Origin of the sequence: Lacrimispora sp. 38-1, from assembly GCF_049890855.1 — a bacterium.
Taxonomy (GTDB): Bacteria; Bacillota; Clostridia; order Lachnospirales; family Lachnospiraceae; genus Lacrimispora.
The window spans coordinates 230,687-286,155 of record NZ_JBANEW010000099.1 but is presented as its reverse complement, the minus strand read 5'-3'; the positions used below and the strand labels follow the sequence as shown (position 1 = coordinate 286,155).

Below are 55,469 nucleotides of genomic sequence, written 5' to 3'. Positions count from 1 at the left end.
GCCAGTATTACCAAGACTATGACTGCGCTTTTGGCAGTTAAGTACGGGAATCTCTCGGATGAGGTGACAGTAACGAAGGATGCTGTGATTAAGGAATCAGGTGCCAGTTTATGCGGAATAAAACCAGGAGATAAGCTGACCATGGAACAGCTTTTATATGGTCTTATGATTCCGTCCGGGAATGACGCAGGTGCTGCTATCGCTGTGAATATGGCGGGAAGTGTTGATCAGTTTGCCCAGATGATGAATGACGAGGCGAAGAAGCTTGGAGCGACTGGGACACATTTTGTAAATCCCCATGGACTCAGTGATGAAGATCACTATACAACAGCTTACGACCTGTATTTAATATTCAATGAAGCTTTAAAATACCCGGAATTCCGCAAGATAATCGGTACGGTCCAGTATAAGACATCTTATCAGGGAAGTGACGGCAAGACGGTAAACGCCACCTGGAAGGGTACCAACTGGTATATGACAGGGGAGCGCAAGACTCCGGAGGGACTTACAGTCCTGGGAGGCAAAACCGGAACCACACTTTCAGCTGGAAGCTGTCTTATTATGGGGAGTTCAGATACTTCGAAAAAAGAGTATATTTCAGTCGTTTTAAAGGCCCCGGATCATGCCGGACTTTATGATAACATGTCAAATATCCTGAATAAAATTGTAGAATAGTGATTGCCTTTCTTATGAATTTGTACTATAATTATATTAATCCGAATAGACTTTTTATACAAATCATATAACGCAAGGAGGAGAGTGCTATGGTGCAGATAATAGCAGGAAAAAAGGGTAAGGGGAAAACAAAGCATCTGTTAGACAGAGCTAATTCCGCAGTAAAAGACTCAAAGGGCTCTATTGTATATTTGGACAAAAGTTCGAAGCATATGTACGAGTTAAGTAACAAGATCCGTCTCATTAATGTCAATGAGTATCCGATTACTTCAAGCGAAGGATTTATTGGTTTTATCTGTGGTATCATATCTCAGGATCATGATTTGGAGATGATGTTCTTTGACAGCTTTTTAAAGCTGGCCTGCCTGGAGGGAGAAGACATATCAGAAACCATAGCGACTTTGGAAAAGATTGGTGAAAAGTATCATATTACCTTCGTTCTCAGCGTTTCTGTTGATGCGGAGAATATACCGGGGAACACCAGGGCTAATGTGGTTGTTTCATTATAATCATAGATAGGAATCGGGGACTGCGTGCCAGTCCCCTTTATTATTTTGTGAATAAGAAATGGAAGGCATTTACACGGCTTCCATGTTTTGCTTGAATTTTTTAAATTTTCCTTTTATAATAGCTAAAAGGGAAAGGAGGCGTCAGGTTGGCTAAACAAAAGGCAACACAGCCATCAAAGAAGGCTGTACATCCTAAAAAAAACAAAAAGATCATCCGCTATCGGCGGCCTCTGAACATCAATGTTGGTATGATTATTTTTGCTCTGATTTTCGTATATATGGTCTTTAGTGTAATTACCTATGCACGCAGAGACAAGGTGCAGTTTTATGAAGTGCAGGAAGGCAGTATTGTTAACAGTAAAGATTATACGGGAATTATACTTAGACAGGAAGAAGTGAAAAACGCAGACCGTTCCGGCTATGTGAATTATTATGTGCGGGAAGGGAAACGGGCAGCTGCCGGGACAAGAGTTTATTCCATTGACGAGACCGGAAGCATTACTACGTTTCTTGCAGAGCATTCACAGGACAATGTAACATTGACTTCGGAGAATCTTGCAGAATTAAAAAAACAGCTGACCGCATTCAGCCTTACTTATGACAATAACCAGTTTCGTTCTGTATATGATACAAAATATACACTGGAAGCTGAAGTAATGGAATATATGAATCTTAATGCCCTGGATAATCTGGGAAGTATGATGGATGAGGCAGGGATCAGTTTTGAACAGGTGAAAGCCGATCAGGCAGGGATCGTGTCCTATGGTGTGGATTCTTATGAAGGATTGCAGCCTTCGGCAATTTCTGAAGCCGTTTTTGACCGCAGCAGCTATACAAAAAGCAAGACACAATCAGGAAAGCTGATTGAAAAAGGAGCGCCAGTCTATAAAACTATTACCTCCGATCAGTGGTCGGTGGTATTTCCCATGTCAGAGGATGATATAAAAGCTTATGGAGATAAAAAGAATCTGACTGTGGGATTTTCCGGCCGTGATTTAAAAGCTACAGGAAGCTTTTCCGTAATGACTGGAACAGATGGGAAAAGCTTTGGCAAGCTTGACTTAGACAAATATATGGTGCAGTTTGTTTCAGATCGTTACGTAAATTTTGAAATTGTTTCAGACCGGGTTGACGGACTTAAAATCCCTGTGACAGCTGTGACAAAGAAGGACTTTTATCTGGTTCCCATGGACTATATGACTCAGGGCGGTGACAGCTCTGATACCGGTTTTAATAAAGAGGTCTATTCGGAATCGGGAACTTCCGTGGTATTTGTTCCCACAGAAATCTATTATTCTGAGGGGAATAATTATTACATAGAGATGGATCAGGCTGACGGCTTTAAGGCTGGGGATTATATAGTAAAACCCAATTCTACAGAACGCTATCAGATCGGGGCCAGCAATTCCCTTCAGGGAGTTTATAACATAAATAAGGGATATGCTGTTTTTAAGCAGATTGATGTCCTGGTTTCCAATGATGAATATTATACGGTTAAGAAGAATATGACATATGGACTTGCTGTATATGACCATATTGTTCTCAATGCAGAATCTGTCAATGAGGGAGAATTGATTTATAAATAAGAGGTGATAAACTTGGTAAAAGAAAATCTTTTAATAGTACAAAACCGAATAGAAGAGGCATGCAAAAGATGCGGACGGGACCCGAAAGAGGTTACTTTAATAGCTGTCAGCAAAACAAAGCCTGCTGAGATGATTACTGACGCCTATGAGGCAGGAGTCCGTGATTTTGGAGAAAATAAAGTCCAGGAGCTTTGTGATAAATATGAGCTGCTTCCTGACGATATTCGCTGGCACATGATTGGTCATTTACAGCGCAATAAGGTAAAACAAGTGATTGACAAAGCTGTGCTGATACACAGTGTTGACTCTGTCAGGCTGGCAGAGCAGATCGAGGAAGAAGCAGCAAAGAAACAGATCTGTGTGGATATACTCCTGGAAGTGAACGCTGCTAAAGAGGAATCCAAGTTTGGTTTTCATTTGGAGGAGACAGAACAGGCGATTCGCCATATTTCTCTTTTTCCCCATATAAGTATAAAAGGACTCATGACTATTGCACCTTTTGTAGAAAATTCTGAGCAAAATCGTCCTGTTTTTAAAAAATTAAATAAATTTTATGTTGACATGCAAAGGAAAAACATTGATAATGTTAATATGAATATGCTCTCAATGGGTATGACTGGAGACTATGAAATTGCCATAGAGGAAGGAGCTACTCTGGTAAGAGTCGGTACCGGAATTTTTGGTACAAGATATAAGATTGGAGAGAATGAAGTATGAGCATTTTAGGCAAATTGATGGATAGCATGCGCTTGAATGATACAGATGATGAAGACGATTACTATTTAGATGACGACTATGAAGATGATAGCGATAAACATGCGAAGAAACCCCTCTTTTCCAAAAAGACAGAAGATGATTACTACGATGAAGAGGAGTATGAACAAAAGCCCCGTTTCTTATCACGCTCTCCCAAGGTAGTTCCCATGAAGCAGTCTCGTACAATGGAGGTTTCCATGGTTAAGCCTACCTCTATTGAAGATGCGAAGGAAATTTGCGATCATATGCTTGCCGGTAAGGCAGTTGTACTTAATATGGAAGGAATTCATACTGAGGTAGCTCAGAGAATCATAGATTTTACATCCGGTGCTACTTATTCCATGAATGGTAATTTGCAGAAAATATCAAATTATATATTTATAGCAACGCCGGAGTCCGTTGAGCTTTCCGGTGATTTTCAGGATTTATTAAACAGCGGAAGTCTGGATATGGGCGGAATGAATTTACGCCTTTAACAGATTTTTTTCAAAAAAATAATGGTTTCTCTTAATGGGACAAGCAGGCATTTTTCCATATCAGCAGCTTCTTTTTTGTAAAATCTAATGAAAAAAAGAAGTTCAGGGAAAATTGTTTGCTTTCTTCCATATTATTGTCCACGTTTTCTGGACATAAAGGGGTGCCCGAAGGGTGTTCCATATTATTGTCCATGCTTTTTGGACATAGAGGGGTACCCGAAGGGTATTTCATAATAGAGGATAATGATAAGACGAAGTGGAGGAAAAGCAGCATGGGTAGCAGAATGCCGGTACATTTGGACGGTACCTTTATTTACGACATAGTGATGGAGGCTTCGTTTGATGGTTTAAAGGAAGAACTGACTAAAATGAACTTAGGAGAGCGTAAAGTCTGTATCGTCACAGATACTAACGTAGCTCCTCTTTATCTGAATGAGGTTGAACAGATTATTTCCGGCTGCTTTCATAAAACAGAATACTTTATTTTCCCTGCAGGAGAAGAGCATAAGAATCTGGATACAGTGCGGAAGTTATATGAGACTCTCATTGTTAAACAGTTTGACAGACACGATTATCTGCTGGCATTAGGCGGCGGGGTTGTTGGTGATCTTTGCGGATACGCAGCGGCCACTTATCTGAGGGGAATTTCCTTTATTCAGGTGCCGACCACACTCCTTTCACAGGTGGATTCAAGTATCGGGGGAAAGACAGGTGTTGATTTTGACGCCTATAAAAATATGGTCGGTGCGTTTCACATGCCAAAGCTGGTATATACCAACATCGCTTCATTAAAAACATTATCGGAGGAGCAGTTTTCTTCCGGCATGGGTGAGGTTATTAAGCACGGTCTGATTCGGGATGCTTCCTACTATCAGTGGCTGTCTGATCATGGCAGTGAAATACAAAACCGTAATCTGGATATTTTAAGTGAGATGGTTACAGTCAGCAACCGGATTAAGCGTGATGTGGTGGAAAAGGATCCCACTGAGCAGGGAGAACGTGCGCTTTTAAATCTGGGACATACATTGGGGCATGCCATTGAAAAACTGTCTGATTTCAGCCTCCTGCATGGACATTGCGTCGGCCTTGGGTGCATTGCCGCTATGGCAATCTCTGTAAAAAGAGGACTCATCCACGAAGATCAGATTCCTGTACTTTCAGAATTGATGAAACGTTACCGTATGCCGGTTACAGTAACTGGATTATCTCCGGTTGAAATAGTAAAAACTACGAAGAGTGATAAAAAAATGGATTCGGGAGCTATCCGCTTTGTCTTATTGGAGCAGATTGGCAAAGCCTTTGTTGATAAAACAGTTACCGAAGAGGAAATGACAGAAGGGCTTGCCCGGATTTTAGCTTAAGGAGAACTCATGAAACAAAAATCATATTTAATCATTGGAATGTTTATTGGCTTTTTTTGTGCCATAGGATTGGATCAATGGACGAAATTACTTGCAGTCAGACATTTAATGGGCCAGAAGCCCTATTCCGTATGGAGCGGAGTATTTGAATTATATTATTCGGAAAACCGTGGGGCAGCTTTCGGCATGCTGCAGGGAAAACAGTACTTTTTTCTTCTGATTGCTGTATTGGTATTAGTCTGTGCCGTTTATTGCGTCAGCCGGATGCCGGCGGCCAAAAAATATCTGCCGTTACATTTAATTGCCATGTTTTTATCAGCAGGTGCAGTTGGTAATATGATAGACCGGTTCACAAGAGGCTACGTGGTGGACTTTTTATATTTTAAATTAATAGACTTTCCTATATTTAATGTAGCTGACTGTTATGTTACTGTTTCCATGTTCTTTTTTCTGCTCTTATTTTTATTTTACTATAAGGAAGAAGACTTACAATGCCTGTCTTTAAAAAAGAAGGAGGAACAGGCTTGAATCAGGAATATTTTGTGGAAACAGGCGAAGCAGGAATCCGCATAGACAAGTATTTAAGTGACCGTAACCAGGAGATATCCAGATCTTATTTACAAAAGCTTCTAAGGGATGAGAAGGTTCTGGTAGGTGAAAAAACGGTAAAGAGTAATTATAAAGTCTGCGCTGGCGACAGAATACAGTTAACGGTTCCTGATGCAGTTGAGCCTGAGATTGAACCGGAAGAGATGGATCTGGATATTCTTTATGAGGATAAGGATATTATTCTTATTAATAAGCCAAAAGGCATGGTGGTTCACCCGGCCGCAGGCCATTACAGCGGCACACTGGTGAATGCTTTGATGGCCCATTGCCGTGATGATTTATCAGGAATAAACGGGGTTATGCGTCCAGGCATTGTTCACCGCATCGATATGGATACCACAGGTGTATTAATTGTCTGTAAAAATGACAGCTCCCACAATTTAATAGCCAAACAGCTGAAAGATCATACAATTACGAGAAAATATTATGCAATTGTACATGGGGTGCTGAAAGAAGAGGAAGGCACGGTCAATGCGCCCATCGGCCGCCATCCAATAGACCGGAAGAAGATGAGTGTGAATGAAAAGAATGGAAGAGAAGCAATTACTCATTTTCGTGTTTTAGAGCGTTTTAAGCAGTTTACCTATGTGGAATGCCAGCTGGAGACTGGACGGACACACCAGATCCGCGTTCATATGGCCAGCATTGGTCATCCGCTTTTAGGAGATTTCGTTTATGGCCCTCAAAAGAGTCCTTACAAGCTTACTGGGCAGACTCTGCATGCAGGAGTATTAGGTATTATTCACCCTGCAACAGGAGAATATATGGAATTTCATGCACCTTTACCCGATTATTTTGAAGAATTACTAAGAAAGTTGCGCGCCACCTAGATCAATTCCAGGTGGCTTTTTGTTTTCAGAATAGAATTGATAAAAAAACCAGGACATAAATAACTGTTAAATATAGAATAAAATATGGATTTTTCAGAAATTTAGTTGTATAATAGTAATATAAGAGAACTGGAAGGAGTGATCGATATGAGTGAAAACTTAGTGATTGCAATTGGAAGACAATGCGGAAGTTCTGGTAAGATCATTGGTGAGAAGCTGGCAAAAGCGCTTGGTATCAAGTGCTATGATAAAGAATTACTGGCTCTGGCTGCGAAAAATAGTGGTTTATGTGAGGAGTTATTTCAAAGTCATGATGAAAAGCCAACCAACAGCTTTTTATATTCTCTTGTTATGGATACATATAATGTTGGACTATCAAGTTCCGGTTATATGGATATGCCCATTAATCACAAGATTTTCCTGGCACAGTTTGATACAATTAAGAAACTGGCAGAGGAAGAGTCCTGTGTCATTGTAGGAAGATGTGCGGACTACGCCCTGGCAGATAATCCCAATCTTGTTTCGGTATTTATTACTGCGGATGATAAGGATAAGATCCAGTCTTTAAAGGAACTGTATCAGATTGATGATGCAAAAGCGAAGGAAGTCATGGTGAAAACAGATAAAAAGCGTTCCAGCTATTATAACTACTATTCCAACAAAAAGTGGGGAGATGTAAGAAGCTATGATTTATGCATCAACCGAAGCCGGATTGGAGCAGATGGAGCAGTCGATATTATACTTAAGTACATTGATGTGAAAATGCAGGGGAAAAAATAATAATTGGTTGAGTCAACGGACATTTCTTTGAAAAGAGGGAATGTCCGTTGACATTATATGCTAATTGTGGTATTGTTTGAATATACAAAATAATGTAAATTGATGAGAGCGTGATGAAATGACAGTAAAGAACCTGGTGTATGGAAATTTATATCAGAAAACTGGAGTAGCTAAGAGCATGCTGGCTCTTGACTTAATGTCAAGGAATGCAGGAGACAGGCTTCTTCCTATATCAGAGTATCAGGAAAGATTTGGAGTTTCCCGGGGAACTATACAGAATGCTTTTGCCTGTTTAAAGGAGAGCAATGCGGTGGTCTTGGAAAACCATGGACACCAGGGGACTTATATCATGTCCCTGAATAATAAGAAATTACAGGAGCATTGTATGCCAAGGGGAATTCTTGGCATTATGCCGCTGCCGTATTCATTGACGTATGAAGGATTGGCTACTGCCATGTATGAACAGTTTTATTCTTTGAACTTTAACATGGCTTATGCAAGAGGCGCAGTAGGACGTATAGAACTGGTAGAATCCGGAACTTATCATTTTGCAATATGCTCCCAGTTTGCTGCAGAGCAATCCGTAAAAGAAGGAAAGCAGATTGAAATAGCAATGAATTTTGGTCCTGGAAGCTTTCTTTCCAGACATGTGCTGCTATTGGCTGATTCCAGATTTGACAGCATTCAGGATGGGATGAGGGTGGCTTATGACAGCAATTCCCTAGACCAGAGCTGCATCACAAGAAATATCATTCATGGCAGGGACGTAGTCCTGGTTCCGATCAGAACACAACAGACTGTAACTGCTTTAAAAGAAGGAATCATTGATGCCGGAGTCTGGAATTATGATGATATACTGGAAAATAAGCATGACTCTTTCAAAGTGGCATTTTTAGATGATTCCGATTATAATAACCTGTTTTCGACGGCTGTTCTGGTAACTGGAAAAGAAGAAAAGTGTTTAAAAGCAATGCTGATGAAATATATAAATTCAGCACAGGTAATGACTATTATACGTGATGTAAGAGAAAAGAAAAGAGAACCCTATTTTTAATTGGGTTTTTCATTCATCAATGTACAAAATATTGTATATTAGAATTTTTTGGGGAGAAAATTATGAATTTAAATGAACTTTTGATGGAGCGTATAAACATTCTGGAAGAAAATCATGTAATTTGTAATGAAGCTGGCAATTTATCAAAAAAAGCTGTCATGCTTATACTGTCGGAAGTACCTGATTTAGAAGAAACGAAAGCGGTAATGTTCATTACACATCTGGCTATGGCAGGACAGAGAATTTTGGGCGGTGAAAATGAAATTCCTCTGGACCCACTGGTTTTTAAAAGTGTTATGGGTGAACCTGTTTATAAACAGGCACAGGCACTTAGAGATGAACTCTTACAGGAAACAGATATTCCGTTTCCGCAATCAGAAAAGGATTTTCTGACCGTTCATTTGTGTAATTTACTTACATATTAGAGGGTATTAATGCAAAAGTGCATTTATATATAAAGGAGAAAAAAGGAGGCAGCAAAATGAAAATTGTGGTTGGGGGCCAGATTGACAAGGAAGAAATCGCCAGCCTTGTGAGTCAGCTGATGAACGGAAAGGCTGAAATTGAGATCAGGGGGGATCTTGATGGGGCGATGGGAATTAAGGAAGGGAAATACGATTATTATGTGGGGGCTTGTAATACAGGGGGTGGCGGAGCACTTGCAATGGCTCTGGCACTGCTGGGTTCTAAATCCTGCTCTACTATTTCCATGCCGGGTCAGATTAAAAGCGGGGAGTTTATAAGAGAAGAGGTTAATAAAGGAAAAAAGGCTTTTGGTTTTACAGCGCAGCATAAAGAAGACGTTCTTCCTGTCCTGTTAAAGGCGATTTGTGAGAAAGAGGGGGTATAAAAATATGAAATATATTGTCATTACATTAATAGGAGCGTTGGCTTCCGTTCTTTCCAACCAGGGAATTGCAGTATTTAATGATGGCTTTCGTCCAATTGCAGGCCAGTATTTTAACGGGGAGATCAGCCGGAAGGAATTAGCTGCCATGAGCTTTGCCATCAGCTTTGGATTGGTGATCGGCTTTGGCATTCCCACTTCCATAGCGGCAAGTATTATACTAATTCACTGTTTATTGCTGACAACTGATATGATCGGTTCCTTTTGCAGTAACAGCAGAAACGGAATGATATTGTCGGCTGCAATCGGAGCCGTATATGGTGCTGCGATTCTGGCAGGACTTGAATTTATAGTAAAACTGTTTGGCTATCTGCCGTATAACTTTACAAGTGATTTAGGAAGTGTGTCTGGTTACATAACAGTATCATTTGCTATTTTTCCAGCGGTTGGTATTGCTTATCAGCATGGTTTTAAGAAAGGAATGGCGGCTGGTGGTGTCACGATCCTGGTTTATTATCTGATTAAGAAATTTGGAGTTTTCGCTCTTGGAGCAGGTAAGGTAACTTTAAACGCGGAAGGCATGGCGATGCTGGCAGGAATGATACTAATGATTGTTTATGCAGCACAACGCAAAGGAACAGAGAATACCAATGAGGTCCTTACTCAGGGGTTTGAAGGCAATATTCTCCGGATTCGCAAGAAATGGCTGCTGCTGGCAATTATGGGCGGACTTCTTGCGGCAGGCACCAGTCTTTCCATTGTAGCAGGTGATCCGGCTTCATTAGCACTGTTGGCAAAGCAAGAGTATAGTAACGCCGGTTTAACTGCACTTGCAAGAGCAATTGGCTTTATTCCTCTTGTATTTACTACTGCCATTGTCACCGGAGTATATGGCGCGGCAGGATGTACGTTTGTTTTTGTGGTTGGATTATTTTTCCATGGGAATACCATTGTTGCCTTTATACTTGGTTTTGCAGTTATGGTTGCTGAAATTTATCTGATCAATATATTTGCAAAAGGCATGGATCGTTTCCCAGGTGTGAAAGACATGGGTGAATATGTAAGAACCTCCATGAATAAGGTTCTCGAGGTTTCGCTGCTGGCAGGAGGAATTGTGGCAGCGGAAAAGATGTCTGTTTCTGCCTCTGGATACACCGGAATTGGAGCTCTGTTTGTAATTGGAGCATTTCTGTTAAATAAAAAATCCAGGAAGCCGATCGTAGATCTTGCAGTGGGTCCGGTAGCATGTATTGTATTTGGTGTACTGATGAATCTGCTTCTCCTGATCGGACTCATCGCAGTTCCTGTTGCGAAATAGAGAGGGGATACCAGATGGAAACGATTGAGCGTTATGCAAAAAAGACATTTCTTGCACTGAAAGATCCCTATCATACCGTTGTTTCTGTGAAGCCAGGCATTATTGACAGGGTATCTTCTTTTTTGGAAAAACAGGGTACCGTCTGGTACACAGGAATTAAGAATACAGATTCCATACCAGCAGAACTAAAAGAACGGCTGGAGAAGAAAGGCTTTCTTATTCACACAACGGATAAAATGGCTTTAGGAGGAAGAGCAGTTGACTTACAGCTTGTTAATCCCATCACTGGCAACTGGATGACCGGTTCCAGCAGCGGTACGGCCTTAAATGTATTCTATGGAATAAATGATGCAGGTATCGGAACGGATGGCGGGGGCAGTGTGCTGGCCCCAGCCGCCGCTCTCAATCTTTATGGGTTTATTTCCCCTATGATAGAACAGGAGAAAATGATTCAGTATCATAGGATTTCAACAGATGGGATTGGTTTTCGACCTGCCATCGGAGCAATTACCAGGGACCTTGAAACTATGGAAAAGTTAGTAAGTCCCATGTTTGGATATGACTTATCAGAGTTTATGCCCCAGGAAAACAATTATAGAATCATTGAGATGCAGCAATTTGATGACCAGCCGGACATTTATGGAAGCCGGGAACCCTTGATAAAATACTTGAAAAATACAGTGAAATCCGGTACTGTCGTTATTTCCGCGGAAGGACCGGTGGACGTAAATGCACCTGGTGACAGCATATATGGTCATTTTGATGAAGTTACTGCCAAATGCCAGGCCCGATCGGGAAAAGGACTGATGCGTGTTGTTAATATGAGCGGGAAATCAGCACTGACTGTTCCGGCTAAAGGTCTTGGCCGCTGTACAGTTCTTATCTGTGAGAGCAGACAGGAGGACATTGCTTATATGTTCAGGAAAGCAAGATTATTTCAGACTGAACCTTCCGCTTTAATTCAACGGTATTTCTTGAATTTTGATATGTATTTTCAGTCGTAAAATCAGGAGGAGAAAATGAAAAAAGGATATACCCTGATGCATGAACACATCACCATAGATTTATCCGGGATCAAGAACGATGAAGACTGCCGTCTGGACTGCTTTGAAGAGACAGAAAAAGAGCTCAGCCGCCTGCATGAGCTTGGGGTAAGACGAATTCTGGATGTGACAAATATAGGCATGGGACGGGATCCCCAGTACTGTTTTCGCATGGAAAAGAAGACCGGAATTGAGATTCTTAGAGCAACAGGATTTTATAAGGAACCATTTCTTCCGGAGTTTGTATATAACATGTCTGTAAGAAATCTGGCGGAACTTGCTATAAAAGAAATCTTAGAAGGGATTGAAAATACAGGAATAAAAGCAAGAATTATTGGGGAATTCGGCACCAGTAAGGATACCTTTACAGAAATGGAAAGAAAGGTTTTCGATTCCATGGCTCTTGCAGCCGTGCAAACCGGTGCGGTTGTTACTACCCATACTACCCTTGGAACCATGGCTTTGGAGCAGGCAAAATATTTAAAATCTGAAGGAGTAAAGCCGGAGAAAATCATTATCGGGCATTTAGATCTTTCTCAAAATCCGGATTATATTCTTTCGGTATTGAAAGAAGGAGTAAATATCGGGTTTGATACGGTAGGAAAAAATAATTACTGTCCGGATTCGTTTCGTGCCAGGACTCTGAAACGAATTGCTGAAGAAGGATATCTTGAACAGGTAGTGTTATCCATGGACATTACCAGAAAGTCACATCTAAGGAAGTGGGGAGGACCCGGCTATGCTTATCTGTTTGAAACATTTCTTCCCATGCTTCTGGAATACGGGTTATCTGAAGAGCAGATTGAGCTGTTAATGATAGATAATCCAGACAGGATACTTGAATAGGAGGCAAAAATGAATACCAGTCCACTTAGCAGCTTATCAGTGCAGGAAGCAGCCAGCCTGCAATTTAAAATCATAGACTGCATTACGAAGAGATTTGAAGGTCATGAGATATTGACCAGGGGAGATTTAGGAGTAATTCCGGGTTTCAATAAACCTGTCATAACACAGAAAGCAGAACAGGTAATTGCAGATATTTTTGATGCAGAAGCCTGCATTCTGGTGAGAGGGGCGGGAACCGGCGCCATACGTCTTGGACTTCACAGTATACTAAAACCAGGTGAAAAAATTCTGGTCCATAAAGCGCCTGTCTACAATACTACCGCTGTTTCCATGGAAATGATGAACATTTCCCCGGCAGTGGCAGATTATAATGACTTAAGCGATGTTAAACGGGTGATGATTAACAACACGGACATAAAAGGTGCACTCATCCAGTATACCAGGCAGAAACCAGAGGATGCCTATGATATGGCACAGGTAGTGAAAACAATTAAGGAAACCAGCAGTCTGCCTGTGCTCACTGATGATAATTATGCCGTAATGAAAGTCAGCCGTATAGGAATCCAATGCGGAGCTGATCTTTCCTGTTTTTCGGCTTTTAAACTTCTGGGGCCGGAAGGTGTGGGCGTAATTGTCGGAAAGGCAGTTTATATTCAAAAGCTGGTGAGAGAAAATTATTCCGGAGGTATGCAGGTGCAGGGGCATGAGGCACTTGATGTACTCCGAGGCTTTGCATATGCGCCGGTGGCTCTTGCCGTACAGGCAGAGGTTAACGATGAATGCGTAAAACGGCTGAATTCAGGTGAGATCCCCTGTGTAAAACAGGCATTTCTTGCAAATGCACAGTCAAAGGTTCTTCTGGTGGAATTTAAAGAAGACATCGCCGGGAAAGTTCTTAAGGAAGCAGAAAAATTAGGAGCAGCGCCTAATCCAGTGGGAGCTGAATCAAAATATGAGATCGTGCCGATGTTTTACCGGATATCAGGAACGTTCCAAAGTGCAGATCCGGCACTTAAGAACCGCATGATTCGCATCAATCCCATGCGTTCAGGGGCTGATACCATTTTACGTATATTAAAAGAAGCTGTAGAAAGAGTGATATAGATGTTTTTAACGCAGACAGTAAAACGGAACAGGGAATTAGTCGAAACTTCATTTCAATTACATCAAAGCGGACTCATAGAGCCGGATTCCTATGTGATAGACGTGGATACATTTATGGAGAATGCATCTCTGATGCTTAAGGAAGCCAAAAGAATGGGGATCCGGTTGTTTTTTATGCTTAAGCAGATCGGCAGGAATCCATATCTTGCAGGGAAATTGATGGAACTGGGATTTGAAGGAGCAGTAGTAGTTGATTATAGGGAAGCCAGAATCATGATGAATCATCGGATCCCCATAGCCAATATTGGTCACCTGGTACAAATACCCGACTCCCGGATTGAAGAGTTTGTGGCTTACCGCCCTAAGATGATTACTGTATATTCGGAAGAAAAAATCAGCCGGATACATCAGGCAGCTAAGAAAATGGGAGTGATTCAGGATGTGATTTTACGCGTTTATAATGATTCGGATATGATATACTCCGGTCAGACGGGGGGATTTCATCTGGGAATATTAGAAGCGCTGACAGCACGGATAAAATTTATGTATCCCTGTGTTAATATTGCAGGTGTAACTTCTTTTCCCTGTTTTCTATATGATGGTGCTGCCGGTGATCTGATAGCCACTGAGAACATGAACACAGTAAAACAAGCTGTGAAAATTCTTGAAAGAAACGGAATTAACTGCAGTATTATAGATACTCCGTCTGGGACCTGTATCCATGCTTTAAAAAAAATAAAAGAGCAGGGTGGAAACTGCGGAGAACCGGGTCATGGGCTTTCAGGAACAACGCCAATGCATGCAGTAAAGAAGATGCCGGAGATTCCGTGTGTAACTTACGTAAGTGAAGTATCCCATAATTTCATGGGACAGGCTTATTGTTATGGAGGAGGTTATTACAGGCGCTCTCATCTCATGAAAGCACTGGTTGGAAAATCCTTTGAAAAATCGGATGAATTAGGAGTAATCCCTCCATCTGATGAAAGTATTGACTATTATATTGGCTTGGAAAAAGAGTGTGCAGTAGGCGATACTGTTGTGATGGCTTTCCGTTTTCAAATATTTGTAACCAGGTCTGATGTTGTGCTGATAGAAGGATTAAAAGAGAGAAAACCGTATATTTCCGGGATTTATAACAGCATGGGGATGAAAAAATGAAAAAAAGGTTTATTATCATCGTATTAGATGGATTCGGCATCGGAGCTATGGAGGATGCAGGCACGGTCCGGCCGGGAGATGAGAGGGCCAATACGTTAAAAAGCATTTTAAAGGATTATCCGGATTTAAAGCTCCCTGCTCTTGAACGGTTAGGTCTGATGAATGCTTATGGGGAGGAATGTGTTTCCATGAAATTCTCCCCGGAAGCTAATTTCGGAAGCTGCCAGCTTATGCATTTTGGAGCGGATACATTTATGGGACATCAGGAAATAATGGGGACACTTCCGAAAAAACCCAAGATTCATCCGTTCCAGGAGAAAGTTGATGAAATAAAGTATCATCTGGAGGCCGGCGGCCACGATGTTCGGACCATTGATAAACAGGGGCTGCGTTACCTTCTCGTTGATCATTATGTAACGGTAGCAGACAATCTGGAAGCGGATCCTGGCATGTGCTATAATGTAACGGCTCCTTTGGATTTTGTATCTTTTGAGAGAGAGTACGCGATTGCCCGGAAGGTGAGGGAGATTGCCTTAGTCGGCCGTGTCATTGTATTTGGCGGGAGAGGAAACACAATGGAGGATCTATGGAATGCAGAAGAAGTGAAGCAGAACCGCTTTATCGGTATCTCCTCTGTTAAATCAAAATCCTACGAACATGGATATCAATGCAGGCATTTGGGATACGGAGTGGACCAGAACGTACAGGTTCCTACGATACTGACAAAAGCGGGATATTCCTGCACACTGATCGGTAAGGTGGCAGACATTGTTGCAAATGATAAGGGATTAAGTATTTCATGCGTACCCACAAAAGAGGTTATGGATTTAACAATTCGTGAGACGAAATCAATGAATCAGGGATTTATCTGTACCAATGTACAGGAAACAGATCTGGCCGGGCATTCTCAGTCTTCCAGAATTTATAAAGAGATTTTGGAGACCGCTGACAGGGGAATTGCTGAATTGCTTCCGGAGCTGACTTCCATGGATATTCTGGCAGTAATGGCTGACCACGGAAATGACCCTGATATTGGTCACAGCAGGCATACAAGAGAATGTGTCCCTCTTTTGATTTATAAAAAGGGCATAACAGGCAGAAATATCGGACGAAGAAAAAGTCTTTCTGACGCAGGCGCCTCTGTCTGTGACTATTTTAATACATTGAAACCACAGAATGGAGAATCATTTCTTACATATTTAAATAATTAAGCATAAAAAAGGCAGAATGCTCTGCCTTTTTTATGATGGTTCCTCATTATTCTACAGTTACTGATTTGGCCAGATTCCTCGGCTGATCCACATCTAAATTCTTTCCCACTGATGCATAATAAGCGATGAGCTGTAAAACCACTGCAATCGGATATACTGTGAAACGGTCCCCGATATCAGGAATATTAATCTGGATATCAGCAATGCCGGGCTCTACATTTAAACTTTCCTTTGTAAGAAGAATTACAAAGGCACCTCTTGCCTTTACTTCCCTGATATTGGAAATAGTCTTTGAAAAAACATTTTCCTGAGTGGCTATGGCAATCACCGGTACATCCTGTGTAATAAGGGCGATGGTTCCATGCTTTAATTCTCCGGCTGCGTAGGCTTCCGCATGAATATAAGAAATTTCCTTCAGCTTTAATGCACCCTCAAGAGAAAAGGCGTAATCAAGTCCCCGTCCAATGAAAAATGCATCCGGTTTATTAATTAAATGTGTTACCAGTGCTTTCACCGCATCTTTCTTTTCTATCATGGCTTCCATGGCGGGAATGGAATCAAGTAGTTTCTTCATAAAATCTTCCGCTTCCTCTACGCTGTATTTCCCTCTTACAAGGGCCATACGACAGCACACCATATAAAGGGCAGCCAGCTGAACGGAATAAGCTTTTGTGCTGGCTACTGCGATTTCAGGACCTGCATGGGTATAAAGTACATAATCGCTTTCTCTGGCTATGGTAGAACCCTTAACATTAACAACCGAAAGTGTCTTAGAACCATAACTTTTTGCCAGACGAAGTGCAGCCAGGGTATCGATTGTCTCGCCGGACTGGGAGATTATAATAACCAGGGTCCTGTCATTCACCAGGGGATCTTCATACCGGAATTCCGATGCGATGGAAACAGTGACCGGAATTCGAAGGAGAGGTTCCATTAAGGCTCTTGCAGCCATTCCAGCATGCATGGCAGTGCCGCAGGCAACAATATGAACCTGGTCACAGTCCTCAAATACGAAGTCAGGTATCTGATCATCTGTAAAATCAGGCAGGCCTTTTGCAAGGCGTGGTAAAATCGTGTTTTTTAAAGCGTCCGGCTGTTCATGAATCTCTTTTAGCATAAAATGAGGAAATCCGTTCTTCATGGCAGCATCCATATTCCAGTTCACTTCCAGGATTTCCGGTTCCAGCTCCTTTAAATCCAGGTCATATAAACGGACTTTGTAGGAGGTGAGCCTTAAGATGTGGTCTTCCGGAACTACAAAATATTGTCTGGTATAAGGAATCAATGCTGTTAAATCCGATGCCACAAACGAACCTGAGTGGGTATATGCAGCCACAAGAGGACTTACATTCCGGATCGCATAGATTTCACCTGGGTGATCTTCAAACATCATACAGAAGCTGTAAGACCCCTTTAAATGTGTTACCAGCTCTGCAATGGCTTTTGCAGGGTCCCCGTCATAAAGACTTTCAAGAACCCAGGCAGCCACTTCACTGTCTGTTTCAGAAAGCAGCTTTCCTTCCAGGTGAAAATCAGTGGTAAGCTGGTGGTAGTTTTCAATAATGCCATTGTGAACCAGAATGACACGTCCTGCTCTGTGGGGGTGGGTATTTTCCGTAGTGACACCGCCGTGAGTAGCCCATCTGGTGTGTCCCAGTCCGCAGTGGGATACCTGGTTAATTTCCTCGCATCCCTTTTTTAAATTAGAGACTTTTCCCGTATGACGGACTAAATGGATTCTGGAATTTTCCATGCACAGTGCAATTCCTGCACTGTCGTATCCGCGGTATTCCAGCTGGGAGAGTCCTTCCAGCAGTATTTTTTTTGAGTCTAAAGGTCCGGTATATCCAATGATTCCACACATAATAAAATCTCCTTAATTTTTGTTTTATGGTTTTCTGTTCTTATTTTGTTAAATACGCACACAAAAACAGGCTGTCTTCTATCGTTTGTAAAACGGACAGCATTTTTGTCTACCCAATTTTTCCTGCATATACCGGTTCCAGAGTGTTTGTTTTGCAGTTACCTGCATATTTCACACTGGATACACGCCCGGCTGGCATGGAAGGGCATCCGCCGAATATTCGATCACCCTTCACCTCGTTAACCCTGGATACCGTTTTCTTAAGAAAACGTTCACGATCGTATCCTCAGGTGCATGGCGCTTAGCTTTGCTATTTGTATTTATGCCTCCTTCATAAATTTAGTTTATTATAACTTTTCTTTCTTTGTGCGTCAATACCATGATTTACATCCATTTTACTAAAAGATTCTTTTTCATTTTACATCCGTTCTCTAAAATATAGTCAGGATATAAGAAAGGAAGCAGTTTTATATGGCAAGTCTATCTTTGGTAAATGTATGCAAAACATTTAAAAATGGCCAGGTTGCGGTGAAAGATTTTAATCTGGATATAAAAGATCAGGAGTTTTTGATCCTGGTGGGTCCCTCAGGCTGCGGAAAATCCACCACTCTGCGGATGATTGCAGGTCTTGAAGAGATATCTTCCGGGGAGTTATGGATAGACGGAACACTGATGAATCTGACTGCTCCCCAGAAAAGGGATTTATCCATGGTATTTCAGTCCTATGCTCTTTATCCCCACCTGACTGTTTATGAGAATATGGCATTCAGCTTAAGAGTACGAAATGTTATGAAAACGGAAATTGATAAACGAGTGAGAAAAGCGGCAGATGTTTTATGCATCAGCCACTTACTGGACCGGAAACCCCACGCTTTATCCGGCGGACAGAAGCAGAGAGTCGCAATCGGAAGCGCTATAGTCCGTGAGCCAAAAGCTTATTTAATGGATGAGCCTCTGTCCAATCTGGATGCAAAGCTGAGGACACAGATGCGGGTAGAATTATCCAAGATACACAAAGAGCTGGGAGCAACCATTATTTACGTAACTCATGACCAGGTGGAGGCCATGACACTGGGAACCAGAATTGTGGTCATGAATTCCGGAGTGATTTTACAGGCGGCAGAGCCGAAAGTTCTCTATCAAAATCCGGTAAATAAGTTTGTAGCCGGCTTTATCGGCTCCCCTTCCATGAATTTTATTCCCGTCTGGGTGGAGAGGAGAGAAGACCGGATCTGTGTGGAATTTTCCAAAAACAGACTGTTTGTAAATGAAGAATGTGCGAAGCGGCTCATTGATGGTGATTACCTGGGCAGAAGAGTATATCTTGGAATTCGCCCGGAAGATTTGCACGAAACCGGATCCAGGGAACAGGAACTTAAACTGAACGTTGAGATAAAGGAAGTTCTGGGATCAGAAATCCTTCTTCATGGGAAAATAGGCAGGAATCCGGTCTGCGCAAGACTGAAACCGGATTTTCCGTCAGAAGCCGGAAAAGAAGCTTCCATCTTTGCAGATATGAGCCGGATTCTGCTGTTTGATATGGATACAGAAGAAAACATATTATACCGTTAAGGAGCAGTCTTATGAAGTTTAAAATAGTTACAAGAAATTTAAGTCCCTATGCATATATCGCTCCAGCCATGGCAGTTTTTGCAGTTTTTCTATTTTTCCCATTTTTCAAAACAATTTATTTAAGTCTTTTTAAAACCAATAAAATGGGCCAGGCAAAGCTGTTTGTAGGAGCAGGAAATTATACCGAGCTTTTAAGCTCTCCATCATTTTTTAACAGTCTTTTTGTAACAGCGGTATTTGTACTGATTGTAGTGAGTGTCAGCATGCTTCTTGGTCTGATCACGGCTGTACTGTGCAATCAGTCATTTCCGGGTATCCGGATATTCAGTACTGCCTATGCACTTCCAATGGCAATAGCTTCAAGCTCCGCTGCCATGATATTTAAAATCATGCTTCATCCGTCTATCGGAATTGTTAATAAGATCCTGGGATTACATATTAACTGGATCAGTGACCCAAGGTATGCGCTGGTATGCGTGGCACTTTTAACTGCATGGCTGAACAGCGGCATTAATTTCCTGTATTTCAGCGCCGGTTTAAGTAATATTGACGAAACCATTTATGAACGGGCATCGGTGGACGGTGCGAATTCCTTCCAGAAGTTCTTCCGGCTGACTCTGCCCGGGTTGAGCCCCATTCTGTTTTATACTCTGGTAGTTAATATTATTCAGGCGTTTCAGTCCTTTGGCCAGGTTAAGGTATTAACCATGGGAGGCCCGGGGGAATCTACAAATTTAATTGTTTACTCCATTTACCGGGATGCATTTTTCAATTACCGTTTCGGCAGTGCGGCAGCCCAGTCTGTAATCCTGTTTATCATTATTATGGTGCTGACTTTATGCATGTTTCGTTTGGAAAAGAAAGGAGTACACTATTGATGGAATCTGTTATTTCCAGGGCTATGAAAGATACAGGCAGAGAAGAACTTGAGAATCTTAAGAGAGAAGCGTTAAAGAAAGCTTTGTTTCGCCGCAGAGCCGCTAAGCTGGCCCTTACCGGACTGAATCTGCTTATGGCACTGTTTCTTCTGCTTCCGCTTTTATACGCAGTCAGTATTGCGTTAATGCCTTCCAGTGAGCTGTTCACAACGAGTATGAACTTAATACCGGCAACGCCCACACTTGATAATTTTCGTCAGGCAACGGTTAAGATACCTTTAACCCGTTTTATTATTAATTCATTTATAGTAGCAGGCTGTATCACTGCAGGACAGATCATATCCTGTTCCCTGGCGGCATTTTCCTTTTCCTTTCTGGATTTTAAAGGTAAAAATCTGCTTTTTATGCTTGTAATGGCAACCATGATGATACCGGGAGAAGCAACGATTATATCTAATTACTTAACGGTAAGCGGGTTTCAATGGCTTAACAGCTATAAGGTTTTAATTGTTCCTTATCTGACTTCGGCTATGGGAATCTTTTTATTCCGGCAGTTTTATAAATCCTTTCCCATTTCATTATATGAGTCGGCCCGGATTGATGGCTGCTCTAACTTAAGATTTATTTACAGCATCCTGATACCCCTTACCAAATCAGCGATAGGTGCCATGGCAGTATATACATTTATAAATGCCTGGAATATGTATTTGTGGCCGCTTCTTGTTACAGGTTCCGATAAAATGAGAACGGTTCAGATAGGGATCGGCATGCTGGACAGCGTGGACTCCCAGTCAATTTCCATGATGATTGCGGGAGTAGTCATGATTATCGTTCCATCGATTTCTGTCTTTATCTTAGGACAGAAACAGCTGATCAGAGGAATGTTCTCAGGCGCCGTAAAAGGCTGACCTGGTTCAGAATAAATATTACATAAAATTTGGAGGACAAACATGAAAAAGAGAGCAGTTTCCTTTTGTATGGCAGCTTTTATGGCTGCAGGAATGCTGTCCGGCTGTGCAAGTCAGACCGGATCCGGAAATACCGCTGCATCTGAAACAAAGGAAGAGGTTACAACCACCGCAGCTCCTGTTGCCGCAGATACGAAGGCAGATACACAAAAGACGTCCATTACGTTCTGGCACTCCATGGGAGGTGTCAATGGAGAAGCCATTGATGCACTTGTAGAAAAGTTTAACAAGGAAAATACTTCAGGAATCACCGTTGAGGCCCAGTATCAGGGCAGCTATGACGATGCCATTAACAAGTTAAAGAGCGCTCAGATCGGTAACATGGGAGCAGATCTCGTTCAGATTTATGACATCGGAACCAGGTTTATGATAGATTCCGGCTGGGTAGTCCCGATGCAGCAGCTGATCGATGGGGATAAATGGGACATTTCCCAGGTAGAACCCAATATTGCAGCATATTATACGGTAAACGGCACTCTGTATTCCATGCCATTTAATTCCTCTACGCCCATTCTCTACTACAACAAAGACATGTTTAATAAAGCAGGTATTACAGAAGTCCCTGACAGCCTGCCGGGGATTGAACGGGTTTCAGATGATCTGCTTAAAAAAGGCGGAGCCGGAGAGGTAATTTCTCTGGGTATCTACGGCTGGTTTTTCGAGCAGTTTACCTGCAAACAGCAGGCCCATTATGCAGATAACGGAAATGGAAGAGAAGCAGCGGCTACTGCGGTTGATTTTGATAAAAATGGAGCCGGTGTTAAAACACTGACTGCATGGAAAGAATTATCAGTCAAAGGATATGCTCCCAACGTCGGCAGAGGAGGAGATGCAGGACTTGCAGATTTCAGCTCCGGAAAATCTGCCATGACACTGGGTTCAACCGCATCCTTAAAACAGATCTTAAATGATGTGAATGGAAAATTTGAAGTAGGAACCGCTTATTTCCCGAAGGTCAGTGATGATGATAAGGGAGGCGTTTCTATCGGAGGAGGCTCTTTGTGGGCATTAAATAATAATGACGCCGGTAAACAGAAAGCAGTATGGGAATTCGTTAAATTCCTTGTTTCACCGGAAAGCCAGGCATTCTGGAATTCCCAGACAGGATATTTCCCGATCACCACCGCAGCTCATGAAGAACCTGTCTTTAAGGATAACATTGCAAAGTATCCTCAATTTCAGACTGCCATTGATCAGCTTCATGATTCCACACCTCAGTCTGCAGGCGCTCTGTTGAGTGTATTTCCGGAAGCAAGGCAGACGGTGGAAACAGAAATCGAAAATATGATTAACAACAATGGCACACCAGAGGATGCAGTTAAGAAGATGGCAGAAAGCATAAATAAATCCATTGCCGATTATAATCTCTTAAATAAATAAATGGCACCAGAAAGGATATTAGCAGATGAAGACAAAGGTTTGGGCTCACAGGGGGGCTTGTGCATATGCGCCGGAAAACACACTGGAAGCATTTGAACTGGCAGTCAGGCAGCATGCAGACGGAGTGGAATTAGATGTGCAGGTGACGAAAGACGGAAAACTGGCAGTGATCCATGATGAAACTATTGACCGTACCTGCAATGGTACCGGCAATGTAAAGGATTTCACCATGGCTGAATTAAAACATTTTTCGTGCAATAAAACACACCCGGAATATACTGCAGCTGTTATACCAGAGCTAAAAGAAGTTCTTAAGCTGTTAAAACCTACTGACTTAACTGTTAATATCGAACTTAAAACCGGTATATACCGTTATAAGGGGATAGAAGAAAAAGTATTAAAGCTGGTTAAGAAAATGGAGATGGAGGAGAGAGTGATCTATTCCTCTTTCCATCATCCCAGCATAATAAAAATCAAAAAGCTGGATCCAGAAGCAAAAATCGGAATTTTATACTCTGATGGCTGGATTCATGTAGTCACTTACGCAAGGCTGATCGGGGCAGATGCCCTTCATCCGTCTGTCAACAACTTACGGTCCGAAAAACTGATCAGGGAATCCAAAAAGAAGAAGATTCCTCTGCATGTGTGGACTGTAAACGATGAAACTTTTATGGAATACTTGGCAGGGAAGGGGATTGGAGCCATAATTACCAATTATCCTGACGTTGCAAGAAGAATAGTAGATGAGAAAGGATAAAAATTTATGATTCGATTAGTAGCCTCCGATATGGATGGAACACTTTTAAACCGTTATGGAAAAATATCTTTAAAAAACCAGGCTGCTGTTCATGCTCTGAACAGAAGAAATATTGATTTTGTTGTATGTACAGGACGCAATTATGCTGATGCTTATGCTCCTTTAAAAGAGGCGGGCATATCCTGTGATATCATCTGTATGAATGGCGCAGCTGTATTTAACAGCAAGGGGGAGCAAATCCGCAAGCAGACTCTGTTAAAAAGTCAGGTTAGCCGTATTCTGACCATCTGCCGGCCGTACTCCGTGCTTTACGATTTTATGACTGATGATGGAAGCTATACGACATCAAGTCTTGAAGAATTCAAGGAAAGTTTTGAAAATAAAATCTTCCTTTCCATGGTTTCCGAAGAACATACCTTTGAAACCATTGTGAAACGCTTTCAGTTTATATCTGAAGAGCATCTGCTTCATTCTGAAACCGATATATACAAAATGTCAGTTGTACATGAAGATCCTCAGGTTCTGGCATATATTCGTTCCTGTCTGGAAAAAGAAGAAGGAATCTCCATTGCTTCCTCTGCTTCTACCAATCTTGAATTGACACATTTTAATGCTCAAAAAGGAAATGCACTGCTTGAATATGCCATAAATACTAAAATTCATCCCAGAGAGATTCTCGCGATGGGAGACAGTGAGAATGATTTATCCATGCTTATTCTGCCGTTAGGCTATACGGTTGCTATGGATAACGGATCAGAGAAAATAAAGAAAAGTGCCCGGCTGGTCACCAGATCCAATGAAGAGGATGGGGTAGCGGCAGCCATTGAAACCCTGGTCTTATCAGATGCAGCCTTAGCAACCGGTTAAAAATCTGAGCCTGATAATATATCTTATGAAATTATGAAAGCATGTAAATGTATAACCGTCTGAATTCATATCTGAGTTCATATCTGATATCATACCTGAATCCTCATTCCATTCATCGTTCATCTGTTTCCTTTTTTCTGAACAATTGGATCCTTTCCCTATTTCATTTTTTGATTGACTGAGAAAATTAAGAGAAAAGCAAGAAACAGGAGTTGCTTTTCTGATAAAATATGTGGGGTTGTCTAAGACGACATGGGAAAGGATTGAGGATAGAGTCATGGATAATGAGGATGAATTGGACCGTATGCGGGCTCGAAAAAAAAGAAGCGATAACAGCAGAATGAGGGAGAAACCCAAACAACATTCAACTGAAAGAAGTAGTCAGGCCCAGGATCATATACAAGCTTCACATGGTGACAGAACGTATTACAGTACGGGTGACGGAAGAAATCCCCGCGTCAGATACAGCGGTCAGCAGACCGGTACGAACCATAAGAAGAAAAAGAGACATCATAAGAAACATAAAATCATTGCGAAACTGGTTATCATTGCTGCGTTGCTGATTGCAGGGCTGCTTCTTTTTAATCAGCGGACCCATCAGAAAGGCTATTGGACCATTGCTGTCTTCGGTGTGGATTCCAGAGATGGTAACTTAGAAAAGGGTGCGCTATCAGATGTGGTTATGCTATGCAATATTAACAAGGAGACTGGTGAGATTAAGCTGGCATCCGTATTCCGTGATACATACTTAAAAATTAACAGCAAGGGAACCTATCATAAAATAAATGAAGCTTACTTTAAGGGCGGGCACAAGCAGGCGTTAGAAGCTCTGAACGAAAATCTTGATTTGAATATCGATGATTACGCAACCTTTAACTGGAAGTCTGTTGCAGATGCCATTAATATACTGGGTGGAATCGATCTGGAAATCACAGAACCGGAATTTGCTTACATAAATGGTTTTATCACAGAAACAGTGAATTCCACAGGAGTTGGTTCTCATCAGCTGAAGCATGCGGGAATGAATCACTTAGATGGTGTACAGGCAGTTGCTTATGCAAGACTCCGTCTGATGGATACCGATTTTAACCGTACCGAGCGACAGAGAAAAGTTGTAAATCTTGCGATGGAAAAAGCTAAGAATGCAGATTTTGCCACAAGAAAAAACCTGATAACAGCTATTTTCCCGCAGATTTCCACCAGTGTCGGCATGAATGATGTTCTGGCTGTTGGAAAAGGCATCAGTAAATATCACATCGGTGAAACCGTCGGTTTCCCATTTTCACGTACTACTATGAAGATTGGGAAAATGGACTGTGTGATACCAACCACACTGGAGAGCAATGTAGTGCAGCTGCACCAGTTTCTATACGGCCAGGAGAATTATGCTCCGTCTTCTGCAGTAAAGAAGATCAGTGCATCAATTTCAGAAGAAAGCGGTATTACAGAACCAGGTAAGAACGCTCCTTCCGGAGGCGGCTCCAGCAGTAAAAAGAAGAAGAAACAATCTTCAGATGCACCTGCAGAGACAAGCCAGGCACCGACAGAGACTGTTGTTGAAACATCAGAAGAAACGAAAGAGACCAAAGAGACAGCTAAGGAAACAACAGTACCTGAAACCAAAGAGCACGAGAGCGGTAAAGTCCCCACTAATGAAGACGGAAGTCTGATTGGACCTGGAGCAAAAGTTCCGAATACAAAGGAAGAAACAACGAACGAAACGAAAAAGCCAGTCAGCTCAGAAAAAACTTCAGACGAAGAAATAACCACCGAAGCAGAAGCGAATGCAGGTCCAGGTGTATAAATATAATTGATATCATAGATTATATTATTTAAAATGACAAAACATTAAAATGCCAACATAAATTGGTATGGTTTTGTCATTTTTTATTTATATAAATAACTTAAGGCTTAATGTTACTTTGTCGCAAACTCTTGAAGAAGAACAAAGCGAAGAAAAAGTAAAAATTATAAGTTCTTTTTTAGAGATAAATGGAACGTTTCAATATATTTTGAGTAATATATATTAATATCCAGTTTGTAGATAGCTATTAGTAATTTTATATATACAGAGAAAGCTAACTATTGAAAGGAGTTTATTTGTATGAGTTTATTATCTCCAAATCATTTTCATAATGATAATGAACTTTGTAAGCAAAGCTCAGTTACTTTAAAATGTGTATCAACTGGAACAGTGACAATACCAGTAGGTGCCCCAAATACACAAATTTCTATTATAAGCCTGCCATTAAATATATCTGCATTATGCAATCAAATAATAAAAATTGAATTTGTATGTAATATAACTTTGATACAACCACAGACTGATTCAATACTTTTAATGTTTCAGATTAATAGGCATTGTAACAAGATGATTCAAAATATCCCTATTGGACAAAGATGGATATTTTCAGATATTTCAAATTTTGTGAGTGCCGGAACATTTTCATTCTTTGTATGTGATAGTGATTTTAATACAGAAGAGTGTTGCACATATACAGTAGATGTAACTCCTTTAGTTACCACTTCAGGAGCTATTATAACAAACTCAATTATTTCTGCAACAGCGGTTAGCAATGTACAATGTAGTTAAAAATGCCAGGGAGGATATCCAGAGCAGCAGTTACAATAATTTAATAAGAAGCAATATAGAACTGCATATATCTTCCTCCCGGATTTAAAAAATCCATTATAAATCTTTCATTTTAATACCAATAGTTTCTTGATATCATCAAGATGCTCTTTGGTTGTTACTCGATAATGTATCCAGCCTCCGTTACCGCAGGGATATCTCGCGTCTATTTGTTCCTGCGTATATTCTAAAAGGAAAGGATACGCTTTTTGAAATGAATCATCGGATAATCTGAGCATAATATTAAGAGCACCACGTTCAGCGAATATATCACAAAGAAGCTTTTTCTTTCTGCGGTAAGTAACGCACCATCCGTAGCTATTTCCGTAAGGAAAGCGTATCTCGCTTTGCGCACATATTTCCTCCGCCATAAATCGATCCAGATCAGAAAATAGCATTCCACTCGTGCCACACCATTCGACCAATTGAGAGATATCGGGGCGAATTGATTTGTCAAGCATTCTTTCATACATAGTCTTACCTCCATTCAATCATATATTTACCGGATTTTTAATTTTCTAATTCAAAGCTCATCAAAAACGACTTTACATCATCGCATGTCATAAACCCACTCATGATACAGGCTCCTTTGGCTCCTGCTTTACAGACAGAACGGGCATTATTACATTCAATCCCTCCGATCGCATAAACTGGTATAGATACACTTTTGCAAATACATTCCAGGAAGCGGACACCCCGCCCGGGTAATCCCTTCTTGCAGTCGGTTGCAAAAATATGCCCGGCGATAATATAAGTACAGCCAAGTCTCTCAGCTTCCTTGGCCTCCTCTGCCGAATGACAGGATACACCAATTATTTTAAAGTGCCTCTTCTGTACATCGGTCATTTCCCGCATTTTCGGAAGCGGAAGGTGTATCGCCTCCGCATTCAGCTCTATGGCAGTATCAACAAAACTATGAAGTACACATGGAATCTGGTGCTTTGTACAAATTTGAATGACCTGTTTTGCAAGCTGCCTGTATTGTACCTCTGATAAGTCCTTTTCCCGGAGGATGATACCTGCAGGATGGCTGAGAGCAATTTTTTCTATTCGATGCAGAAAATCTTCCTTACACAAAATCCGGCTGGTAATACAATAAATATTAAACATAGAGATAATCATTCAAAACGGGCTGCAAGCCTTCCTTAGAAATGTGCTCATACATTTTTTTGAAGCTGCGACTGTCATTAATTTCAAACTGTTCATCGCCTTGTGTTCCGTCTGACTCCTTTCCCCTGTATTTGCTTTCATGATCGCCAATTCCTGTTGAAACTCCTGCAGAAACTTTCGTGGCTGCAATTTTTACAATACCATTGCGGAAAGCCTCACTCTCACGGGAAGAAACAGTAATTCCCACAAACGGCAGAAAAATGCGGTAAGCACAGATGACCTGACAAAGCTGCTTTTCACCCACATCAATAGGATTTATTTTCTCATTATTAATGATGGGGCGAAGTCTGGGACAGGAAAGGGACATTTCTGCATGCGGGTATTTTCTTTGTAAATAATACACGTGAAGTGCACTGGCAAGTGCATCCGTACGAAAATCGGAAAGGCCCAGCAATGCAGAAAATCCTACGCCCCGCATACCGCCTCTGAGAGCTCGTTCCTGCGCATCAAAACGATAGGGCCACACCCGCTTGTGCCCATATAAATGTATGGTTTCGTATTTATCTGCATGATAGGTTTCCTGAAACACCGTTACATAGTCTGCTCCACATTGGTGGAGATACCGATACTCGTCTGTATTTACCGGATATATTTCCAATCCAACCATGCGGAAAAATCTCCGGGCCAGCTTACAGGCTTCACCAATGTAGGCCACATCACTCTGAGTACGGCTTTCTCCTGTAAGTATCAGGATTTCCTCCATACCGCTGTCTGCAATAATCTTCATTTCATGCTCAATCTGCTCCATGCTCAGCTTCATACGTCTGATATGGTTATAACAGTTAAATCCGCAATACACACAGTAGTTTTCACAATAGTTTGCAATATACAGCGGAGTAAAAAGATATACTGTATTGCCAAAGTGCCTGCTGGTTTCCAGTCTCGCTTTGCGGGCCAGCTGCTCAAGAAAGGATTCTGCCGCAGGTGATAACAGCGCTTTGAAATCTTCCAGCGAACAAATCTCATGATCCAATGCTGACATAACATCTTTTGCAGTATATTGGGAGTAGTCATAGGACTTCATCTGAGATATAACCTTTTCGCAGATACCGGATTGAATTTGTTCCATTCCAGGCAGATACTCCATGTGATTTTTGCGGCATGACGGATCCGTTTCCAGTAGATGTTTCTTCTCAAGAACGGCTTCTGACAAATACTCAGAATCAACCAAAAATTTATTTTCCATATAATGCCCCCCTAGTTATGCAGAAAACCGGTCAGAGGGTCGGAGGCAGCTGCTCCGCGTACAAGAACTCTTCCAAGACCAGAAAGATATGCCTTTCTTCCCGCATCGATTGCCTGACGAAATGCAGATGCCATCAGAGGGAGGTTCCCGGCTGTAGCAAGAGCAGTATTTGCCATAATTGCCGCGGCGCCCATTTCCATTGCCTCACAAGCCTGGGAAGGCCGGCCAATGCCGGCATCAACTATGACTGGAAGATCGATCTCATCTATTAAGATCTGAATAAACTCCCGTGTAGCGAGTCCCTTGTTGGAGCCGATGGGAGAAGCAAGCGGCATAATAGCAGCAGCACCAGCACTCACCAGATCACGAGCTGTATTCAAATCGGGATACATATAAGGCAAAACCACAAATCCTTCGTTTGCAAGAATTTCTGCGGCCTTGATGGTTTCCTGATTATCGGGCAGCAGATATTTGGAGTCCCGCATAATTTCAATCTTCACAAAGTTACCGCACCCTAATTCTCTTGCAAGCCTGGCGATTCGCACTGCTTCCCCGGCATCTCTTGCGCCGGAAGTATTGGGAAGCAGTGTGACCCCTTTCGGAATGTAATCCAGAATGTTTTCCTGTTCTTTCGTATTGGCTCGGCGAACGGCAAGGGTAATGATTTCTGCACCGGCATCCTTTACCGCTGCTTCAATCAGGCTCAGGGAATATTTTCCGGAACCCAGAATGAACCGGGAACTAAATTCCTGATCGCCAATAATCAGTTTGTCGTTTGATTGCATAATGTCTACCTTCTTTCTGTAATTCAAGCTTCATATTTTTCTGCAAGAATGCGGAGCACCATATGTGCCTGATGTGCGGCGCACAACATGACTCGTGAGGACATAAGTCCAATATTATCCTCTACATCACTAACTTCATCTCCACAGAGGTAGAAATGATCTGTAATTCTTCTGGTTCTTACAACGTTAGCGGAATCAATTCCTGCCATTCCGGAAGCGGCGATCAGATACCTTTCAGACATCTTTTCCAGCACACTGTTTACCAGCATAGCTTTAGCCTCAGCCCCATCGAAGGCCTCACAAATGATATCCGCATTACAAAGCATTTCATTAAAGTTATTCTCATCGATTTTCCTGGTATGTGTGATGACTCTTATATATGGTGCGATTTCCTTTAAGTTTGCAGCAAGAGCCTCTGTTTTGAAACAACCGGTTTGGGAAGCCTTATACTGCTGGCGGTGGAGATTAGAAACATCCACTTTATCAAAATCAATCAGAATCAGCCTGCCCACGCCTGCACGGGCAAGGGAAACAGCAATATTTGATCCAAGACCTCCAAGCCCGCAGATAGCGACAGTGGAGCTTGCGAACTTATCCTGCAAAGACTTTCCGTTCCGATTGTCAAGAGCTCTCCTCATTTCATCCATTGTAGGAATGTTGTTCATATCAACCTCCTCCTACAAAACTGACTACCTCAACAACATCACCATTTTGAAGTACTGTTTTCTCATAATGCTCTTTTGTAACGATTACTCCGTTCCATTCAACAGCAATCCGCTTGGGATTGTATCTGGTACCTGCCAGATATTCTGCCAGAGTTTTTCCTGCTGCTTCATGAAAAATGCCATTGATTTTTATCATGATTTTAATCCTCCTTAAAAAAATAGGAAGCTGCCTGATTGGCAACTTCCCATATTACTTATAAATTCAGTCGTCCCTACGTTGGCATTATCCAAATCAGGTTAATGGGTCGAAAGTCACACCTTCCTCTCAGCCTGTTTGGGTAAAAACACCCGCAAGCTCCCCGGTATTAAATTGTTATGAATAATAATACTACTATACGTGTGATTATGCAAGACAAATAAAAGGAAAAAGAGATTTATTTTGAATGCTGCATTTCCGTTCAGGTGCATCAGAGGAAGAAGCCGGGAGAGATGCAACAAGGGTAAACACCTGTGAAGATGATAAAATGGTTATTTTCTGCTTACGTTGCATTGAAATTTCACTTAACAAAGTTTCCGGGAAATCCTTTGTAACAGCAGAAGAGAATTCGTTCTGTATTTCATCAATTGCAAATTTCATACCATCATCACAATTGTGGTATTTTAACAGATCACTTAAGCTCTCCAAAGGTGCATTCTGGTACTAAATACCACACCATAGTCATGGTTTTCCCGGCTCCCTGCCTGCCGCAAAACATTTTAAGCCCAAAGGGGCGAAAAGACAACGATTCCTTGCTTTTCCAACTTTAATTTCTTACGCAGATCAATCAATTTCCACCTAAGGAATACCATAAAATGACCAAACTAAATGGCAGGAAGTTTCAGGCAGAGAAACGCAAAACAGATAAATCCTATAAACATTTTAAAAATTATCATAATACCTCCTTTAAATTTCAGTTTTCTGGATTAACTACAATAAAAAACTACCAGTTTATACTGATAGTTAGGAATTCTCTTTACATATTCAATTTTATTGGCCTTACATTATGCTCATAATATTTACTATAAATTATAACTGTTTCTTTAATGTATATAGTCTGATATCATCTGGAAAACCGTTGACTTCCCCACAAATAACATATCCTTGCTTTTGATAAAAAAGTGGAGCTTGAAAAGAATATGTCGTCAGGTGAGCAATCTGGCATCCGGAGGCTTTTGCTTGATGTTCAATTACTTCCAATAAACGTGATGCTATTTTTTGTCCTCTATAAGCTTCCTGCACCCAAAGAACCTCTATTTCTAAGGATGAGAGATAAGTAGATCCCGATACACCTCCCACAATAACTTCCTTTTCATTTCGTGCTATATTTGTAAACTCTATATTTGGTACTTTTAATTTACCGTTTGTTTTTTTCATATTGTGCTCAAGCATTCCATTTATACGAACTGAATTAAAAAACTCTTGTTCATCACAATCATTATAAATAGTTATAGACATTTTTGTCACCTCCATAAAACCAGTGTAATAATCTTTTTATAAGTAGAATATCATCAAACCTGCTAACTATCAATATTAAGTTTTCAATGTACACTAATACGTTAAATTCTAATTTAACTAATACCAAAAACCTGAAAACAAAATAGTTTATTTTCTCTTCCAGATAGCCATAAGCCGGGATAAAGAGAAACATCAAAATATGTTGGATGGTATAAGTATGCCACGGTCTTTCGAAATCATCAGGCAGTAAAGCTACAGCATGAAGATGGTAAAGTGTTTACTAATTTATACAATATTTTAGCAAAAAAAGAGAATGTTGTCTTACTCTCCAGAAGTGTTAGATTTAAAAAGACCGAATGGTGGGCACCAAGGACAAAAGAAAATAAATTTGGATTTGGCCAAGTCAATTTATGGTATCCGGCAAATAATGAAACGGATTCATCTAAAAGATATATTAGTAGAGTTGTTAAACTTATAGAAGAATATTGCGGTGAGAATTGGATTGACTGGTATGAATAAGTTGTTTTTATTTGAAAAATCAAGGAGACCATTTTTTCTATTTATAAAACGTAAGGATATTGTTTGCGTAAATTCAACAGCGTTTCATGTGGAATTTTATAAAAAGGTGCTGTATAATATACTTAATATAAATCCCCATTATCTGGACTTTCTATTATGTTGGTGCAGATAGAAAGCAGCCTGCTGGGTGGTTACGTACTGAATAAGAATTTTGTGTTATCTGGGAAATATACAGAAAAACGACAAAATAGTAGTAAATATAACCGAAAAATTACCGACAAAACTCCGGAAGTCCGGGAACCCTTATAAAGACTGGGTAGGAATGGTTTTATCGCAGATAATTTAAAAACGACAAAACCCTATAAACGACAAATCGAATAGGCATGGTTTTGTCGTTTTTGCATTAAAATATCTAGTAATGAGGCAAGCAGGAGATTAGAAAAGCGACAAAACGTAGTTTGCTAAAAGGATAAGTGGCATAAGGAATTGCCCGACTGGATATTTGAATATTTTATTTGTGAAGTTATTTTCTCTAACAAAAAATCAGATAAGGAAGTGGCAGTATGGTAGACGGTCATATTCATATTGAACGAGGAGAATATACGTATGAATGGGTAAATCAATTTGTTAACAAAGCAGTTGAAAAGCAATTAGATGAGATTTGGCTACTTGAGCATTGTTATCGGTTTGAAGAATTTGTTCCTATGTACGATTCTGTTTGTGCTTATAGCAATTATGTAGATACATGGTTTCACAGAAAAGCAGGAGTTCTGAAACTGGAAAAATATTTGTCACTAATCAAGCAAATTAGAAACAATCAATTCCCTGTTAAGATTAAGTTTGGTCTTGAGATATGCTATTTCAAAGAGTTTGAAGATTTAGTTGTAGAATTAACTAAAGATAAAGATTTTGATTTTTTGCTAGGTAGCGTTCATTTTGTTGATGATTTTGCCTTTGACCATAAGGAGGAGCATTGGAATGGAATTAATGTCGATGAAATATACCATAGATATTTTGAAACATCTGTTTCACTTGCTAAAAGTGGCATATATGACGGTATAGCTCATCCCGATGCGATTAAACTTTTTGGACATAAACCATCATATTCTCTAACAGAATACTACGCTAGTTTAGCAATGGAGCTTTCTAAAAATGATATGTACGCAGAACAAAATAGTGGAGTATTTCGACGTTGTCCTAATACAGCCACACTAGGTATGGATGAAGAAATGCTAAAAATAATGAGTAATAATAATGTCAAAATCATTACAGCATCGGATGCTCATTGCCCTGAAGATGTTGGTGATAGAATACTAGAACTTAACAATTGTTTAAGAAATAATTAGGTGCAAACTAGGTGCAACGGTGTAACCAGTATCAGAGATTGAAAACCATCCTTTCTATGTGTCTGCCAATTACATGGAACAGACTTTGACTATATCAATAAACAAAAAAACAAACTTGTAAAAGGTGTGAAAAATTTCCGACAAAACTACGGAAGTCTGGGAAGTATTGAAAACAAAGGGTTGAGAGGGTTTTGTCGCAATTATGTAAAAACGACAAAACTCCAAAAAGCGACAAAACAATTCAGTATAGTTTTGTCGCTTTTTTATTAACAATATGTAGTAATGGTGGAAAGAAAAAATTAGAAAAACTGTCTCCAATGGAATTTCAGACGCATTAGGAAGGCTTAAGAAAAGTGGACTTCTTTTTAATAATTATTTTTATATAAACGAATAATAAAAATTAATGATGGAAATAATTATGTTGTATCAAATTAATAAAAGTATAAAGGAGAAAAAACTATCCAATGTCGAATATCCATAATTTTGAAGTTAATAAAACGATTAAACTTGATAGCAGTATAGAAGAGCAATTAGCATTAAAACGATATGTTAGCAGAATGATACCGAGAGAAAATACACTTTTTAAACTACGAACTCATAATCCACTGGAAATTGATTCACCAAATCGTGTTGCAGCCAGAAAGGCAATGATCAACCCTAAAGATTTATATTCATTAGAGGCTATAGTTGGAAATAATGATATGTTTCCAATTCATTATCTGGAGAAAGGTCTTATAGCTGCTAAATCCGTATGCAGGATTATAATTAATGATCATAACGGTAGATTATTGGGGTTTGGAACTGGCTTTATGGTTTCACCCACTTTACTAATTACAAATAATCATGTCCTGCCTAATTTAGAAATTTCAGTAAATAGTATTGCTCAATTTAATTATGAACAAGATTTAAATTTTATAGAACGTAAAACTGAAAAGTTCAAATTGAGACCAGATACTTTTTTTATGACTGATGTAGAACTGGATTTTACATTAATTGCAATTGAAGAAATATCATTATCCAGTGTTAACATCAATGATTTCGGATATTTACCATTAATTAAACAAACAGGAAAAGCATTATTAGGGGAATATGTATCTATCATTCAGCATCCCAATGGTTGGTATAAATCCATTGTATTACGAGAAAATGAAATTATTGATATGTTTGATCATTTTATACATTACACAGCGGATACAAATGAGGGGTCCTCAGGTTCGGTTGTTTGTAATGATTCCTGGGAAGTGGTAGCGCTTCACCATGCGGGGATAAAAGATCCCCAAAATCCAGGAAATTATATTGCAAATGAAGGGATCCGTATTAGCAGTATTTTACAATATATAGAGCAAAATAAATATTTACTGAATGATAAACAACAAAAACTGATTGAAAATTTAGGAAAAGATATTGATGTTCAGTTAAATCAAACGACAGACGGCATTACAAATACTAATAATGAGGAAGATATTGTAGCTGAAGACTTTAGTTTAGATAGATATATTGATTTAAATGGGCATGATATAAACTTTCTTGGGGAAAATCATAAGATTCCATTGCCTAAGATACGGGCTGATTTAGAAAAGGATATCGCAGAAACCGTGAGTGGTGAGAAAATTTTAAATTACACACATTTTTCAATCATGATTAGCAAATCAAGACGCTTAGCGTTCTATACAGTTGTTGATATTGATGGAAAACAATTAAAAGAAGAAAAAAGATCCAAGTGGCGTTATGACCCAAGAATAGACCGTAAATATCAATGCGGAAATGAACTTTATAAAAACAATAAAGTGGATAGAGGCCATTTAGTCAGAAGAAGAGATCCTGTTTGGGGAGAAGATTCTTTCAATGCAAATGAAGATACATTTCATTATACGAACTGTGCTCCACAGCACGAAAAATTTAATCAAAGTACAAATTTATGGCTCGGTTTAGAAGATTATTTATTAAATATCTTTGAAGGAACCCACAAGGCCGTTGTTTTTACAGGACCAGTATTCAGAGAAAATGATATAAAATTTCGTGATGTAAAGATACCGGAAGAATATTGGAAAGTTGCTGTTGTAATGAAAAGCGATACCGAACTGTCTGCCACTGCATATATTGTGTCACAGAAGGAATATCTTAACGATTTAGAAATTGCAATTCCCGGCGAATTTAAAACATTTCAAATAAAAATTTCAATTATAGAAGCATTAACCGGTTTGGATTTTAATAATCTTCGTAATTATGATCCATTAGAACGCTTCGAATCCACCACGTATGGTACTCTTATTAAAAATTTTAATGATATCATTTTTTAGATGCTATTGAAGAGTGCTTTTTATCGCAACTATATTTATCCATGTAAAGCTGTTATATGGGATTCAGTTGGATTTCCTTTTATATACGAATGATTTTTCTCCAATAATAGTATGCATGAGGGGGAGAATCCAAAAGTTTGTGTAAATCTTCAAACTGATGTAAAATAAAATTACTCAGTTTGGAGGTTTATTTTATGGAGAAAAGAAAAAGGGACGAGTCTCCCGAAAGGCAGGCTCTGCGTGAAATGGTATACGGATACTTGAAAGAAAACCTGGTTACGCCTGGTTAAGAACGGAGTGGATATCAATACTCTCATGAGAGAAAGGCTATATTTGTAACGATTTTACTTACTGGTATGATGATTATACCTGCAAGTGCTGCTGAGGATCAGGCTATTAACTTGGGAGATGAAAGATATCAGATTATGGTACCAGGTTTTATTGAGACAAGAGACATGACAATTAACGGTCAGAACACAACGGTAATTGTTGTTCAGAAACCAGAAGAAATTAGTAAGTATCGGTATCAATTTTTTGATGTAGTAACAACTGATGCAAATGCAACTTACATTATTTCATTTGTCTATAATATGAAACAAGAAGTTGTAGGAGATTATGTGACTGATCTTGAAAATGGTCGTACCAGCTACGTTCCATATTTATATGATGATTTTGATGATTTATCCAAAGAACCTATTTATTGTAAGATTTCATTTACCGGAATTGGTGATAAAACAATTTATGATTTTCCAATTTGGGTCTTGTTTGAAGATAAGAAATAAATTTTTATAAATATAGTTATTTTGGGCGGGACTATTGGTAAAGTAGAGAAATCTATGGTAACGAATAGTCCCATTTTTATATTCTAAAGTAGCGGGACACATCAGTTGGTATTAAGTTTCGTATTGATGCAGTTCTTGACTATACTGCATAGTAGGAGAGACCAATTACATCTATTTCGTAATTGAACCTGAGATGAAAATACAGGGCATTGTTACGTTGCAATTGGATTATGTTTGGCGAACAGGAGGTAAGGATGAATGATCTATCCGATGAAGAGGAAGTGGAACTTACCAAGAAAGTGATTCATATTATCGGGTTTGATACAGTAGAAGAAGTTGAAAAGGCCTTTTCAGTACTTAGTGATGGCGGAGAGGTAATTAGGCCAATTGAAAGACCACCGTACATGTTAATAATTGGTACTGTAAAGGATCGTTTTGGAGTTAAATGGGAGCTGATGTGTGACTTTTAATGGCAAAGGGTGGAATTGAGAAAACGCTCATCATAACTTAAAACGGGATCATTTTTCATTTTAACTTGACAAAAAAATATATTATAATATAATAATTATAAACTTATAGTTAAGAGGTATGTTAATGAAAGACCATTTAAAAAACACGGCCGAAGTCTTTAAATCCCTTGGTGAGGAGAAAAGAATAAAAATAATAAAAATGCTTGCTTCCAATGTTAATGAAGTCTTTTGTGTTTCTGATGTGGCCCAACAACTTGGCATCTCCCAGCCTGCTGCGTCTCAACATATAAAAATTTTAAAGAATATAGGGATACTGGAGGAGAATCGCAGGGGTTTTAAAGTATTCTATACACTTAATTTGGAGGTGTTGACTGAATACAAAAAGAATATAGATGACCTGTTTAAAAAAGCCTTTGAGAAATGCCAATATGATTTTTCTTGTGACAAATGTCCCTATAATAACAAATGCCAATAAGAAGAATTTATTGTGCCGAAACTATAAGTATATGCTTATAATCTTATTTATAAATGAAGAGAGGTGAAGATACTTATGAAAAAAGGAAATTCATTATTAGAGGTTGATGAAGTAAAAATAACAATAATCATGGATAATACTATCGATGCATTTTTGACAGGCAGTGAAATTGTACATAGATTTAATATGTCTAAAGGTCCTCTTATTGCAGATGATGGTTTTTCAACACTTCTAGGTGAGCATGGATTTTCGGCGATGATCCAGGTTAAATGTGGGAAAAAACAAGCAACTGTATTATTGGATACAGGTATGAGTCCCAATGGTATCTTACATAACGCAGCTACAATGGAAATTAATTTAAATGTTATACAAGCAATTATACTCAGTCATGGTCACGTTGACCATACTATGGGGTTACCTAACTTGCTTGATAAATTAGACTCACCTCAAATACCTCTTATATGTCATCCTGACGCTTTACTAGATAGAAAATTGATAATGCCAAGTGGATATGAAGTAAATGTTTCCGCCCCTAAATTAACTACTTCACAACAGATGAAAATTGCTATGGTTAACAAAACCGCCCCAACTCTATTAGTTGATAACATGGTCCTCGTTTCCGGCGAAATTACTCGGACTACGGATTTTGAAACCGGATTTCCTATCCACTATACAAAACGCGGAGAACGATGGGAAAACGATCCGTTAGTAAGGGATGATCAATGCGTCATTGTAAATGTACGAGGAAAGGGGCTCGTTATAATTACAGGGTGTTGTCATGCCGGACTAATTAATACTATTAACTATGCGCAAGCATTGACTAATTGTCAACAAATTTATGCTGTATTAGGAGGTTTTCACTTAACAGGTGGAATTTTTGAAAAAATTATTCCTAAAACAATCGATGAATTACAAAAAATCCTTCCAACCTATTTGATGCCTGGTCACTGCACAGGGGCATCTGCTATTAATCAGATTGCTCATGCAATGCCTAAAGCATTTATACCGAATAATGTTGGTACTACATTAGTATTTCAAGCTGAAAATTAATTTGAAAAAGTCAGTAAAAAAATATAAAAATCGAGGAAAAATATATGGCTAAAATAGCAATCATAAGCTGCAACAATATAAAGAATGAACTTAGCTGTCCAGCGGTAGGCTGTTTCAAATCATTCAATAATCACAAAGGCATGTTTGAACGATATAAGGAAAATGAAGAAGTGCAAATGGTAGGTTTCAGCACTTGCGATGGTTGCCCAACACTCTATGGTTTCGAAAAGATATTAATTAAAGTAAAGCCCCTGGTCGAAATAAGTAAGGCGGATACCATTCATTTTTCAAGCTGCATGGTTCAACTTTGTCCATTCGTCCAAAAATATAAAAATGTAATTAATGCAGCATACCCTAATGTGGAAGTGGTGATGGGTACGGATGAAAATACGTCATTGGAGACGATGAAGTTAATGTTAAAAAATGTCCTTACGGATAACAGCCATGGTATTACCGAAGAGTTTAAAAAAAATATACCAATGGATTAATACATAAAACCATTTGACTTCAGTAATGAGCATATTACATGACCACCTTACGAGCAGAACTTATAGAACCATCTAACCAACGAATATCAAAAGTGCCATCAGGATTATGTCCCATAACTTGAAATGAAGTTACGTTAGCTTTCGCATGTTCTGTAAAAACCGTGTCAGCAGCCGAAGTATATTTAACTGTACCAGAACTTGTCATAATATCACCGTTAGCGGACAGATAAGTCAAATACCCCCAGATATTCGGGAAAGACGATAACTGTTCCCAATTCTCAAAAGTCCCCGGGGTCCAAATAAAGGCAACATATGTACTACTGGTGGAGGGATAAACAATAGCAGTAGGAGAATAAAACAAATAATAGGAGGAGTTATTATTCCGGTAAAACAGTGCGTAATACTGATAAAACTAAAGGAAAACAACTCTAGGTAGCCAGGAGAGCGGAAGAAGCGTAACAGGGAAAGCAGAAGAGAGCGGAGAGCAAGACAGCTAAAGCCAAACGAACACTCATAGATACCTCCATACACCAGAGAAGTAAAAGAGGGACTTCCGATAATCGAAAATCCCTCACAGCCATTACAGGAACTTATAAATAATACGTGGAATCAAACCAACACCAACCATAATACCCATAATTGTTAATCCAACTGGAATTAATATGGTGGTATTACCTGTAATAGATGTTACAATCGGTTCAAGCATTTCCGCAGTGATAACCATAAATTTTCCTCCTTTCCGAAGCCATTACCTTAAGAAGTAGAAAACTGGCTTCATGATGATATATACAACAATCAGAGCAAAACCAACGGTAACAGTGAATCCAACATATGCATTGATTTGCGTCAGGTTATCCATTCAAGACCAGAGGAATCTGCGTCCGAAGCAGTAGCGATGTAGGACTGCATATAAATTTCCTCCCGAATATAAAAAAAACCAACAACTTGTAAAAGATGTTGGAATTATGATATAATTATGCGTGGCGGTTATAGGTGTAAGTGACGCTTCAAACTATTCGCGAAAGTCTAGTTAATTGCGAATAGTTGCTAAACCGAAAAAGCCCAGACATAAATTATATCAAAAATTCCTTTTTTTCTCAAGTAGCAGTGAGAGAGCAAAAACCAATTTCAAGATTGACCTTTTCTTTGAGAGCCGTCAAAACGGCTGTTTCAGCTTCCAAATTCCCGATTTTACGCTGTTTCAAAACGATATCGTCCGAATCTCCAAAAATGCGGAGATTCTTCTGGAGACCTCTGTCAAGAGATTCCAGACGCTCCACCAGAAGTCGGCGAAGATAAAGCAGTTCCAATTCCGATAATTTCATCTCATGTACCCCCATAAAACACAATCCGTGTGAGCGGTCCCCCCGGCGATGCCCCCACTCACCGACCAACGGTAACACATTCCAATACGGTATACGGTAATCAAGGAGAATGCAAGATACCGCCTCATACTGGCAGAAGCCGGGGAATCATTATAGTCTGATATTACTTACCAGAAGCAACAGCAGAAGCTTTATTAACAGGTGCCATTGTAACAAGGTGCATAGCGTACCGGACTTCCTTTGCAACTGGGTTATAATCAAGGACCACTTCCACATCCGAATACGGGGGGATATCCTTGTATAGATTAAACTCGGTAGAATCAAGATACATACGCAAGCTATCCATACCCTGAGCCAGACCAACAACATAATTTGTTTGTGACGGGTCCTTAAAACCGGATTGAGACTCAACACCCATTAATTTAAAAATACCAGTAACTTTCATAAAATTTAACCTCCTTAACGTTTTTACTATTTTTTATGTAAAGATTCATAAACTTCCACCCATTCCACCAGATCCACTTTACGAGCAGAACTTACAGAACCTTCTAACCAACGAATATCAAAAGTACCATCAGGATTATGTCCCATAACTTGAAACGAAGTCACCCAACCATCACGAACAGCTGAATAATGAGTACCATCACTAAAATGCATTTAATTCCCCCTTAACTTTTCGAAATCTTCAAGAGAATCAACCCGCAACATAATACCTGCAATCCTATTTACTATATCAAGTTCTGTGATCAACCAGACCACATAATGATAATAACAAGAAGCATCGGAAAACGGCAAAACCAATGTCCCGGAATATGCCGAGCCATCATAAGCCAAAATACGAAGTTCATCAACTGGCAAACATTCTGAAATATCACCCAAAGTCACTTTTTTCATGATATCAACCTCCTGAACAATAAAAACACCACCAATTAACGAGATTCACAATATATACAAAAATCTGAATGTATGATAAAATGGACATACTCCTATGTAATCTACCATACATTCAAATTCTCGGACTGGACAAAGGCAAAACTTACGAATATCTGTTAAAATAGCAGTGGTCTATTGCCTATACACCCTAACGAGACTTACCCAGAATGCTTATGTCCTTACGCATTCCGAATACAGACGGTTTCCTATGCACCGACAACGACCGAGCCAGCAAAAAGGGGATTAAAGGTTACTCCCTTATATTAACCAAAATACCACAAAAGGGATTAACTGTCAATCCCCAAAAACAGAAGGAGTTTTTACTATGCCAACAAATAAACCAAAAGTCCAGATAATACTTGACGAAGATATATATATAAAATTAAAAGAAATAGCTGAAAAAGACAAAAGAAGCATAAGTCAAATGGGCGGAATAATCATTGAAAAGTACGTAGAAGAGTATGAAACCCAACATAAGAAAGAAGAACGAAAGCACGAATTGGGACAATCATCAAATTCAAGGACTGGTTAAAAAAAAGAGATAGGAGAGGAGCAGTGGCTACCAAACCTATCTTTTTTAAACATTATGTACAAACAAAATCATCTGCAGGCGCTCCGATCGGCACCGATCTAGCAGTCATTCATTGTGAAATCTGTACAAGATTGAAATATCTCTAAACAATTTCAAATTATTAATTTAACCATTGACAACACTTTACTTATTAACTATACTTATATTACAAATCGAATATTTCAACTGATTGGGTCATTTCCCCATACTGTACAGTGCTAATCTTCTTAAACTTTGAACTTTCCCCAAGTTCATCGGAGAGAACGAAACGGGCAGTGCCGTCCATGTGAAACACCTCTTCCAAAGGTGTCAGCAGATTTCTGGACGACCAATAACGCTTGCGACCAAACGAGGAATCACATAATTCCTTTGTTATGTACTTTGTGATGTAGGAAGTGACCCTTTCTTTTTCTTTCACTCTAGTGGCGGTCATCCATCCTAACCTATAACTCCCAAACTTATAAATCTTCTCACCAGTCCGTTTAAATTGACTACGTCCTAACCCCTTAATTCGCTTTACAACGTATTTTCCAGTCCAAACTATCTGTTTATCATCTAACCCACTAAAAAGCCCGTGAAAGTGATATGCACCGTCCTTATGCTTCTCTGGGACAACCAAATAGGAGAGAGCAGGAGAAGAACGTCGAAGAACCTTTAACCAGTTAGTAAGCTTTTCTACACATGAATCATAATCATATCTATTAACTTTTTCCGGACTAAATGTAAATGTCACAAACCAATCCCAATTATTACACCTCGCATAATTGTAAACCTTACCTTTTGTACGCTTCATAGAAACTTCCGCCGTATGCTCATAATGCTTTTGAATATCACCCTTAATAGTTTTCGTCCATTTATCATCAAATGGATTCTTAAACCGATCCTCACGATAATACCCCTTATATACAATGTCCCTATAATACACCCTGTACTGCCTTGAAAGGTCAGGATATGTAATCACCTTAACATTATAAGGTTCCATCAAATCACCTCAATTCCTGCTTAAATATTTCCTTTCACTGGTATAGCATCATTGACCCAAGAAGACAGCCAGAACAAACCAATTATCATTACACAACCAATAATTACAATTACATAAATCGCTAAAGTCCATTTAAGTGCAAATAGAGCGGATTCAATTAAAAGCTTACCTTGCACCAGATTTAAAATAGTTATCAAAAGAAACATTATTAAAAATATTATGCCACAAGCAACTAATAACCTAAATGTTAATATTTCCATGAATTTCCCCTTTACTAAATCTGAATTTTACGATTTTCACCTCTGTTTTTATCAAAAAAGTTCCTTAAGTGTTTATACTGTCAAGTAATGGTCTAGCGTCGCGCCGGGGGCGCTGACGCTTAGACCATATTCCATGAATGAGCAGACAGCCCCCAGAAGAGCAGATAATAATTTGAACCCCCAACAGAGATAATCATCGTACCACTTTTGGAGCAAAGCCCTGTCTGGACAATCGCTGAACTTTTTCATAGGTATCATAGGATTCCCTAAGATCATCAGTCTGGATAAATGAGCGTACCCAACGCTTCGGAAGCTTGAATTTCTTTTCAGGACTGTAATTGTCAATGACAGAACAATAATCATCTGCATCATAGCATTTTACCCGTGTCCAACGTCCAAAGAATGTACGGCATTCCATAACGTCATAACATTGTTCCCGGAGTGGTTTTGCAACACGGGTAAATACCTGCGAAGATGATAAAATGGTTATTTTCTGCTTACGTTGCATAGTAATTTCACTTAACAGAGTTTCCGGGAAATCCTTTGAAACAGCAGAAGAGAATTCATTTTGAATTTCATCAAGGGCAAAAATAATACCATCATCACCGTTACGATATTTCAGTAGGTCATTTAAGCTTTCTAAGGGCGCAGTTTGGTACTTGTATGCAAAATTGGTATAAATACACGCCTTGGGGTATTTCCGCCGAAGATTGTCCAAATACCAGACCATAGCCATGGTTTTCCCGGCTCCCTGCCTACCACAAAACATTTTAAGCCCAAAAGGACGGAAGACCACAACACCTTGTTTTTTCAGTTTTAATTCCTTTTGTAAATCTATCAATTTCCACCTGATGAACACTACAAAATGACCAAACCAAACAATCATGGCCGGAAGCTTAAGACAGAGAAATACGAAACAGATAAATCCTATAAACATTTTTAAAATTATCATAATACCTCCATTAAATTTCAGTTTTCCGTACAAAAAAACTACCAACCTAATTGTTAATAGTTAGTAGTTCTATAATATTTCACCTATTAAATTATACTTACATTCTCCATTCAATCACGTCAATTGCGTTCTTACGTGGACGATGTTTGGGGCATTCATCTGCGTATCCAAAAGTCATAGCTGCTATTAATGTTCCTTCTACACTTAACCATGTACTCAACTCTTCATATGCAAAGTAAATATCACAAATCCATAGACTTCCCAAACCTAATTCAGTAGCTGTGAGTGTCATATTTTCCATAGCTGCACCGATGGATTGAGCATTACATAGTTCATAAATTCTTTCTTCTTGGCTAAGATTATTTGATAAGTTTATACCAAAGGGATTTGTCACAAATACAGTTATAGGCGCTTGTTTCATGATTTCCAAAGTATATTCAGCCGCCTTCAAATGACGATTACTATCAGGAAGCAATGATTCTCCTTCACGTTCTCGCAAAAGACCTTTATTCATTGCTGCAAGCATTTTATTTTTTGATTCACCGCCAATAACAATAAAATTCCAAGGCTGTCTATTTTTTGACGATGGCGCAAGCATTCCTGCATTCAGAATTTCATTTATCATTTCTTTCGCTATTTCTGCCTCTTTAAACTTTCTTATACTACGTCTATTTGATATTGCCTTTATCATTATATCCTCCAGAATAAGCTAAAATATTTGTCTCATAGTATATCATAGCTCATACTAACTATCAATATTAAGTTTTCAAAGTACTGTAATCCGTAAAATACTAATTTAACTAATACCAAAAACCTGAAAACAAAACCACAAATGTAACAACCAACAAAGAAATACAAGAATCCATGGAACATAAAATGGGTTATTTTCTCTATCATAACCCAATTTTTTATATTCCAAGTAATCACTATAAATCCATAAAGCATGTGTAAATGTAGACATGAAAAGAGCAATAATAATTTTATTCATAATCATAACTAACACCCCCTAATTCATTAAGTAAAGGGCAGTAACCGCCAGACGAACAGAACCAAACCTATCCCAATTTTGACCGTTGTCCAGGTAAAGACACAGGTGGCAAATATGAGCAGAAGATCAGAGCCGACGACCCAACTCCCATATGCCGATACCGTAGTTATTGCCGATATCATGTCGATCGGCAACGTAACCATGGAAACTGCACTGATAAGAGTATCTAAAAATGCCACGAACATATTAATAAAAAATTCAATAATCACACCATCACCCCCTATGAATCCTCTGATCGTTCCATGTGATTTTTAATCCCTATTAAAGCACCCAAAGTAATAGGAGCCTGACCAATAAAAGCTAAAAACTGATTGATATTGTAGAAGAGAAGCAGGAGAGTAATAAACCCACGTATGACTTTACGGAATTTTGTCAATGCTTCAATTACGTAATCCATATTTACAATTGTGGCAGTAGTTCCGTACATGGTAACTGTTATATCTGACAGTTCCTTTTCCGATGAGAACACGCTTGACATATCGTAAGGAGTTACTGCAAAGGCTCCCTTAAAGCGTTCAACAAGATAATTGATTTTTTCTTCTAAATATCCATCAGCCGGGATAAAGAGTGACTTTAAAATATCAAGAATCGCATTGCCGATTTTACCGGGGAGAGACGAGATCGCATTCACTACATTACGCAGACCGGATATAATACCGGGACTTGGGTCATCGTCACCGCCACTAGAATTATCCCAATAATCCGAGTAAGCAGAGAAGTTCGCTTTTGCATGTTCTGTAAACACCGTGTCGGAAGCCGAAGTATACTTAACCGTACCAGAACTTGTCATGATATCACCGTTAGCAGACAGATAAGTTAAATATCCCCAGATATTGGGGAAAGACGATAACTGCTCCCAATTCTCAGAAGTCCCCGGAGTCCAACTGAAAGCAACATAAGTACTGCTAGTGGAAGCATAAACAATTGGAGTAGGAGAATAAAACAAATAGTAAGAAGAATTATTGCTACGGTAAAACAATGCGTAATACTGGTAATATTCTGCATTCATGTTAGGTCTAGCCGGGATCTGTTTCACATCCGCATAAGACGGAAAAGTCATGGCAAGAATCATACAAAGCAAAATTACAAATCGTTTCATAGAACCCCCTTTCTGAGATAAAAGAAAACAACTCTATAAATTATTTTCAAGATAATGCGGATACTGATAATAAGGACAATTACAACAATAAGAGAAATCACAACCCTATAAATAAGCTGAATTAGATCAGAAAACATGGGTTGTTGTTCAAACGTGGAAGTCACCGGAAAATAATAATAAAATACCTTAAGTTTATCCTTATAAACGATTGTTGTAGTACTCATAATAAGTTTATCTCGCTCTAAATCATAATTATTGAGCAGACCATATTCACCGCCAAGTTTTACCCACTTTTCCAAAGAAAGAGAATACATAAAAGCGTCATAATTCCAACCCAAATGCCCTGTAAAGTGAAGCGTATTATCTTGAAAACCATATCCACCATAAGTGACAGCAGGCGGAGAGAAGAATGCAAACAGAATATAATCTGCATAATCTTTATTCATGGAATACGATACCGTATTCTTTATAATCACATAGCTTGCATAACTGTCACTTTTCGGCAAATCTGGAATGTCATATCCCTTTAATAAAGCATTAGAGGGAGAAGCCGAAGAAGCATAGCAAGGAAAGCATAAGAGAGCGGAAAGCAGGACAACCAAAGCCAAACGAACGGTCATAAAAACCTCCATATACCAATGAAGCAAAAGAGGGACTTCCGATAATCGAAAATCCCTCAAAGCCATTACAGGAACTTGTAAATAATACGTGGAATCAGTCCAATACCAACCATGATTCCCATAATCGCTAATCCGACCGGAATTAAAACAGCGGTATTACCTGTAATAGATGTTACAATCGGTGCCAACATTTCTTCTGTAATAACAAAAGCAGCACCCGTAGAAGCAGCAGCTAACATAAAATTTTCCTCCTTTCCAAAGCCATCACCTTAAGAAGTAAAAAACTGGCTTCATGATGATATATACAATAAGCAGAGCAAATCCAACGGAAACAGTGAATCCAACGTATGTATTGATTTGCGTCAGGTTATTGTTAATCGAATAAAGTAATTCTTGGGAGGTCTGGTCAAAATCCTCGGAAACCTCCAAGTCCTGAAGAGATTCCCATTCCATGTCAGCGGAATCTGCATCAGAAGCAGTAGCAATGTAGAACTGCATATAAATTTCCTCCCGAATATAAAAAACCAACAACTTGTAAAAGATGTTGGAATTATGATATAATTATGCGTGTCGGTTTTAGGTGTAAGTGACGCTTCCAACTATTCGCGAAAGTCTAGTTAATTGCGAATAGTTGCTAAACCGAAAAAGCCCAGACATAAATTATATCAAAAATTCCTTTTTTTCTCAAGTAGCAGTGAGAGAGCAAAAACCAATTTCAAGATTGACCTTTTCTTTGAGAGCCGTCAAAACGGCTGTTTCAGCTTCCAAATTCCCGATTTTACGCTGTTTCAAAACGATATCGTCCGAATCTCCAAAAATGCGGAGATTCTTCTGGAGACCTCTGTCAAGAGATTCCAGACGCTCCACCAGAAGTCGGCGAAGATAGAGCAGTTCCAATTCTGATAATTTCATCTCATGTACCCCCATTAAACAGAATCCGTGTGAGCGGTCCCCCCGGCGATGCCCCCACTCACCGACCAACGGTAACACATTCCAATACGGTACACGGTAATCAAGGAGAATGCAAGATACCGCCTCATACTGGCAGAAGCCGGGGAATCATTATAGTCCGATATTACTTACCAGAAGCAACAGCAGAAGCTTTATTAACAGGTGCCATCGTAACAAGGTGCATGGAATACCGAACTTCCTTTGCAACGGGGTTATAATCAAGAACCACTTCCACATCAGAATATGGAGGAATGTCCTTGTATAGATTAAATTCAGTCGCGTCAAGATACATACGCAGGCTATCCATGCCCTGAGCCAGACCAACAACATAATTTGTTTGTGTAGGGTCTTTAAAACCGGATTGAGACTCAACCCCCATCAATTTAAAAACACCAGTAACTTTCATAAAATTTAACCTCCTTAACGTATTTACTATTTTTTATGTAAAGATTCATAAGCTTCCACCCATTCCACCAGATCCACTTTACGAGCAGAACTTACAGAACCTTCTAACCAACAAATATCAAAAGTACCATCAGGATTACGCCCTATAACTTGAAACGAGGTCACCCAACCATCACGAACAGCCGAATAATGAATACCATCACTAAAATGCATTTAATTCCCCCTTAACTTTTCGAAATCTTCAAGGGAATCAACCCGCAACATAATACCTGCAATCCTATTTACAATATCAAGTTCTGTGATTAACCAGACCACATAATGATAATAACAAGAAGCATCGGAAAACGGCAAAACCAATGTCCCGGAATATGCCGAGCCATCATAAGCCAAAATACGAAGTTCATCAACTGGCAAACATTCTGAAATATCACCCAAAGTCACTTTTTTCATGATATCAACCTCCTGAACAATAAAAACACCACCAATTAACGAGATTCACAATATATACAAAAATCTGAATGTATGATAAAATGGACATACTCCTATGTAATCTACCATACATTCAAATTTTCGGACTGGACAAAGGCAAAACTTACGAATTTCTGCTAAAATAGCAGTGGTCTATTGCCTATACACCCTACCGAGATTTTCCCGGATATGCTTATGTCCTTACGCATTCCGTATACAGACGGTTTCCAATGCACCGACAATGACCGAGCCAACATTGTGATATCTAGGTGATATCACCTTGAACATATGATATCATAGTGATATCACTTTTACAAGTACTTTTTGAAAGGAAATATTAAAATGCCAAGCAACAAACCTCAATTTATATTCCGTACAGATAAAGAAATTATAGATAAACTCAAAGATATTGCAGAAGAAGAAAACCGCACGGCAAATAAACAGCTTGAGCATATTGTCAAAAAGTACATTGAAGAGTACGAAGCCAAGCACAAAAGAGAAGAGCGGAAAAGTAGCTTGGGAAAATCATCAGGTTCAAGGACTGGTTAAAAAAAAGAGATAGGAGAGGAGCAGTGGCTACCAAACCTATCTCTTTTATACATTATGTACAAACAAAAGTATCTGCAGGCGCTCCGATCAGCACCGTACTAACAGTCATTCATTGTGAAATCTGCACAAGATTGAAATATCTCTAAACAATTCCAAATTATTAATTTAACCATTGACAACGTTTCATTTATTAACTATACTTATATTACAAATCGAATATTTCAACTGATTGGGTCATTTCCCCATACTGTACAGTGCTGATCTTCTTAAACTTTGAACATTCCCCAAGTTCATCGGAGAGAACGAAACGGGCAGTGCCGTCCATGTGAAACACCTCTTCCATAGGTGTCAACAAGTTTCTGGACGACCAATAACGCTTGCGACCAAACGAGGAATCGCATAATTCCTTTGTTATGTACTTTGTGATGTAGGAAGTGACCTTTTCTTTTTCTTTTACCCTAGTTGCGGTCATCCAACCTAGTCTATAACTACCAAACCTATAAATCTTTTCATCAGTTCTTTTAAAACGACTACGCCCAAGCCCCTTAATTCGCTTTACGACGTATTTTCCAGTCCAGACTATCTGTTTATCATCTAACCCACTAAAAAGACCATGAAAGTGATATGCACCGTCCTTATGCTTCTCAGGAACAACCAAATAGGAGAGAGCAGGAGAAGAACGGCGAAGAACCTTTAACCAGTTAGTAAGCTTTTCTACACATGAATCATAATCATACCGATTAACCTTTTCTGGACTGAATGTAAATGTCACAAACCAGTCCCAATTATTACACCTTGCATAATTGTAAACCTTACCTTTTGTACGCTTCATGGAAACTTCAGCCGTATGATCATAATGCTTTTGAAGATCACCTTTAATAGTTTTCGTCCATTTATCGTCAAATGGATTTTTAAACCGATCCTCACGATAATATCCCTTATATACTATATCCCTATAGTACACCCTATACTGCTTTGAAAGGTCAGGATATGTAATCACCTTTACGTTATAAGGCTCCATCAAAATCACCTCAATCCATCATTAACAAAATCCTGATTTTACGATTTTTACCTCTGTTTTTATCAAAAAAGTTCCTTAAGTGTTTATACTGTCAAGTAATGGTCTAGCGTCGCGCCGGGGGCGCTGACGCTTAGACCATAACTGATAATTGACCAGACAGCCCCCCAGAAGAGCAGAAGAGCGGATAATAATTTGACCCCCAACAGCGATAACTATCGTACCACTTTTGGGGCGAACCCTTGTCTGGATAACCGCTGAACCTTTTCATACGTATCATAGGATTCCCTAAGATCATCAGTCTGGATAAATGAACGTACCCAACGCTTCGGAAGCTTAAATTTCTTCTCCGGACTGTAATTATCTATAACAGAGCAATAGTCATCCGCATCATAGCATTTTACCCGTGTCCAACGACCAAAGAATGTACGGCATTCCATGACGTCATAACATTGTTCCCGGAGTGGTTTTGCAACACGGGTAAACACCTGTGAAGATGATAAAATGGTTATTTTCTGTTTACGCTGCATAGTAATTTCACTTAACAAAGTTTCCGGGAAATCCTTTGAAACAGCAGAAGAGAATTCGTTTTGAATTTCATCAATAGCAAATATAATACCATCATCACCGTTACGGTATTTCAGCAGGTCATTTAAGCTTTCTAAAGGGGCAGTCTGGTACTTATAAGCAAAATTGGTATAAATACACGCCTTAGGGTATTTCCTGCGTAGATTGTCCAAATACCAGACCATAGCCATGGTTTTCCCGGCTCCCTGTCTGCCACAAAACATTTTAAGCCCAAAGGGGCGGAAGACTATAACACCTTGTTTTTTCAACTTTAATTCCTTTCGTAAATCTATCAATTTCCACCTAATGAACACTATAAAATGACCAAACCAGATAATCATGACCGGAAGCTTCAGACAGAGAAATACGAAACAGATAAATCCTATAAACATTTTTAAAATTATCATAATACCTCCCAAAATAAAATTAAGTAAACGGCAGTAACCGCCAGACAAAGAGGACTAAGCCTATCCCGATTTTGATCGTTGTCCAGGTAAATACACAGGTAGCAAATATCAACAGGAGATCAGACCCAACAATCCAACTTCCATAAGCTGATACTGTAGAAAGTGCCGATATCATGTCGATCGGCAACGTAACCATAGAAACTGCGCTGATAAGAGTATCTAAAAATGCCACGAACATATTAATAAAAAATTCAATAATCACACTATCACCCCCTATGTATCCTCTGATCGTTCCATGTGATTTTTAATCCCTATCAAAGCCCCCAAAGTAATAGGAGCCTGCCCAATGAAAGCTAAAAACTGATTGATATTGTAGAAGAGAAGCAGGAGAGTAATAAAGCCACGTATTACTTTACGGAATTTTGTCAATGCTTCGATCACGTAATCCATATTTACAATTGTGGCAGTAGTTCCGTACATGGTAACTGTTATATCGGACAGTTCTTTTTCTGATGAGAATACGCTTGACATATCATACGGAGTTACGGCAAAAGCCCCCTTAAAACGTTCAACAAGATAATTAATTTTTTCTTCCAAATAACCATCAGCCGGGATAAACAATGATTTTAAAATATCAAGAATCGAATTGCCAATTTTACCGGGAAGTGAAGAAATTGCATTCACTACATTACGAAGACCGGATATAATACCGGGACTTGGATCATCATCACCGCCACCAGAATTATCCCAATAGTCTGAATAAGCGGAAAAGTTCGCTTTTGCATGCTCTGTAAATACCGTTTCAGCAGCCGAAGTATACTTAACCGTACCAGAACTTGTCATAATATCACCGTTACCGGAAAGATAAGTTAAATATCCCCAAATATTGGGAAAAGACGATAACTGTACCCAGTCATCAGAGGTCCCCGGGGTCCAACTGAAAGCAACATATGTACTGATGGTAGAAGTATAGACAATAGCAGTAGGAGAATAAAACAAATAGTAAGAGGAATTATTACCACGGTAAAAAAGTGCGTAATATTGGTAATATTCTGCATTCATTTTAGGTCTTGCCGGGATCTGTTTCGCATCAGCATAAGACGGAAAAGACATGACAAGAATCATACAAAGCAAAATTAAAAATCGTTTCATAGAACCCCCTTTCTAAGATAAAAGAAAACAACTCTATAAATTATTTTCAAGATAATGCGGATACTGATAATGAGGACAATTACAACAATAAGAGAAATAACCACCCTGTAAATAAGCTGGATTAGATCAGAAAACATGGGTTGCTGTTCAAACGTGGAAGTCACAGGAAAATAATAATAAAATACCTTAAACCTATCCTTATAGACGATTGTCGTAGTACTCATAATAAGCTTGTCCCGCTCTAAATCATAATTATTGAGCAGACCATACTCACCGCCAAGCTTCACCCATTGCCCCGTAGAAAGAGAGTACATAAAAGTGTCATAATCCCAACCCAAATGCCCGGAAAAATGAAGCGTATCATCTTGAAAGCCATATCCTCCATACATGACGACAGGCGGAGAGTAGAACGCAAATAACACATAATCCGCATAATCTTTATTTATGGAATATGATACCGTATTCTTTATAATTGCGTAATCTGAATAGTTATCACTTTTCGGCAAATCCGGAATATTATACCCCTTTAATAACGAACTAGAGGGAGAAGCCGGGAGAGCCGAAGAAGCATAACAAGGAAAGCAGAAGAGAGCGGAGAGCAGGACAGCCAAAGCCAAACGGGTCATAAACACCTCCATACACCAATGAAGCAAAAGAGGGACTTCCGATAATCGAAAATCCCTCACAGCCATTACAGGAACTTGTAAATAATACGTGGAATCAGTCCAATACCAACCATGATTCCCATGATCGCTAATCCGACCGGAATTAAAACAGCGGTATTACCTGTAATAGATGTTACAATCGGTGCCAACATTTCTTCTGTGATAACAAAAGCAGCACCCGTAGAAGCAGCAGCTAACATAAAATTTTCCTCCTTTCCAAAGCCATCACCTTAAGAAGTAAAAAACTGGCTTCATGATGATATATACAATAAGCAGAGCAAATCCAACGGAAACAGTGAATCCAACGTATGTATTGATTTGCGTCAGGTTATTGTTAATCGAATAAAGTAATTCTTGGGAGGTCTGGTCAAAATCCTCGGAAACCTCCAAGTCCTGAAGAGATTCCCATTCCATGTCAGCGGAATCTGCATCAGAAGCAGTAGCGATGTAGAACTGCATATAAATTTCCTCCCGAATATAAAAAAACCAACAACTTGTAAAAGATGTTGGAATTATGATATAATTATGCGTGGCGGTTTTAGGTGTAAGTGACGCTTCCAACTATGCGCGAAAGTCTAGTTTAACGAATAGTTATTAAGAAAAAATAATAGAATACATATATCAAATATAATTTATACAGTTTACCAAAGCTTCAGCTCTTACTTTGCATTTACCATTACCGGTTCCATTCCCATTAAACTATTACTCAACAATCACTGCGATCAGGGATCTTATTGGTTTAACCTATTCCTGTGTAAAGTATTCCGGGTAAAGTAAAAACTACGGCATATATAAAATAATTTATACATAAACAAGAGGTGAATTCATGAAAGCTATTCTCTCCTACCATCAACAAAAAGATATTGAAAACGTAAAGCATCTGCGTGAGCTGATCAAAGAACTTCCTCATTTCTGCGGTGATTTTTTCCGAGGCATTGAACCACGTACATCTTCCCGTACCAGGATCGCCTACGCCTATGATTTAAAGGTGTTTTTTGAATTTTTGCAAAAGGAAAATCCGGTCATTCATAAGCTTGAGATGAAAGAAATCCCATTGGACTTTTTAAATACACTTAAGGTTGTTGATATAGAGGAATATATGGAGTATTTAAAGTACCGGTTTAATGATAAAAGTCAGGAAATAACAAACAAAGAGCGTGGAATTATGCGAAAGATCTCCTGCTTGAAAAGCTTCTACAATTATTATTACCGGAATGAAAGGCTTCAAAACAATCCGGCTGCATTAATTCAGCTTCCTAAGCTGCATGAGAAAGAAATTATACGTTTGGACGTAGATGAAGTTGCGCTGCTTCTCGATGAAGTAGAAAAAGGAGAATCTCTAACAGAGAAACAAAAAGCCTATCACGAGAAAACGAAAGTTCGGGATCTGGCACTGCTTACACTTTTGCTTGGAACTGGAATACGTGTATCAGAATGTGTAGGTTTGGATTTGAATGATATTGATTTTAAAAATGGAGGCATACGCATACATAGAAAGGGAGGAAAAGAGGTAACTGTCTACTTTGGAACTGAGGTTGAGGATGCACTCCTGGATTATCTGGAAGAGCGAAATCAAATTATTCCTGAAGAAGGTAATGAGAATGCGCTCTTTCTATCCATGCAGAAAAAGAGAATTGCTGTTCGCAGTGTAGAAAATCTGGTAAAAAAATATTCCAGACTGGTGA

At 39.4% G+C, this 55,469-nt stretch carries 72 protein-coding genes and 1 riboswitch (2 of these 73 running past the window's edge); of the genes, 37 read left to right on the top strand and 35 right to left on the bottom strand.

Going from position 1 to position 55,469, the window contains the following annotated elements:
• The 18 genes from V7D18_RS26975 to V7D18_RS26890 form a co-directional block, all read left to right on the top strand.
• On the top strand, positions 1–675 hold the 3' portion of the coding sequence (locus V7D18_RS26975) for a D-alanyl-D-alanine carboxypeptidase family protein (RefSeq protein ID WP_426159092.1). The gene continues 294 nt to the left of window position 1, outside the view; 675 of the gene's 969 nt are visible here — the last part of the coding sequence; its start codon lies off the left edge, out of view; the stop codon is at positions 673–675.
• 89 nt (positions 676–764) lie between these two features.
• Positions 765–1,184, top strand: a complete 420-nt coding sequence (locus tag V7D18_RS26970; protein WP_104437445.1) for a twitching motility protein PilT — start codon at positions 765–767, stop codon at positions 1,182–1,184.
• A gap of 146 nt (positions 1,185–1,330) precedes the next feature.
• Positions 1,331–2,770: an HlyD family efflux transporter periplasmic adaptor subunit gene (locus tag V7D18_RS26965; protein ID WP_426159089.1), complete on the top strand. Its 1,440-nt coding sequence runs from the start codon at positions 1,331–1,333 to the stop codon at positions 2,768–2,770.
• Positions 2,771–2,782: 12 nt separating this feature from the next.
• Entirely contained in the window at positions 2,783–3,487 is a 705-nt protein-coding gene (locus V7D18_RS26960) for a YggS family pyridoxal phosphate-dependent enzyme (protein ID WP_426159087.1), read from the top strand.
• Complete coding sequence (locus tag V7D18_RS26955) at positions 3,484–4,002, top strand: cell division protein SepF (RefSeq protein ID WP_314463312.1); 519 nt, start codon at positions 3,484–3,486, stop codon at positions 4,000–4,002. Before V7D18_RS26960 ends, V7D18_RS26955 begins: the two co-directional genes overlap by 4 nt.
• A 272-nt stretch (positions 4,003–4,274) precedes the next feature.
• The gene (gene aroB / locus V7D18_RS26950; RefSeq protein WP_426159085.1) at positions 4,275–5,363 is read left to right on the top strand and encodes a 3-dehydroquinate synthase; all 1,089 of its coding nucleotides are present in this window, start codon (positions 4,275–4,277) and stop codon (positions 5,361–5,363) included.
• A gap of 9 nt (positions 5,364–5,372) precedes the next feature.
• Complete coding sequence (gene lspA / locus V7D18_RS26945; protein WP_426159083.1) at positions 5,373–5,891, top strand: signal peptidase II; 519 nt, start codon at positions 5,373–5,375, stop codon at positions 5,889–5,891.
• On the top strand, positions 5,888–6,802 hold the full coding sequence (locus V7D18_RS26940) for an RluA family pseudouridine synthase (RefSeq protein ID WP_426159081.1): 915 nt from the start codon (positions 5,888–5,890) through the stop codon (positions 6,800–6,802). The genes lspA and V7D18_RS26940 overlap by 4 nt, the downstream gene beginning before the upstream one ends.
• A 147-nt stretch (positions 6,803–6,949) precedes the next feature.
• Positions 6,950–7,582 (top strand): AAA family ATPase, encoded by a 633-nt coding sequence (locus V7D18_RS26935; RefSeq protein ID WP_426159079.1) that lies wholly within the window; start codon positions 6,950–6,952, stop codon positions 7,580–7,582.
• Positions 7,583–7,700: 118 nt separating this feature from the next.
• Positions 7,701–8,636: a GntR family transcriptional regulator YhfZ gene (gene yhfZ, locus V7D18_RS26930; protein WP_426159077.1), complete on the top strand. Its 936-nt coding sequence runs from the start codon at positions 7,701–7,703 to the stop codon at positions 8,634–8,636.
• Positions 8,637–8,698: 62 nt separating this feature from the next.
• Complete coding sequence (locus V7D18_RS26925; protein ID WP_426159075.1) at positions 8,699–9,061, top strand: PRD domain-containing protein; 363 nt, start codon at positions 8,699–8,701, stop codon at positions 9,059–9,061.
• 56 nt (positions 9,062–9,117) lie between these two features.
• Complete coding sequence (locus V7D18_RS26920) at positions 9,118–9,486, top strand: DUF2620 domain-containing protein (protein ID WP_426159073.1); 369 nt, start codon at positions 9,118–9,120, stop codon at positions 9,484–9,486.
• Positions 9,487–9,490: 4 nt separating this feature from the next.
• The gene (locus V7D18_RS26915) at positions 9,491–10,801 is read left to right on the top strand and encodes a YhfT family protein (RefSeq protein ID WP_426159071.1); all 1,311 of its coding nucleotides are present in this window, start codon (positions 9,491–9,493) and stop codon (positions 10,799–10,801) included.
• Between the two features lie 14 nt (positions 10,802–10,815).
• Entirely contained in the window at positions 10,816–11,805 is a 990-nt protein-coding gene (locus tag V7D18_RS26910) for an amidase family protein (protein ID WP_426159069.1), read from the top strand.
• 15 nt (positions 11,806–11,820) lie between these two features.
• Positions 11,821–12,690: a phosphotriesterase family protein gene (locus tag V7D18_RS26905; protein WP_426159067.1), complete on the top strand. Its 870-nt coding sequence runs from the start codon at positions 11,821–11,823 to the stop codon at positions 12,688–12,690.
• A gap of 9 nt (positions 12,691–12,699) precedes the next feature.
• On the top strand, positions 12,700–13,794 hold the full coding sequence (locus V7D18_RS26900) for an aminotransferase class V-fold PLP-dependent enzyme (RefSeq protein ID WP_426159066.1): 1,095 nt from the start codon (positions 12,700–12,702) through the stop codon (positions 13,792–13,794).
• Positions 13,795–14,952: an alanine racemase gene (locus V7D18_RS26895; protein WP_426159063.1), complete on the top strand. Its 1,158-nt coding sequence runs from the start codon at positions 13,795–13,797 to the stop codon at positions 14,950–14,952.
• Positions 14,949–16,163, top strand: coding sequence for a phosphopentomutase (locus V7D18_RS26890; protein ID WP_426159061.1), 1,215 nt, complete (start codon positions 14,949–14,951; stop codon positions 16,161–16,163). Before V7D18_RS26895 ends, V7D18_RS26890 begins: the two co-directional genes overlap by 4 nt.
• A 46-nt stretch (positions 16,164–16,209) precedes the next feature.
• Here the strand turns inward: V7D18_RS26890 and glmS are convergent, their stop codons facing one another.
• The gene (gene glmS, locus V7D18_RS26885; RefSeq protein ID WP_426159059.1) at positions 16,210–18,027 is read right to left on the bottom strand and encodes a glutamine--fructose-6-phosphate transaminase (isomerizing); all 1,818 of its coding nucleotides are present in this window, start codon (positions 18,025–18,027) and stop codon (positions 16,210–16,212) included.
• Positions 18,028–18,498: 471 nt separating this feature from the next.
• Between glmS and V7D18_RS26880 the strand changes: the two genes are divergently transcribed.
• The 8 genes from V7D18_RS26880 to V7D18_RS26845 all read left to right on the top strand — a co-directional run bounded on the left by V7D18_RS26880 (position 18,499) and on the right by V7D18_RS26845 (position 27,042).
• Positions 18,499–19,599 carry an ABC transporter ATP-binding protein gene (locus V7D18_RS26880; RefSeq protein WP_426159057.1) on the top strand — a complete coding sequence of 367 codons (1,101 nt, stop codon included), beginning with the start codon at positions 18,499–18,501 and terminating at the stop codon, positions 19,597–19,599.
• Positions 19,600–19,610: 11 nt separating this feature from the next.
• Positions 19,611–20,477, top strand: coding sequence for a carbohydrate ABC transporter permease (locus V7D18_RS26875; protein WP_426159055.1), 867 nt, complete (start codon positions 19,611–19,613; stop codon positions 20,475–20,477).
• On the top strand, positions 20,477–21,385 hold the full coding sequence (locus V7D18_RS26870; protein WP_426159054.1) for a carbohydrate ABC transporter permease: 909 nt from the start codon (positions 20,477–20,479) through the stop codon (positions 21,383–21,385). The genes V7D18_RS26875 and V7D18_RS26870 overlap by 1 nt, the downstream gene beginning before the upstream one ends.
• Positions 21,386–21,427: 42 nt before the next feature.
• Positions 21,428–22,825 carry an ABC transporter substrate-binding protein gene (locus V7D18_RS26865; protein ID WP_426159053.1) on the top strand — a complete coding sequence of 466 codons (1,398 nt, stop codon included), beginning with the start codon at positions 21,428–21,430 and terminating at the stop codon, positions 22,823–22,825.
• Positions 22,826–22,850: 25 nt separating this feature from the next.
• Positions 22,851–23,582 carry a glycerophosphodiester phosphodiesterase gene (locus V7D18_RS26860; RefSeq protein ID WP_426159052.1) on the top strand — a complete coding sequence of 244 codons (732 nt, stop codon included), beginning with the start codon at positions 22,851–22,853 and terminating at the stop codon, positions 23,580–23,582.
• 6 nt (positions 23,583–23,588) lie between these two features.
• Positions 23,589–24,449, top strand: coding sequence for a Cof-type HAD-IIB family hydrolase (locus V7D18_RS26855; RefSeq protein ID WP_426159051.1), 861 nt, complete (start codon positions 23,589–23,591; stop codon positions 24,447–24,449).
• 277 nt (positions 24,450–24,726) lie between these two features.
• Positions 24,727–26,253, top strand: coding sequence for an LCP family protein (locus tag V7D18_RS26850; protein ID WP_426159049.1), 1,527 nt, complete (start codon positions 24,727–24,729; stop codon positions 26,251–26,253).
• A 300-nt stretch (positions 26,254–26,553) separates the two neighbouring features.
• Complete coding sequence (locus V7D18_RS26845) at positions 26,554–27,042, top strand: DUF4489 domain-containing protein (protein ID WP_426159048.1); 489 nt, start codon at positions 26,554–26,556, stop codon at positions 27,040–27,042.
• Between the two features lie 107 nt (positions 27,043–27,149).
• Here the strand turns inward: V7D18_RS26845 and V7D18_RS26840 are convergent, their stop codons facing one another.
• The 7 genes from V7D18_RS26840 to V7D18_RS26810 all read right to left on the bottom strand — a co-directional run bounded on the left by V7D18_RS26840 (position 27,150) and on the right by V7D18_RS26810 (position 32,382).
• The gene (locus tag V7D18_RS26840) at positions 27,150–27,554 is read right to left on the bottom strand and encodes a DUF3788 domain-containing protein (protein WP_426159046.1); all 405 of its coding nucleotides are present in this window, start codon (positions 27,552–27,554) and stop codon (positions 27,150–27,152) included.
• Positions 27,555–27,591: 37 nt separating this feature from the next.
• Positions 27,592–28,191 carry a thiamine phosphate synthase gene (locus tag V7D18_RS26835; RefSeq protein WP_426159045.1) on the bottom strand — a complete coding sequence of 200 codons (600 nt, stop codon included), beginning with the start codon at positions 28,189–28,191 and terminating at the stop codon, positions 27,592–27,594.
• Positions 28,184–29,437 carry a 2-iminoacetate synthase ThiH gene (gene thiH / locus V7D18_RS26830; RefSeq protein WP_426159043.1) on the bottom strand — a complete coding sequence of 418 codons (1,254 nt, stop codon included), beginning with the start codon at positions 29,435–29,437 and terminating at the stop codon, positions 28,184–28,186. The genes V7D18_RS26835 and thiH overlap by 8 nt, the downstream gene beginning before the upstream one ends.
• Before the next feature lie 11 nt (positions 29,438–29,448).
• Positions 29,449–30,222, bottom strand: a complete 774-nt coding sequence (locus V7D18_RS26825) for a thiazole synthase (protein ID WP_426159042.1) — start codon at positions 30,220–30,222, stop codon at positions 29,449–29,451.
• A 23-nt stretch (positions 30,223–30,245) separates the two neighbouring features.
• Positions 30,246–30,887 (bottom strand): thiamine biosynthesis protein ThiF, encoded by a 642-nt coding sequence (thiF, locus tag V7D18_RS26820; protein WP_426159041.1) that lies wholly within the window; start codon positions 30,885–30,887, stop codon positions 30,246–30,248.
• A gap of 1 nt (position 30,888) precedes the next feature.
• Positions 30,889–31,083: a sulfur carrier protein ThiS gene (gene thiS / locus V7D18_RS26815; protein WP_426159039.1), complete on the bottom strand. Its 195-nt coding sequence runs from the start codon at positions 31,081–31,083 to the stop codon at positions 30,889–30,891.
• A gap of 56 nt (positions 31,084–31,139) precedes the next feature.
• Positions 31,140–31,259, bottom strand: a riboswitch (TPP riboswitch).
• A 694-nt stretch (positions 31,260–31,953) separates the two neighbouring features.
• Positions 31,954–32,382 (bottom strand): GNAT family N-acetyltransferase, encoded by a 429-nt coding sequence (locus tag V7D18_RS26810; protein WP_426159037.1) that lies wholly within the window; start codon positions 32,380–32,382, stop codon positions 31,954–31,956.
• A 273-nt stretch (positions 32,383–32,655) separates the two neighbouring features.
• Here V7D18_RS26810 and V7D18_RS26805 point away from each other — a divergent pair, with 273 nt between their 5' ends.
• From V7D18_RS26805 to V7D18_RS26770, 8 genes are all read left to right on the top strand, one after another.
• Complete coding sequence (locus V7D18_RS26805; RefSeq protein WP_426159036.1) at positions 32,656–32,901, top strand: hypothetical protein; 246 nt, start codon at positions 32,656–32,658, stop codon at positions 32,899–32,901.
• Between the two features lie 563 nt (positions 32,902–33,464).
• A complete protein-coding gene (locus V7D18_RS26800; protein ID WP_426159034.1) occupies positions 33,465–34,247 on the top strand; it encodes a PHP domain-containing protein in 783 nt (260 codons plus the stop codon).
• Positions 34,248–34,711: 464 nt separating this feature from the next.
• The gene (locus tag V7D18_RS26795; RefSeq protein WP_426159032.1) at positions 34,712–36,547 is read left to right on the top strand and encodes a DNA/RNA non-specific endonuclease; all 1,836 of its coding nucleotides are present in this window, start codon (positions 34,712–34,714) and stop codon (positions 36,545–36,547) included.
• Between the two features lie 401 nt (positions 36,548–36,948).
• Positions 36,949–37,329 (top strand): hypothetical protein, encoded by a 381-nt coding sequence (locus V7D18_RS26790; RefSeq protein WP_426159030.1) that lies wholly within the window; start codon positions 36,949–36,951, stop codon positions 37,327–37,329.
• 254 nt (positions 37,330–37,583) lie between these two features.
• Entirely contained in the window at positions 37,584–37,799 is a 216-nt protein-coding gene (locus V7D18_RS26785; protein WP_426159029.1) for a VOC family protein, read from the top strand.
• Between the two features lie 124 nt (positions 37,800–37,923).
• Complete coding sequence (locus tag V7D18_RS26780; protein ID WP_288824803.1) at positions 37,924–38,274, top strand: ArsR/SmtB family transcription factor; 351 nt, start codon at positions 37,924–37,926, stop codon at positions 38,272–38,274.
• Positions 38,275–38,349: 75 nt separating this feature from the next.
• Positions 38,350–39,324 carry an MBL fold metallo-hydrolase gene (locus tag V7D18_RS26775; RefSeq protein ID WP_426159026.1) on the top strand — a complete coding sequence of 325 codons (975 nt, stop codon included), beginning with the start codon at positions 38,350–38,352 and terminating at the stop codon, positions 39,322–39,324.
• A gap of 44 nt (positions 39,325–39,368) precedes the next feature.
• Positions 39,369–39,812 carry a CGGC domain-containing protein gene (locus tag V7D18_RS26770; RefSeq protein WP_426159025.1) on the top strand — a complete coding sequence of 148 codons (444 nt, stop codon included), beginning with the start codon at positions 39,369–39,371 and terminating at the stop codon, positions 39,810–39,812.
• A 34-nt stretch (positions 39,813–39,846) separates the two neighbouring features.
• Here V7D18_RS26770 and V7D18_RS26765 read toward each other — a convergent pair whose 3' ends face one another.
• From V7D18_RS26765 to V7D18_RS26740, 6 genes are all read right to left on the bottom strand, one after another.
• Positions 39,847–40,017, bottom strand: a complete 171-nt coding sequence (locus V7D18_RS26765) for a hypothetical protein (RefSeq protein WP_426159024.1) — start codon at positions 40,015–40,017, stop codon at positions 39,847–39,849.
• Between the two features lie 375 nt (positions 40,018–40,392).
• A complete protein-coding gene (locus V7D18_RS26760) occupies positions 40,393–40,536 on the bottom strand; it encodes a hypothetical protein (RefSeq protein WP_426159022.1) in 144 nt (47 codons plus the stop codon).
• A 373-nt stretch (positions 40,537–40,909) separates the two neighbouring features.
• The gene (locus V7D18_RS26755; protein ID WP_426159005.1) at positions 40,910–41,137 is read right to left on the bottom strand and encodes a hypothetical protein; all 228 of its coding nucleotides are present in this window, start codon (positions 41,135–41,137) and stop codon (positions 40,910–40,912) included.
• A gap of 163 nt (positions 41,138–41,300) precedes the next feature.
• Positions 41,301–41,582 (bottom strand): hypothetical protein, encoded by a 282-nt coding sequence (locus V7D18_RS26750; RefSeq protein WP_426159021.1) that lies wholly within the window; start codon positions 41,580–41,582, stop codon positions 41,301–41,303.
• Positions 41,583–41,608: 26 nt separating this feature from the next.
• The gene (locus V7D18_RS26745; protein WP_426159020.1) at positions 41,609–41,794 is read right to left on the bottom strand and encodes a hypothetical protein; all 186 of its coding nucleotides are present in this window, start codon (positions 41,792–41,794) and stop codon (positions 41,609–41,611) included.
• Positions 41,795–42,031 (bottom strand): hypothetical protein, encoded by a 237-nt coding sequence (locus V7D18_RS26740; RefSeq protein WP_426158999.1) that lies wholly within the window; start codon positions 42,029–42,031, stop codon positions 41,795–41,797.
• A gap of 364 nt (positions 42,032–42,395) precedes the next feature.
• On the opposite strand from V7D18_RS26740, the gene V7D18_RS26735 reads away from it, so the two are divergent.
• Entirely contained in the window at positions 42,396–42,602 is a 207-nt protein-coding gene (locus tag V7D18_RS26735) for a hypothetical protein (protein ID WP_426159019.1), read from the top strand.
• A 205-nt stretch (positions 42,603–42,807) separates the two neighbouring features.
• Here the strand turns inward: V7D18_RS26735 and V7D18_RS26730 are convergent, their stop codons facing one another.
• From V7D18_RS26730 to V7D18_RS26665, 14 genes are all read right to left on the bottom strand, one after another.
• Positions 42,808–43,623 carry a rolling circle replication-associated protein gene (locus V7D18_RS26730; RefSeq protein ID WP_426159017.1) on the bottom strand — a complete coding sequence of 272 codons (816 nt, stop codon included), beginning with the start codon at positions 43,621–43,623 and terminating at the stop codon, positions 42,808–42,810.
• A 20-nt stretch (positions 43,624–43,643) separates the two neighbouring features.
• Positions 43,644–43,883: a hypothetical protein gene (locus V7D18_RS26725; RefSeq protein WP_426159015.1), complete on the bottom strand. Its 240-nt coding sequence runs from the start codon at positions 43,881–43,883 to the stop codon at positions 43,644–43,646.
• A gap of 193 nt (positions 43,884–44,076) precedes the next feature.
• Positions 44,077–44,835 carry a hypothetical protein gene (locus V7D18_RS26720; RefSeq protein WP_426159014.1) on the bottom strand — a complete coding sequence of 253 codons (759 nt, stop codon included), beginning with the start codon at positions 44,833–44,835 and terminating at the stop codon, positions 44,077–44,079.
• A gap of 97 nt (positions 44,836–44,932) precedes the next feature.
• Complete coding sequence (locus tag V7D18_RS26715) at positions 44,933–45,523, bottom strand: nitroreductase family protein (RefSeq protein WP_426159255.1); 591 nt, start codon at positions 45,521–45,523, stop codon at positions 44,933–44,935.
• Positions 45,524–45,631: 108 nt separating this feature from the next.
• Positions 45,632–45,829 carry a hypothetical protein gene (locus tag V7D18_RS26710; RefSeq protein WP_426159012.1) on the bottom strand — a complete coding sequence of 66 codons (198 nt, stop codon included), beginning with the start codon at positions 45,827–45,829 and terminating at the stop codon, positions 45,632–45,634.
• A gap of 20 nt (positions 45,830–45,849) precedes the next feature.
• Complete coding sequence (locus V7D18_RS26705) at positions 45,850–46,092, bottom strand: hypothetical protein (RefSeq protein WP_426159010.1); 243 nt, start codon at positions 46,090–46,092, stop codon at positions 45,850–45,852.
• A gap of 11 nt (positions 46,093–46,103) precedes the next feature.
• Positions 46,104–46,982 (bottom strand): hypothetical protein, encoded by an 879-nt coding sequence (locus tag V7D18_RS26700; protein WP_426159008.1) that lies wholly within the window; start codon positions 46,980–46,982, stop codon positions 46,104–46,106.
• A complete protein-coding gene (locus tag V7D18_RS26695) occupies positions 46,979–47,602 on the bottom strand; it encodes a hypothetical protein (RefSeq protein ID WP_426159007.1) in 624 nt (207 codons plus the stop codon). Before V7D18_RS26695 ends, V7D18_RS26700 begins: the two co-directional genes overlap by 4 nt.
• Before the next feature lie 65 nt (positions 47,603–47,667).
• The gene (locus V7D18_RS26690) at positions 47,668–47,841 is read right to left on the bottom strand and encodes a hypothetical protein (protein ID WP_426158989.1); all 174 of its coding nucleotides are present in this window, start codon (positions 47,839–47,841) and stop codon (positions 47,668–47,670) included.
• Positions 47,842–47,866: 25 nt separating this feature from the next.
• Positions 47,867–48,100 carry a hypothetical protein gene (locus V7D18_RS26685; RefSeq protein WP_426158987.1) on the bottom strand — a complete coding sequence of 78 codons (234 nt, stop codon included), beginning with the start codon at positions 48,098–48,100 and terminating at the stop codon, positions 47,867–47,869.
• 186 nt (positions 48,101–48,286) lie between these two features.
• Positions 48,287–48,514 carry a hypothetical protein gene (locus V7D18_RS26680; RefSeq protein WP_426159005.1) on the bottom strand — a complete coding sequence of 76 codons (228 nt, stop codon included), beginning with the start codon at positions 48,512–48,514 and terminating at the stop codon, positions 48,287–48,289.
• Between the two features lie 163 nt (positions 48,515–48,677).
• Positions 48,678–48,959 (bottom strand): hypothetical protein, encoded by a 282-nt coding sequence (locus tag V7D18_RS26675; RefSeq protein ID WP_426159003.1) that lies wholly within the window; start codon positions 48,957–48,959, stop codon positions 48,678–48,680.
• Between the two features lie 26 nt (positions 48,960–48,985).
• Entirely contained in the window at positions 48,986–49,171 is a 186-nt protein-coding gene (locus tag V7D18_RS26670) for a hypothetical protein (protein WP_426159001.1), read from the bottom strand.
• The gene (locus tag V7D18_RS26665) at positions 49,172–49,408 is read right to left on the bottom strand and encodes a hypothetical protein (protein WP_426158999.1); all 237 of its coding nucleotides are present in this window, start codon (positions 49,406–49,408) and stop codon (positions 49,172–49,174) included.
• 360 nt (positions 49,409–49,768) lie between these two features.
• Here V7D18_RS26665 and V7D18_RS26660 point away from each other — a divergent pair, with 360 nt between their 5' ends.
• Positions 49,769–49,975, top strand: coding sequence for an Arc family DNA-binding protein (locus tag V7D18_RS26660; RefSeq protein ID WP_426158997.1), 207 nt, complete (start codon positions 49,769–49,771; stop codon positions 49,973–49,975).
• 205 nt (positions 49,976–50,180) lie between these two features.
• On the opposite strand, the gene V7D18_RS26655 is transcribed toward V7D18_RS26660, so the two are convergent.
• The 7 genes from V7D18_RS26655 to V7D18_RS26625 form a co-directional block, all read right to left on the bottom strand.
• Positions 50,181–50,996 (bottom strand): rolling circle replication-associated protein, encoded by an 816-nt coding sequence (locus tag V7D18_RS26655; RefSeq protein ID WP_426158995.1) that lies wholly within the window; start codon positions 50,994–50,996, stop codon positions 50,181–50,183.
• Between the two features lie 212 nt (positions 50,997–51,208).
• Positions 51,209–51,967 (bottom strand): hypothetical protein, encoded by a 759-nt coding sequence (locus tag V7D18_RS26650; protein WP_426158993.1) that lies wholly within the window; start codon positions 51,965–51,967, stop codon positions 51,209–51,211.
• A 19-nt stretch (positions 51,968–51,986) separates the two neighbouring features.
• On the bottom strand, positions 51,987–52,229 hold the full coding sequence (locus V7D18_RS26645) for a hypothetical protein (protein ID WP_104436282.1): 243 nt from the start codon (positions 52,227–52,229) through the stop codon (positions 51,987–51,989).
• 11 nt (positions 52,230–52,240) lie between these two features.
• On the bottom strand, positions 52,241–53,119 hold the full coding sequence (locus V7D18_RS26640; RefSeq protein WP_426158992.1) for a hypothetical protein: 879 nt from the start codon (positions 53,117–53,119) through the stop codon (positions 52,241–52,243).
• Positions 53,116–53,745, bottom strand: coding sequence for a hypothetical protein (locus V7D18_RS26635; RefSeq protein WP_426158990.1), 630 nt, complete (start codon positions 53,743–53,745; stop codon positions 53,116–53,118). Before V7D18_RS26635 ends, V7D18_RS26640 begins: the two co-directional genes overlap by 4 nt.
• 65 nt (positions 53,746–53,810) lie before the next feature.
• Entirely contained in the window at positions 53,811–53,984 is a 174-nt protein-coding gene (locus V7D18_RS26630; protein ID WP_426158989.1) for a hypothetical protein, read from the bottom strand.
• Between the two features lie 25 nt (positions 53,985–54,009).
• Positions 54,010–54,243 (bottom strand): hypothetical protein, encoded by a 234-nt coding sequence (locus V7D18_RS26625; RefSeq protein WP_426158987.1) that lies wholly within the window; start codon positions 54,241–54,243, stop codon positions 54,010–54,012.
• Positions 54,244–54,610: 367 nt separating this feature from the next.
• Here V7D18_RS26625 and V7D18_RS26620 point away from each other — a divergent pair, with 367 nt between their 5' ends.
• Positions 54,611–55,469: the 5' portion of a tyrosine-type recombinase/integrase gene (locus V7D18_RS26620; RefSeq protein ID WP_426158985.1), read on the top strand. 197 nt of this gene lie beyond the right edge of the window; 859 of the gene's 1,056 nt are visible here — the first part of the coding sequence; it begins with the start codon at positions 54,611–54,613; its stop codon lies beyond the right edge, outside the window.

Excerpts from the sequence above, each read along its gene's own strand:
- V7D18_RS26970 (WP_104437445.1), top strand. The coding sequence starts at position 765 with ATGGTGCAGATAATAGCAGGAAAAAAGGGTAAGGGGAAAACAAAGCAT.
- V7D18_RS26955 (WP_314463312.1), top strand. The coding sequence starts at position 3,484 with ATGAGCATTTTAGGCAAATTGATGGATAGCATGCGCTTGAATGATACA.
- aroB (WP_426159085.1), top strand. The coding sequence starts at position 4,275 with ATGGGTAGCAGAATGCCGGTACATTTGGACGGTACCTTTATTTACGAC.
- lspA (WP_426159083.1), top strand. The coding sequence starts at position 5,373 with ATGAAACAAAAATCATATTTAATCATTGGAATGTTTATTGGCTTTTTT.
- V7D18_RS26935 (WP_426159079.1), top strand. The coding sequence starts at position 6,950 with ATGAGTGAAAACTTAGTGATTGCAATTGGAAGACAATGCGGAAGTTCT.
- yhfZ (WP_426159077.1), top strand. The coding sequence starts at position 7,701 with ATGACAGTAAAGAACCTGGTGTATGGAAATTTATATCAGAAAACTGGA.
- V7D18_RS26925 (WP_426159075.1), top strand. The coding sequence starts at position 8,699 with ATGAATTTAAATGAACTTTTGATGGAGCGTATAAACATTCTGGAAGAA.
- V7D18_RS26920 (WP_426159073.1), top strand. The coding sequence starts at position 9,118 with ATGAAAATTGTGGTTGGGGGCCAGATTGACAAGGAAGAAATCGCCAGC.
- V7D18_RS26915 (WP_426159071.1), top strand. The coding sequence starts at position 9,491 with ATGAAATATATTGTCATTACATTAATAGGAGCGTTGGCTTCCGTTCTT.
- V7D18_RS26910 (WP_426159069.1), top strand. The coding sequence starts at position 10,816 with ATGGAAACGATTGAGCGTTATGCAAAAAAGACATTTCTTGCACTGAAA.
- V7D18_RS26905 (WP_426159067.1), top strand. The coding sequence starts at position 11,821 with ATGAAAAAAGGATATACCCTGATGCATGAACACATCACCATAGATTTA.
- V7D18_RS26900 (WP_426159066.1), top strand. The coding sequence starts at position 12,700 with ATGAATACCAGTCCACTTAGCAGCTTATCAGTGCAGGAAGCAGCCAGC.
- V7D18_RS26895 (WP_426159063.1), top strand. The coding sequence starts at position 13,795 with ATGTTTTTAACGCAGACAGTAAAACGGAACAGGGAATTAGTCGAAACT.
- V7D18_RS26890 (WP_426159061.1), top strand. The coding sequence starts at position 14,949 with ATGAAAAAAAGGTTTATTATCATCGTATTAGATGGATTCGGCATCGGA.
- glmS (WP_426159059.1), bottom strand. The coding sequence starts at position 18,027 with ATGTGTGGAATCATTGGATATACCGGACCTTTAGACTCAAAAAAAATA.
- V7D18_RS26880 (WP_426159057.1), top strand. The coding sequence starts at position 18,499 with ATGGCAAGTCTATCTTTGGTAAATGTATGCAAAACATTTAAAAATGGC.
- V7D18_RS26875 (WP_426159055.1), top strand. The coding sequence starts at position 19,611 with ATGAAGTTTAAAATAGTTACAAGAAATTTAAGTCCCTATGCATATATC.
- V7D18_RS26870 (WP_426159054.1), top strand. The coding sequence starts at position 20,477 with ATGGAATCTGTTATTTCCAGGGCTATGAAAGATACAGGCAGAGAAGAA.
- V7D18_RS26865 (WP_426159053.1), top strand. The coding sequence starts at position 21,428 with ATGAAAAAGAGAGCAGTTTCCTTTTGTATGGCAGCTTTTATGGCTGCA.
- V7D18_RS26860 (WP_426159052.1), top strand. The coding sequence starts at position 22,851 with ATGAAGACAAAGGTTTGGGCTCACAGGGGGGCTTGTGCATATGCGCCG.
- V7D18_RS26855 (WP_426159051.1), top strand. The coding sequence starts at position 23,589 with ATGATTCGATTAGTAGCCTCCGATATGGATGGAACACTTTTAAACCGT.
- V7D18_RS26850 (WP_426159049.1), top strand. The coding sequence starts at position 24,727 with ATGGATAATGAGGATGAATTGGACCGTATGCGGGCTCGAAAAAAAAGA.
- V7D18_RS26845 (WP_426159048.1), top strand. The coding sequence starts at position 26,554 with ATGAGTTTATTATCTCCAAATCATTTTCATAATGATAATGAACTTTGT.
- V7D18_RS26840 (WP_426159046.1), bottom strand. The coding sequence starts at position 27,554 with ATGTATGAAAGAATGCTTGACAAATCAATTCGCCCCGATATCTCTCAA.
- V7D18_RS26835 (WP_426159045.1), bottom strand. The coding sequence starts at position 28,191 with ATGTTTAATATTTATTGTATTACCAGCCGGATTTTGTGTAAGGAAGAT.
- thiH (WP_426159043.1), bottom strand. The coding sequence starts at position 29,437 with ATGGAAAATAAATTTTTGGTTGATTCTGAGTATTTGTCAGAAGCCGTT.
- V7D18_RS26825 (WP_426159042.1), bottom strand. The coding sequence starts at position 30,222 with ATGCAATCAAACGACAAACTGATTATTGGCGATCAGGAATTTAGTTCC.
- thiF (WP_426159041.1), bottom strand. The coding sequence starts at position 30,887 with ATGAACAACATTCCTACAATGGATGAAATGAGGAGAGCTCTTGACAAT.
- thiS (WP_426159039.1), bottom strand. The coding sequence starts at position 31,083 with ATGATAAAAATCAATGGCATTTTTCATGAAGCAGCAGGAAAAACTCTG.
- V7D18_RS26810 (WP_426159037.1), bottom strand. The coding sequence starts at position 32,382 with ATGTCTATAACTATTTATAATGATTGTGATGAACAAGAGTTTTTTAAT.
- V7D18_RS26800 (WP_426159034.1), top strand. The coding sequence starts at position 33,465 with ATGGTAGACGGTCATATTCATATTGAACGAGGAGAATATACGTATGAA.
- V7D18_RS26795 (WP_426159032.1), top strand. The coding sequence starts at position 34,712 with ATGTCGAATATCCATAATTTTGAAGTTAATAAAACGATTAAACTTGAT.
- V7D18_RS26785 (WP_426159029.1), top strand. The coding sequence starts at position 37,584 with ATGAATGATCTATCCGATGAAGAGGAAGTGGAACTTACCAAGAAAGTG.
- V7D18_RS26780 (WP_288824803.1), top strand. The coding sequence starts at position 37,924 with ATGAAAGACCATTTAAAAAACACGGCCGAAGTCTTTAAATCCCTTGGT.
- V7D18_RS26775 (WP_426159026.1), top strand. The coding sequence starts at position 38,350 with ATGAAAAAAGGAAATTCATTATTAGAGGTTGATGAAGTAAAAATAACA.
- V7D18_RS26770 (WP_426159025.1), top strand. The coding sequence starts at position 39,369 with ATGGCTAAAATAGCAATCATAAGCTGCAACAATATAAAGAATGAACTT.
- V7D18_RS26765 (WP_426159024.1), bottom strand. The coding sequence starts at position 40,017 with ATGACAAGTTCTGGTACAGTTAAATATACTTCGGCTGCTGACACGGTT.
- V7D18_RS26760 (WP_426159022.1), bottom strand. The coding sequence starts at position 40,536 with ATGGTTATCACTGCGGAAATGCTTGAACCGATTGTAACATCTATTACA.
- V7D18_RS26755 (WP_426159005.1), bottom strand. The coding sequence starts at position 41,137 with ATGAAATTATCGGAATTGGAACTGCTTTATCTTCGCCGACTTCTGGTG.
- V7D18_RS26750 (WP_426159021.1), bottom strand. The coding sequence starts at position 41,582 with ATGAAAGTTACTGGTATTTTTAAATTAATGGGTGTTGAGTCTCAATCC.
- V7D18_RS26745 (WP_426159020.1), bottom strand. The coding sequence starts at position 41,794 with ATGCATTTTAGTGATGGTACTCATTATTCAGCTGTTCGTGATGGTTGG.
- V7D18_RS26740 (WP_426158999.1), bottom strand. The coding sequence starts at position 42,031 with ATGAAAAAAGTGACTTTGGGTGATATTTCAGAATGTTTGCCAGTTGAT.
- V7D18_RS26735 (WP_426159019.1), top strand. The coding sequence starts at position 42,396 with ATGCCAACAAATAAACCAAAAGTCCAGATAATACTTGACGAAGATATA.
- V7D18_RS26730 (WP_426159017.1), bottom strand. The coding sequence starts at position 43,623 with ATGGAACCTTATAATGTTAAGGTGATTACATATCCTGACCTTTCAAGG.
- V7D18_RS26725 (WP_426159015.1), bottom strand. The coding sequence starts at position 43,883 with ATGGAAATATTAACATTTAGGTTATTAGTTGCTTGTGGCATAATATTT.
- V7D18_RS26720 (WP_426159014.1), bottom strand. The coding sequence starts at position 44,835 with ATGATAATTTTAAAAATGTTTATAGGATTTATCTGTTTCGTATTTCTC.
- V7D18_RS26710 (WP_426159012.1), bottom strand. The coding sequence starts at position 45,829 with ATGATTATGAATAAAATTATTATTGCTCTTTTCATGTCTACATTTACA.
- V7D18_RS26700 (WP_426159008.1), bottom strand. The coding sequence starts at position 46,982 with ATGAAACGATTTGTAATTTTGCTTTGTATGATTCTTGCCATGACTTTT.
- V7D18_RS26695 (WP_426159007.1), bottom strand. The coding sequence starts at position 47,602 with ATGACCGTTCGTTTGGCTTTGGTTGTCCTGCTTTCCGCTCTCTTATGC.
- V7D18_RS26690 (WP_426158989.1), bottom strand. The coding sequence starts at position 47,841 with ATGTTAGCTGCTGCTTCTACGGGTGCTGCTTTTGTTATTACAGAAGAA.
- V7D18_RS26685 (WP_426158987.1), bottom strand. The coding sequence starts at position 48,100 with ATGCAGTTCTACATTGCTACTGCTTCTGATGCAGATTCCGCTGACATG.
- V7D18_RS26680 (WP_426159005.1), bottom strand. The coding sequence starts at position 48,514 with ATGAAATTATCAGAATTGGAACTGCTCTATCTTCGCCGACTTCTGGTG.
- V7D18_RS26675 (WP_426159003.1), bottom strand. The coding sequence starts at position 48,959 with ATGAAAGTTACTGGTGTTTTTAAATTGATGGGGGTTGAGTCTCAATCC.
- V7D18_RS26670 (WP_426159001.1), bottom strand. The coding sequence starts at position 49,171 with ATGCATTTTAGTGATGGTATTCATTATTCGGCTGTTCGTGATGGTTGG.
- V7D18_RS26665 (WP_426158999.1), bottom strand. The coding sequence starts at position 49,408 with ATGAAAAAAGTGACTTTGGGTGATATTTCAGAATGTTTGCCAGTTGAT.
- V7D18_RS26660 (WP_426158997.1), top strand. The coding sequence starts at position 49,769 with ATGCCAAGCAACAAACCTCAATTTATATTCCGTACAGATAAAGAAATT.
- V7D18_RS26655 (WP_426158995.1), bottom strand. The coding sequence starts at position 50,996 with ATGGAGCCTTATAACGTAAAGGTGATTACATATCCTGACCTTTCAAAG.
- V7D18_RS26650 (WP_426158993.1), bottom strand. The coding sequence starts at position 51,967 with ATGATAATTTTAAAAATGTTTATAGGATTTATCTGTTTCGTATTTCTC.
- V7D18_RS26640 (WP_426158992.1), bottom strand. The coding sequence starts at position 53,119 with ATGAAACGATTTTTAATTTTGCTTTGTATGATTCTTGTCATGTCTTTT.
- V7D18_RS26635 (WP_426158990.1), bottom strand. The coding sequence starts at position 53,745 with ATGACCCGTTTGGCTTTGGCTGTCCTGCTCTCCGCTCTCTTCTGCTTT.
- V7D18_RS26630 (WP_426158989.1), bottom strand. The coding sequence starts at position 53,984 with ATGTTAGCTGCTGCTTCTACGGGTGCTGCTTTTGTTATCACAGAAGAA.
- V7D18_RS26625 (WP_426158987.1), bottom strand. The coding sequence starts at position 54,243 with ATGCAGTTCTACATCGCTACTGCTTCTGATGCAGATTCCGCTGACATG.